Source organism: Rhizobium sullae, from assembly GCF_025200715.1.
GTDB classification, from domain to species: domain Bacteria; phylum Pseudomonadota; class Alphaproteobacteria; order Rhizobiales; family Rhizobiaceae; genus Rhizobium; species Rhizobium sullae.
Genome location: NZ_CP104144.1, coordinates 1,595,366 through 1,651,080 on the forward strand (window position 1 = coordinate 1,595,366; position 55,715 = coordinate 1,651,080).

At 60.6% G+C, this 55,715-nt stretch carries 54 protein-coding genes and 2 pseudogenes (1 of these 56 cut by a window edge); 23 read left to right on the plus strand and 33 right to left on the minus strand.

Annotated features, from left to right (window positions below; all coding sequences use genetic code 11):
• Nucleotides 1–695, minus strand: partial view of an ATP-binding protein gene (locus N2599_RS28305; protein ID WP_156915280.1) — the beginning only. The gene continues 2,080 nt to the left of window position 1, outside the view; the window shows 695 of its 2,775 coding nt (coding positions 1–695); its start codon is at nt 693–695; its stop codon lies beyond the left edge, outside the window.
• A gap of 233 nt (nt 696–928) precedes the next feature.
• On the opposite strand from N2599_RS28305, the gene N2599_RS28310 reads away from it, so the two are divergent.
• The 6 genes from N2599_RS28310 to N2599_RS28335 all read left to right on the plus strand — a co-directional run bounded on the left by N2599_RS28310 (nt 929) and on the right by N2599_RS28335 (nt 6,142).
• Nucleotides 929–1,342, plus strand: coding sequence for a GlcG/HbpS family heme-binding protein (locus N2599_RS28310; protein ID WP_027510372.1), 414 nt, complete (start codon nt 929–931; stop codon nt 1,340–1,342).
• Nucleotides 1,343–1,372: 30 nt separating this feature from the next.
• Nucleotides 1,373–2,185 carry an SDR family oxidoreductase gene (locus N2599_RS28315; RefSeq protein WP_027510373.1) on the plus strand — a complete coding sequence of 271 codons (813 nt, stop codon included), beginning with the start codon at nt 1,373–1,375 and terminating at the stop codon, nt 2,183–2,185.
• Between the two features lie 86 nt (nt 2,186–2,271).
• A complete protein-coding gene (locus tag N2599_RS28320; RefSeq protein ID WP_051336579.1) occupies nt 2,272–2,775 on the plus strand; it encodes a nuclear transport factor 2 family protein in 504 nt (167 codons plus the stop codon).
• Nucleotides 2,776–2,801: 26 nt separating this feature from the next.
• On the plus strand, nt 2,802–3,626 hold the full coding sequence (locus N2599_RS28325) for an oxidoreductase (RefSeq protein ID WP_027510375.1): 825 nt from the start codon (nt 2,802–2,804) through the stop codon (nt 3,624–3,626).
• Nucleotides 3,627–3,707: 81 nt separating this feature from the next.
• The gene (locus tag N2599_RS28330; protein ID WP_027510376.1) at nt 3,708–5,291 is read left to right on the plus strand and encodes a Na+/H+ antiporter; all 1,584 of its coding nucleotides are present in this window, start codon (nt 3,708–3,710) and stop codon (nt 5,289–5,291) included.
• 116 nt (nt 5,292–5,407) lie between these two features.
• The gene (locus N2599_RS28335) at nt 5,408–6,142 is read left to right on the plus strand and encodes a phosphotransferase enzyme family protein (RefSeq protein ID WP_027510377.1); all 735 of its coding nucleotides are present in this window, start codon (nt 5,408–5,410) and stop codon (nt 6,140–6,142) included.
• 267 nt (nt 6,143–6,409) lie between these two features.
• Here the strand turns inward: N2599_RS28335 and N2599_RS28340 are convergent, their stop codons facing one another.
• Nucleotides 6,410–7,267: a beta-keto acid cleavage family enzyme gene (locus tag N2599_RS28340; protein WP_051336580.1), complete on the minus strand. Its 858-nt coding sequence runs from the start codon at nt 7,265–7,267 to the stop codon at nt 6,410–6,412.
• 98 nt (nt 7,268–7,365) lie between these two features.
• Here N2599_RS28340 and N2599_RS28345 point away from each other — a divergent pair, with 98 nt between their 5' ends.
• Nucleotides 7,366–8,688: an aspartate aminotransferase family protein gene (locus N2599_RS28345; protein ID WP_027510379.1), complete on the plus strand. Its 1,323-nt coding sequence runs from the start codon at nt 7,366–7,368 to the stop codon at nt 8,686–8,688.
• Between the two features lie 8 nt (nt 8,689–8,696).
• On the opposite strand, the gene N2599_RS28350 is transcribed toward N2599_RS28345, so the two are convergent.
• A complete protein-coding gene (locus N2599_RS28350) occupies nt 8,697–9,560 on the minus strand; it encodes a MurR/RpiR family transcriptional regulator (protein WP_027510380.1) in 864 nt (287 codons plus the stop codon).
• Between the two features lie 126 nt (nt 9,561–9,686).
• Here N2599_RS28350 and N2599_RS28355 point away from each other — a divergent pair, with 126 nt between their 5' ends.
• The 3 genes from N2599_RS28355 (at nt 9,687) to N2599_RS28365 (ending at nt 15,444) form a co-directional block, all read left to right on the plus strand.
• Complete coding sequence (locus N2599_RS28355) at nt 9,687–10,673, plus strand: TAXI family TRAP transporter solute-binding subunit (RefSeq protein ID WP_027510381.1); 987 nt, start codon at nt 9,687–9,689, stop codon at nt 10,671–10,673.
• Between the two features lie 71 nt (nt 10,674–10,744).
• Entirely contained in the window at nt 10,745–13,336 is a 2,592-nt protein-coding gene (locus tag N2599_RS28360; protein ID WP_084606469.1) for a TRAP transporter permease, read from the plus strand.
• A gap of 254 nt (nt 13,337–13,590) precedes the next feature.
• Complete coding sequence (locus N2599_RS28365; RefSeq protein WP_027510383.1) at nt 13,591–15,444, plus strand: ABC transporter ATP-binding protein; 1,854 nt, start codon at nt 13,591–13,593, stop codon at nt 15,442–15,444.
• A 246-nt stretch (nt 15,445–15,690) separates the two neighbouring features.
• Here the strand turns inward: N2599_RS28365 and N2599_RS28370 are convergent, their stop codons facing one another.
• Nucleotides 15,691–16,275 (minus strand): TetR/AcrR family transcriptional regulator, encoded by a 585-nt coding sequence (locus tag N2599_RS28370; protein WP_027510384.1) that lies wholly within the window; start codon nt 16,273–16,275, stop codon nt 15,691–15,693.
• 102 nt (nt 16,276–16,377) lie between these two features.
• On the opposite strand from N2599_RS28370, the gene N2599_RS28375 reads away from it, so the two are divergent.
• The 3 genes from N2599_RS28375 to N2599_RS28385 all read left to right on the plus strand — a co-directional run bounded on the left by N2599_RS28375 (nt 16,378) and on the right by N2599_RS28385 (nt 19,234).
• Entirely contained in the window at nt 16,378–17,193 is an 816-nt protein-coding gene (locus tag N2599_RS28375) for an oxidoreductase (protein WP_027510385.1), read from the plus strand.
• Nucleotides 17,194–17,278: 85 nt separating this feature from the next.
• Entirely contained in the window at nt 17,279–18,220 is a 942-nt protein-coding gene (locus tag N2599_RS28380; protein WP_084606470.1) for an alpha/beta fold hydrolase, read from the plus strand.
• Nucleotides 18,221–18,232: 12 nt separating this feature from the next.
• The gene (locus N2599_RS28385; protein WP_027510386.1) at nt 18,233–19,234 is read left to right on the plus strand and encodes an NADP-dependent oxidoreductase; all 1,002 of its coding nucleotides are present in this window, start codon (nt 18,233–18,235) and stop codon (nt 19,232–19,234) included.
• 326 nt (nt 19,235–19,560) lie between these two features.
• Here the strand turns inward: N2599_RS28385 and N2599_RS28390 are convergent, their stop codons facing one another.
• From N2599_RS28390 to otnK, 6 genes are all read right to left on the minus strand, one after another.
• Nucleotides 19,561–20,277: a DUF899 family protein gene (locus N2599_RS28390; RefSeq protein ID WP_027510387.1), complete on the minus strand. Its 717-nt coding sequence runs from the start codon at nt 20,275–20,277 to the stop codon at nt 19,561–19,563.
• Nucleotides 20,278–20,532: 255 nt separating this feature from the next.
• Nucleotides 20,533–21,363 (minus strand): 3-methyl-2-oxobutanoate hydroxymethyltransferase, encoded by an 831-nt coding sequence (gene panB / locus N2599_RS28395; protein ID WP_027510388.1) that lies wholly within the window; start codon nt 21,361–21,363, stop codon nt 20,533–20,535.
• Complete coding sequence (panC, locus tag N2599_RS28400; RefSeq protein ID WP_027510389.1) at nt 21,363–22,238, minus strand: pantoate--beta-alanine ligase; 876 nt, start codon at nt 22,236–22,238, stop codon at nt 21,363–21,365. Before panC ends, panB begins: the two co-directional genes overlap by 1 nt.
• 308 nt (nt 22,239–22,546) lie before the next feature.
• Nucleotides 22,547–23,440 (minus strand): NAD(P)-dependent oxidoreductase, encoded by an 894-nt coding sequence (locus tag N2599_RS28405; protein ID WP_027510390.1) that lies wholly within the window; start codon nt 23,438–23,440, stop codon nt 22,547–22,549.
• 49 nt (nt 23,441–23,489) lie between these two features.
• On the minus strand, nt 23,490–24,131 hold the full coding sequence (otnC, locus tag N2599_RS28410; RefSeq protein WP_027510391.1) for a 3-oxo-tetronate 4-phosphate decarboxylase: 642 nt from the start codon (nt 24,129–24,131) through the stop codon (nt 23,490–23,492).
• Nucleotides 24,124–25,407 carry a 3-oxo-tetronate kinase gene (otnK, locus tag N2599_RS28415; RefSeq protein WP_027510392.1) on the minus strand — a complete coding sequence of 428 codons (1,284 nt, stop codon included), beginning with the start codon at nt 25,405–25,407 and terminating at the stop codon, nt 24,124–24,126. Before otnK ends, otnC begins: the two co-directional genes overlap by 8 nt.
• Nucleotides 25,408–25,600: 193 nt before the next feature.
• On the opposite strand from otnK, the gene ltnD reads away from it, so the two are divergent.
• The 3 genes from ltnD to N2599_RS28430 all read left to right on the plus strand — a co-directional run bounded on the left by ltnD (nt 25,601) and on the right by N2599_RS28430 (nt 28,479).
• Entirely contained in the window at nt 25,601–26,521 is a 921-nt protein-coding gene (gene ltnD / locus N2599_RS28420) for an L-threonate dehydrogenase (RefSeq protein WP_027510393.1), read from the plus strand.
• Entirely contained in the window at nt 26,521–27,297 is a 777-nt protein-coding gene (otnI, locus tag N2599_RS28425) for a 2-oxo-tetronate isomerase (protein WP_027510394.1), read from the plus strand. Before ltnD ends, otnI begins: the two co-directional genes overlap by 1 nt.
• A gap of 156 nt (nt 27,298–27,453) precedes the next feature.
• Nucleotides 27,454–28,479 carry a LacI family DNA-binding transcriptional regulator gene (locus tag N2599_RS28430; protein WP_027510395.1) on the plus strand — a complete coding sequence of 342 codons (1,026 nt, stop codon included), beginning with the start codon at nt 27,454–27,456 and terminating at the stop codon, nt 28,477–28,479.
• A 23-nt stretch (nt 28,480–28,502) separates the two neighbouring features.
• Here the strand turns inward: N2599_RS28430 and N2599_RS28435 are convergent, their stop codons facing one another.
• The 9 genes from N2599_RS28435 to N2599_RS28475 all read right to left on the minus strand — a co-directional run bounded on the left by N2599_RS28435 (nt 28,503) and on the right by N2599_RS28475 (nt 36,999).
• Nucleotides 28,503–29,249 (minus strand): SDR family NAD(P)-dependent oxidoreductase, encoded by a 747-nt coding sequence (locus tag N2599_RS28435; protein WP_027510396.1) that lies wholly within the window; start codon nt 29,247–29,249, stop codon nt 28,503–28,505.
• 35 nt (nt 29,250–29,284) lie between these two features.
• Nucleotides 29,285–30,178, minus strand: coding sequence for a carbohydrate ABC transporter permease (locus tag N2599_RS28440; protein WP_027510397.1), 894 nt, complete (start codon nt 30,176–30,178; stop codon nt 29,285–29,287).
• 16 nt (nt 30,179–30,194) lie between these two features.
• Nucleotides 30,195–31,130, minus strand: coding sequence for a carbohydrate ABC transporter permease (locus N2599_RS28445; protein ID WP_027510398.1), 936 nt, complete (start codon nt 31,128–31,130; stop codon nt 30,195–30,197).
• Between the two features lie 66 nt (nt 31,131–31,196).
• Nucleotides 31,197–32,510 (minus strand): ABC transporter substrate-binding protein, encoded by a 1,314-nt coding sequence (locus tag N2599_RS28450; protein ID WP_027510399.1) that lies wholly within the window; start codon nt 32,508–32,510, stop codon nt 31,197–31,199.
• Between the two features lie 131 nt (nt 32,511–32,641).
• Nucleotides 32,642–33,709, minus strand: coding sequence for an ABC transporter ATP-binding protein (locus N2599_RS28455; RefSeq protein ID WP_027510400.1), 1,068 nt, complete (start codon nt 33,707–33,709; stop codon nt 32,642–32,644).
• 106 nt (nt 33,710–33,815) lie between these two features.
• Nucleotides 33,816–34,592 carry an SDR family oxidoreductase gene (locus tag N2599_RS28460; protein WP_027510401.1) on the minus strand — a complete coding sequence of 259 codons (777 nt, stop codon included), beginning with the start codon at nt 34,590–34,592 and terminating at the stop codon, nt 33,816–33,818.
• Nucleotide 34,593: 1 nt separating this feature from the next.
• Nucleotides 34,594–35,577: a D-erythronate dehydrogenase gene (gene denD / locus N2599_RS28465; RefSeq protein WP_027510402.1), complete on the minus strand. Its 984-nt coding sequence runs from the start codon at nt 35,575–35,577 to the stop codon at nt 34,594–34,596.
• Between the two features lie 29 nt (nt 35,578–35,606).
• Nucleotides 35,607–36,350 carry a FadR/GntR family transcriptional regulator gene (locus N2599_RS28470; protein WP_027510403.1) on the minus strand — a complete coding sequence of 248 codons (744 nt, stop codon included), beginning with the start codon at nt 36,348–36,350 and terminating at the stop codon, nt 35,607–35,609.
• A gap of 205 nt (nt 36,351–36,555) precedes the next feature.
• Complete coding sequence (locus N2599_RS28475; protein WP_027510404.1) at nt 36,556–36,999, minus strand: CBS domain-containing protein; 444 nt, start codon at nt 36,997–36,999, stop codon at nt 36,556–36,558.
• 251 nt (nt 37,000–37,250) lie between these two features.
• Between N2599_RS28475 and N2599_RS28480 the strand changes: the two genes are divergently transcribed.
• The gene (locus N2599_RS28480) at nt 37,251–37,691 is read left to right on the plus strand and encodes a DUF2267 domain-containing protein (RefSeq protein ID WP_027510405.1); all 441 of its coding nucleotides are present in this window, start codon (nt 37,251–37,253) and stop codon (nt 37,689–37,691) included.
• Between the two features lie 88 nt (nt 37,692–37,779).
• On the opposite strand, the gene N2599_RS28485 is transcribed toward N2599_RS28480, so the two are convergent.
• The 5 genes from N2599_RS28485 to N2599_RS28505 form a co-directional block, all read right to left on the minus strand.
• A complete protein-coding gene (locus N2599_RS28485) occupies nt 37,780–38,241 on the minus strand; it encodes a YbhB/YbcL family Raf kinase inhibitor-like protein (RefSeq protein WP_027510406.1) in 462 nt (153 codons plus the stop codon).
• Nucleotides 38,242–38,644: 403 nt separating this feature from the next.
• Entirely contained in the window at nt 38,645–39,523 is an 879-nt protein-coding gene (locus N2599_RS28490) for a carbohydrate ABC transporter permease (RefSeq protein ID WP_027510407.1), read from the minus strand.
• A complete protein-coding gene (locus tag N2599_RS28495; protein ID WP_037142097.1) occupies nt 39,513–40,439 on the minus strand; it encodes a carbohydrate ABC transporter permease in 927 nt (308 codons plus the stop codon). Before N2599_RS28495 ends, N2599_RS28490 begins: the two co-directional genes overlap by 11 nt.
• Nucleotides 40,440–40,478: 39 nt before the next feature.
• Nucleotides 40,479–41,699 carry an ABC transporter substrate-binding protein gene (locus tag N2599_RS28500; protein ID WP_027510409.1) on the minus strand — a complete coding sequence of 407 codons (1,221 nt, stop codon included), beginning with the start codon at nt 41,697–41,699 and terminating at the stop codon, nt 40,479–40,481.
• A 49-nt stretch (nt 41,700–41,748) separates the two neighbouring features.
• The gene (locus N2599_RS28505; protein WP_027510410.1) at nt 41,749–43,077 is read right to left on the minus strand and encodes an alpha-L-fucosidase; all 1,329 of its coding nucleotides are present in this window, start codon (nt 43,075–43,077) and stop codon (nt 41,749–41,751) included.
• Between the two features lie 209 nt (nt 43,078–43,286).
• On the opposite strand from N2599_RS28505, the gene N2599_RS28510 reads away from it, so the two are divergent.
• Nucleotides 43,287–44,294: a LacI family DNA-binding transcriptional regulator gene (locus N2599_RS28510; protein WP_027510411.1), complete on the plus strand. Its 1,008-nt coding sequence runs from the start codon at nt 43,287–43,289 to the stop codon at nt 44,292–44,294.
• Nucleotides 44,295–44,443: 149 nt separating this feature from the next.
• Here N2599_RS28510 and N2599_RS28515 read toward each other — a convergent pair whose 3' ends face one another.
• Nucleotides 44,444–45,097 (minus strand): TenA family protein, encoded by a 654-nt coding sequence (locus tag N2599_RS28515; RefSeq protein WP_037142076.1) that lies wholly within the window; start codon nt 45,095–45,097, stop codon nt 44,444–44,446.
• Nucleotides 45,097–45,936: a BtpA/SgcQ family protein gene (locus N2599_RS28520; RefSeq protein WP_027510413.1), complete on the minus strand. Its 840-nt coding sequence runs from the start codon at nt 45,934–45,936 to the stop codon at nt 45,097–45,099. Before N2599_RS28520 ends, N2599_RS28515 begins: the two co-directional genes overlap by 1 nt.
• Before the next feature lie 25 nt (nt 45,937–45,961).
• On the opposite strand from N2599_RS28520, the gene N2599_RS28525 reads away from it, so the two are divergent.
• Nucleotides 45,962–46,858: a PfkB family carbohydrate kinase gene (locus tag N2599_RS28525; protein WP_027510414.1), complete on the plus strand. Its 897-nt coding sequence runs from the start codon at nt 45,962–45,964 to the stop codon at nt 46,856–46,858.
• Nucleotides 46,859–46,862: 4 nt separating this feature from the next.
• Here the strand turns inward: N2599_RS28525 and N2599_RS28530 are convergent, their stop codons facing one another.
• From N2599_RS28530 to N2599_RS28560, 7 genes are all read right to left on the minus strand, one after another.
• Nucleotides 46,863–47,633 (minus strand): glutamine amidotransferase, encoded by a 771-nt coding sequence (locus N2599_RS28530; RefSeq protein WP_027510415.1) that lies wholly within the window; start codon nt 47,631–47,633, stop codon nt 46,863–46,865.
• Nucleotides 47,634–47,675: 42 nt separating this feature from the next.
• On the minus strand, nt 47,676–48,743 hold the full coding sequence (locus N2599_RS28535; protein ID WP_027510416.1) for a phosphotriesterase family protein: 1,068 nt from the start codon (nt 48,741–48,743) through the stop codon (nt 47,676–47,678).
• A gap of 3 nt (nt 48,744–48,746) precedes the next feature.
• The gene (locus tag N2599_RS28540) at nt 48,747–49,751 is read right to left on the minus strand and encodes an ABC transporter permease (RefSeq protein ID WP_027510417.1); all 1,005 of its coding nucleotides are present in this window, start codon (nt 49,749–49,751) and stop codon (nt 48,747–48,749) included.
• On the minus strand, nt 49,748–50,560 hold the full coding sequence (locus N2599_RS28545; RefSeq protein ID WP_027510418.1) for an ATP-binding cassette domain-containing protein: 813 nt from the start codon (nt 50,558–50,560) through the stop codon (nt 49,748–49,750). Before N2599_RS28545 ends, N2599_RS28540 begins: the two co-directional genes overlap by 4 nt.
• Nucleotides 50,557–51,513: a substrate-binding domain-containing protein gene (locus tag N2599_RS28550; RefSeq protein WP_027510419.1), complete on the minus strand. Its 957-nt coding sequence runs from the start codon at nt 51,511–51,513 to the stop codon at nt 50,557–50,559. The genes N2599_RS28545 and N2599_RS28550 overlap by 4 nt, the downstream gene beginning before the upstream one ends.
• A gap of 35 nt (nt 51,514–51,548) precedes the next feature.
• Nucleotides 51,549–52,574, minus strand: coding sequence for a LacI family DNA-binding transcriptional regulator (locus tag N2599_RS28555; protein ID WP_027510420.1), 1,026 nt, complete (start codon nt 52,572–52,574; stop codon nt 51,549–51,551).
• A gap of 116 nt (nt 52,575–52,690) precedes the next feature.
• On the minus strand, nt 52,691–53,596 hold the full coding sequence (locus N2599_RS28560) for a S1C family serine protease (RefSeq protein WP_027510421.1): 906 nt from the start codon (nt 53,594–53,596) through the stop codon (nt 52,691–52,693).
• Nucleotides 53,597–53,950: 354 nt separating this feature from the next.
• Between N2599_RS28560 and N2599_RS28565 the strand changes: the two genes are divergently transcribed.
• The 4 genes and pseudogenes from N2599_RS28565 (at nt 53,951) to N2599_RS28580 (ending at nt 55,702) form a co-directional block, all read left to right on the plus strand.
• The gene (locus N2599_RS28565; protein ID WP_157814324.1) at nt 53,951–54,613 is read left to right on the plus strand and encodes a metallophosphoesterase; all 663 of its coding nucleotides are present in this window, start codon (nt 53,951–53,953) and stop codon (nt 54,611–54,613) included.
• A 79-nt stretch (nt 54,614–54,692) separates the two neighbouring features.
• Nucleotides 54,693–54,875: a DUF4037 domain-containing protein gene (locus N2599_RS28570; protein ID WP_027510422.1), complete on the plus strand. Its 183-nt coding sequence runs from the start codon at nt 54,693–54,695 to the stop codon at nt 54,873–54,875.
• A 287-nt stretch (nt 54,876–55,162) separates the two neighbouring features.
• Nucleotides 55,163–55,384, plus strand: a pseudogene (locus tag N2599_RS28575) (antitoxin MazE-like protein).
• Nucleotides 55,381–55,702, plus strand: a pseudogene (locus N2599_RS28580) (type II toxin-antitoxin system PemK/MazF family toxin). Before N2599_RS28575 ends, N2599_RS28580 begins: the two co-directional pseudogenes overlap by 4 nt.
• Nucleotides 55,703–55,715 lie beyond the last annotated feature (13 nt).

Genomic DNA, 55,715 nt, shown 5'->3' on the forward strand with positions numbered 1-55,715 from the left:
CCGATGACATGTTCGCAGTTGTCGAGGACGAGCAAAATCGTCCGGCGGCTCAGCGCACGCTCGATGTAGGTGGACACGTCGTTTGGGCTCCCATCGAGTTCGAGCGCCTCAAAAAGCCGGGTCTCGATATGAAGGGATGACACTGATGTCGAGAGGTCTACGAACACGCATTCCGTGCCTGCGTTGTCGGCGTGTTCGGCGATAGCTGCCAGCGCCAGGGCCGTCTTGCCGATGCCTCCCGGCCCAACAATCGTTACGATCCGATGCTGGGCGACAGCATCGCCGAGGCGCGCCAGCGCTTCGCCTCGACCGAAGAGCGTGGTGAGTTGTCTCGGAATCGCATGCGATAAGGGCGGCGGTGTCGACATCGCTGCGCCAATGGGCGAGACCGGGCCCGCAAAAACATATCCTTCACGCGGCACCGTCGTGATGTCGAATGTGCCGTCTGCTCCTCCGGAGAGCGCTTTGCGGAGGGCCACGATGTGCACGCGGAGGTTCACATCCGCGACATGCAGGCCGGACCAACCTGCCGCCAACAGCTCCTGCTGGGTGACGACCTGGCCGGAGCGTTCGACCAACGCGACAAGGACGCGGCAGGCCCGCGCCCCCACGTTCAGCCGGACGCCGTCACGTCGCAATTCGAGCCGCATGGGGTCGAGTTCAAAAGGACCGAATGTGAACTGTTGCACTGACACGACTGGCTCCGCGCGACATCGAGCCCGTAAATACCGGAATCCCGAAAGAGCGACAAGGTGGCGGCGTACCCAAGCGGCTTTCCAGGCCATCTGCATCAGACCATTCTCGGTGCGTTCAAGGTGCGCTTGGGGTCCGCCCTAACAACTCTTAACAGCTACCAACTTGAAGCAATCGCACCTCCGTTCGACAGTCCATCCATCAAAAATGAGGCGGACGAAAGGGAGGTTTGCCAATGCCTATTTCGGCTCACAACGCGCAAGCGATCATCGATCATGCTGAAGCCAAGGCACGGGAGATGGGCTTGGCGGCGATCATCGCGATCCTCGATGACGGCGGACACCTGAAGGCGTTTCACCGGATGGATGGCGCGGTCCTTGGGTCCATCGACATCGCAATCCGGAAGGCCAAGACCGCGGTGCTCTTTCAATGCAACAGCGAGGACGTTTGGGACTACCTGAAGCCTGGAGCCCCAGCGCCGCATCTCGAGCTGACCAACGATGGTTTGGCACCTTATGGAGGCGGGATCGCTCTCAAATGTCCCAATGGAGGAATGGCGGGTTCGCTCGGCGTTTCCGGCGGAACCATTGAACAGGACACCAAGATCGCCAGGGCGGGACTTGCCGCCTTCGAGGCGATGCTCCGCTAGACATCAACCCAATCACAGAGAGGCAATGACATGAGCAAGACGATCCTCATCACCGGCGGCGGCTCGGGCTTCGGCAAGGCTGCTGCAATTGGAATGGCCAAGAACGGCCACAATATCATTGCGACCTGCCAGGTTTCGCCGATGGTCACGGCCATGCGCGAGGAAGTGGCGGCGCTTGATCTCGGCAAACGCATCCGCGTCGAGCGCCTCGACCTCACGGATCCCTATGACATCAAGCAGGCGCAGGGTTGGGATTTCGACGTTCTCTGGAACAATGCGGGCCAGGGTGAACCGGGCCCGGTCTGGGAAATCCCGGTCGATATCGTCCGACGCAACTTCGAAACCAATGTCTTCCTTCCGTTGACGCTCACGCAGGGTGTCATCCAGCGGTGGATTCGCGAAGGCAAGCATCATGGCAAGAAGGTCGTCTTCACGTCCTCGATGGGCGGTCTGTTCACGCCGGCGAACTGGGGCACCTATGTCTCGACGAAGCATGCGCTGGAATCGATCGCGGAGGCGCTGCAGCAGGAACTCGCTGCCTACGGCATCAAGATCCAAACCATCAATCCCGGCGCCTACTACACCGGATACAATGAAACGATGGCTGACAACCCGTTCCGCTGGATGGACGACGGTAAGAACTTCACGAAGCGTGCCGATCTCCGGAAGGGCTTCGACGACTTCTTCGCCACGCCGGAAGGCAAGATGGACCCGACCGAGATGATTGATCGCATGATCGAGATTGTTCCGTCCGACACGGGCAAGTTCCGCAATGTCTGCCCGAAGGTGATCGAGGACATGCTCAAGGATCACCAGCTCAAGGCCTGGGAAGCCCAAATCTAAAATACCTGCGGCGTTGCCCCCGCCGCTCTTCTCCCGCCGCCGGGATTTGTCCATCGGCATGATGACTCATTCCAAGGAGTTCAGAGATGAGTAGACGCAAGACATCAGTGGCAACGCTTCGAGGGACCGCTGTCGCGGTCGCCGTTTCTGCCGCCACCGCTTTTGCTGGCACGGCCATCGCCGACGAGACTGCCAACAAGGCGACCATCCAGACGGCGTTCGATGCATGGGCCTCGGGCACCGGAAGTCCATATGATCTGCTGGCTGACAACGTCGAGTGGACGATCACAGGAAACTCAGCGGCGTCTAAAACCTACCGCAGCCGGGATGCCTTCATCAACGAGGTGATCAAGCCGTTCAACTCCCGAATGAGCGTCGGCCTCAAGCCGACGATCCGGGACATATACGCGGATCGCGATACGGTCATCGTCTTCTTCGATGCGGCAGGAACAGCGAAGGACGGTCAACGGTACAAGAACACCTATGCGTGGTTCCTCGACCTTGATGGCGGCAGGATCGTCAAGGCGTCAGCGTTCTTCGATAGCATCGCGTTCAACAAGCTCTGGGAGCTGCCAGTCGCGGCCGAGTAAACCCGTCAGGACAGAGGGAGATCGAAATGAAAACCTGGTTCATAACCGGAGCATCGCGCGGGTTCGGCGCCCGCATCGCGCAGCTAGCCCTAGAGCGGGGAGACAACGTCGTTGCCACCGCCCGCCGTGCGGCATCAGTCACCGACAAGCTCGGGGAGCGGCACAACCTTATCGCTGCGACCCTGGACGTCACCAACGAAGATCAGGCTCACGAGGCAGCCAGACAGGCCGTCGAACGCTTCGGGTCTATTGACGTGCTGTTGAACAACGCGGGCTTCGGTCTCATCGGGGCGGTTGAGGAAGCCACGGCGGAGGATGTCGAACGCCTCTACCGGACAAACGTCTTCGGCCTACTGACGGTGACACGAGCAGTCCTTCCGCAAATGCGGGCACAGCGCTCCGGCCGCATCCTCAACATCTCCTCCATCGGCGGATATCGCGCTGGTGCAGGCTTCGGAGTCTATTGCTCCACCAAGTTCGCGGTTGAGGGATTGTCAGAGGCGCTTCAAGCGGAGCTCGGACCCCTTGGAATCCATGTGACCGTGATCGAGCCGGGCTATTTCCGGACGGATTTCCTCGATCCCAGCTCATTGTCGGCGAGCAGCAACCGGATCCGCGACTATGATGGAACGGCAGGCGCTGTGCGCGAGCACGCGGCATCACTCAATCACAACCAGCCTGGAGACCCGGAGAAGTTCGCTCGGCAGGTCGTTGCCTTTGCCGACGTCGATCAGCCACCCGTGCGCATGCCGTTCGGAAGCGACACGGTTGCTGCGATCAAGGCCAAGCATGCCTCAGATGCAGATATCATCAGCCGCTGGCGCGAGGTCTCTGTCTCAACCGACTTCTGAGGCTCTGGCCTGGCTTCACCAGTGTTGCGTTTTGACCGAAGCCGACATTTGATGTGCGCCGCGTTAGTCGCGGAGAAATAAATGGACGGCACCCACCTCTTCGAACTGGTGATCGCGATGTTTCTTGCGATCATTGCGCTTCACTATCTCGCCCATCGGCTGGGACTGCCGCCGTCAGTGGCGCTGCTTACTGGCGGCGCCGCTCTGGCCTTCGTGCCTGGGCTACCAGCGATCGAGGTCGATCCCGAGCTCGTGCTGGTCATTTTCCTTCCACCTCTTCTGTTTGATGGTGCGTGGTCCATCGCAGTGGATCGGCTGAAACGCCACATGTTTGGTATTGCCTCGCTAGCTGTCGGTGCGGTGTTCTTCACGACCGTGGTCGTGGCCGTTGTTACCCATGTTCTAATGCCGTCGTTGCCGTGGGCCGGCTGCGCAGCGCTTGGTGCCATCGTTTCGCCCCCGGACGCCGTGTCGGCTCGTGCCATTCTCGAGCGAGTCAACTTGCCCCGCCGACTTCAGATCCTTCTGGAAGGAGAGAGCCTCCTGAATGACGCGAGCGGGTTGGTGCTCTTCCGGTTCGCGGTCGCCGCTGCAACAACTGGCGCCTTCAGCGCAACCAACGCTGCCGGGACGTTCATCCTTCTTGCCGCCGGAGGAGCCATCGTCGGCTGCGTGGTCGGATATGCTTGGGTAAAGCTTGTACGGAAATTACACGACGATTACCTTATGATCGCCGCGACAACGCTAATGTGCTGGATTGCATATCTTCTCGGAGAGCAACTCCATGTATCAGGTGTCATCGCCACCGTCACAGCGGGCCTTATCGCTTCCTGGTATCAGCACACGGTCATGTCGGCGGCAACACGCATGCGCGGCACCTCCTTCTGGACAGTACTTGTCTTTCTGATGGAAGCGATGGTCTTCATTCTTATCGGTCTGTCGCTCCGTGACATCGTGGAACGCGGTGGAGGCTTTGGCGCTTTACTTGAGACTATGGCTCTTCCGGCGCTTGCTATCCTTGTCACCATTGTCGTCGCTCGCTTCGTTTGGATCTTCGCCTCCGATGTAGCAATCGAATTAGCGCACCGAACGGGGCTTGCACGGTCAGTTCCCATGGGAACTGGCGCCGCTACGGTTCTGAGTTGGGCGGGTGTCCGAGGCGTGGTCACACTTGCCCTGGCATTGAGCCTGCCGGATGCCTTTCCGGGACGAGACTTCATTCTCGTCATCGCGTTTGCGGTGATCATGGGGACCGTGCTCCTGCAAGGTACGACACTCGGAGCGGTGATTTCCTGGGCTGGGTTGCGGGGAACGGAAGCCGAGGGGGCGCCGATGACGATGAGCCAGGCGGAGGCAGCGATGGCTCAGGTTCAATTCGCGAAGGTAAAAAGTCTCGCCTTTGACACCGACGGAAACTTGATCCATCCGCAACTGCTGAGAAGGTACGAGCATCGCGCGACAGCCATCATCGACTACGCGCAACGAACTGAGGACTATGTCCCGATGCTCCATGCTCATTTCGACGTTGTTCTTGAGGCAGTCGCCGTCGGTCGAACAGAACTTATACGGCTGCGTAGGGCTGGGCAGATCGACGATGAGACCCTTCGTGAACTCGAACGGGACCTCGATTTGGAAGAACTCAGCGCGATTTCTGCCAAGGCCTGATCGGAAGTCGAGGAACCCGACATGGCCGCTTTGGGGGCCGACAGCGGACATCGTGGCGTCGCAAACTTTTTCTATTTCTCCGTCGATTTTGATCATGACCGCCAGGGATATCGTCAATGGGATGGGAAGCACTCGGGCAATGGGGTGAAGACGCGGTTCGCATCGAACCACTCACCGGCGGCGTTGCCAACGACGTGTGGAGCGTTCGCATCTACGGGCAGATCGCGGTCGGCCGTCTCGGCTCCAGGGCCGACGCTGATCTCGCATGGGAAACCGGGCTGCTCCAACATCTCGACCGTGAAGGGATGACCGTTCCAGTGCCGATTCCGACGATGGACGGCCGGCTGTTCGTGGACGGTCTCGTGGTCATGAGATACATGGAAGGCGGACCGCCCGAGACGGAGACCGACTGGCGTCGCGTGGCCGACACGCTCCGCGAGCTGCATCGGCTGACGCAGGGCTGGCCGCAGCGCCCTGGCTGGCGATCGTCGAGCGACCTCCTGCATGCCGAAACCGGAACGAGGATCAACCTCACCGCGATGCCGCCCGAGGGCGTTATTCGATGTCGAGCAGCATGGGCGCGGCTAGTCGGACGCCAGACATGCGTTGTCCACGGCAACCCCAACAACCCCGGCAACGTCCGCATGACCGCAGATCGGATCGCGTTGATCGACTGGGATGAGTCACACGTCGACGTCCCCGACCTTGACCTGGTGCTACCCGGCAACGCTGCCGCTCTCGACGACGGCGCTCATGACATCGCCGCGCAAGCGTCAGCCGCATGGGAAGCCGCCGTCTGCTGGCAGGACGAGTACGCAGTCAAGCGGCTTGCCGAAGTTCGCCCGGTCTGAGTAGTTCAGCCGGATCGACGTTTCCCCAAGCCGACGGCCGTCGCGGGCCTTCGGCTGAAAAGCGCTGGAAGCAGAATGTCTGCTTGGGGTGGATGGAAGAACCATAGCGAACGTTGAACCCCGAAAGTCGGATGTCCTCAGTTGACGCCGAAGCGGTTATTCCTGACGCCGCCCTTGCCGCGGCCGGCTACCGCTTCAGACAGCGCAAGCGATGTAACCGCGAAATGGTATGGGGACGAAACCTGCGTCAAGGTGCGCGGGTGAGGGTTAACGCCCGATCGACCAATCGGCGCGCAGTTCGTCGGCGCTCGCGGTTTCAAGGCCGCAAGCCTCGAGTGCGGCCGCAGCCGCAACGACCAGAGCAGCATTGTCGGCAGCTGTCACGCCGCTCGGCAGAACAAGATTGTTCTCGAAGCCAACGCGAGCATGACCGCCCAGCAGCGCACCTGCGGCAACGCATGCGGTCTCTTCCCGACCGAAGGCGCAGACCATCCAGTGCGCGAAGCGCGGACGGCCGTGAACAAGGAAGGCAAGCAGGTCGGCCGGCCGCGAAATCTGTCCCGGCGTATAGCGTCCGAGCACATAGAGTACCGGGACATCGTCGAATGGCACGAGCCCACGCTGTTGCATGACAGCCAGAGCGGACGCCTCCTCGGGCGTGTAGAGGATGATCTGAGGGGCGATCCGCTCGCGTTTCAGCCACGACAGGAAGTCCGCGAACGCGGTCTCAAGGGAGGCATCTGGGACCAGTTCGCGCAGCGCCAACGACACCGCCTCGGGACGGGTGGCGCGCACCACCCCCATCTGCTCAGCCGGTCTGTACCTGCCGACGGCCTCGCTGGTGATCTGGACGACGAGACGCTCGCCCACTGCATCGCGTATCGCTTTCGTCACCTCAAGGTAGGCGTCGGCGTCGAGCAAATGACCGCCCTCTCGATCACGAACATGCGCATGGATCATCGCGGCGCCCGCCTCGAGGCAGGCGGCTGCGGTGCTGGCCAGTTCCTTCGGGCCGATCGGCAGGGCGGGGTGGTCACTCTTGCCGCGCCGCCCGCCGTTCGGCGCAACGGCGATTGCCGTTGGCGCGATGAATCCTGGGCCGGTCGGGCTCGAATCAGCGGTCATGGATAGATACAGTCCAATTGTTTCAGTATTGCGTGATGTGTAACATATGTTGCATGATAAGTTCGCTCCAAATCGCGCCATCGTCAATCGAGGAAAGCATGACACGCATCCTGCACCGCCAGATCCACGCGACTCTGCCCGTCGCGAGTGGCGGCAAGGGCATCGAACTCTTCGACCGCGATGGCCGCGCCTATATCGACGCGTCGGGCGGCGCGGCGGTTTCCTGCCTCGGCCACGGCCATCGCGACGTGATAGCCGCCCTCCACGCACAGGCCGACAAGCTCGCCTATGCCCACACCAGCTTTTTCACCAACGAGCCGGCTGAGACACTGGCCGACATGCTCATCACCGGCGCGCCCCAAGGCATAAGCCACGCCTATTTCGTTTCCGGCGGCTCTGAAGCGGTGGAAGCGGCGCTCAAGATGGCGCGCCAGTTTTTCGTCGAGACGGGCCGGCCAGAGCGGCGCAACGTCATCGCCCGCCGCCAGAGCTATCACGGCAACACGCTCGGAGCGCTCGCTGCCGGCGGCAACGAATGGCGCCGGGCGCAATTCCGCCCGTTGCTGATCGACACGCATCACATCGACCCATGCTATGCCTACCGCTACCGCGAAGCCGGCGAGAGTGAGGAGGCCTACGGCCTGCGCGCCGCCAAGGCGCTCGAGGACAAGATTCTCGAACTGGGGTCGGATACCGTCATGGCCTTCGTCGCGGAACCCGTCGTCGGCGCCACGGCGGGTGCGGTGCCGGCCGTTCCCGGCTATTTCAGGCGCATCCGTGAGGTCTGCGACAGCTACGGCGTGCTCCTGATCCTCGACGAGGTGATGTGCGGCATGGGTCGCACGGGAACGCTGCATGCCTGCGAGCAGGACGGCGTCGTGCCCGACCTGATGACAATCGCCAAAGGCCTCGGCGGAGGCTACCAGCCCATCGGGGCAGTGCTACTGTCACGTCGCATCTTCGACGCTTTCGCGGAAGGCTCCGGTTTCTTCCAACACGGCCATACCTACATGTGTCACCCTATGGCCTGCGCCGCAGCACTTGCCGTCCAAGAGGTCATCGAGCGTGATCGCCTGCTCGACAACGTCAAGGCGATGGGTGCCCATCTCGCCCGGCGCCTCAGTGAGCGCTTTTCCAACCACACCCATGTCGGCGACATCCGCGGCCGTGGCCTTTTCATGGGGCTTGAGCTGGTCGAGGACCGTTCGTCGAAAGAGCCGTTCGACCCGAGCCGCAAATTGCATGCGCGCATCAAGCGCGAGGCGATGGCGCGTGGCCTGCTGGTCTATCCGGCGGGAGGTACGATCGACGGCGCGCGAGGCGATCATGTGCTGCTTGCGCCGCCCTTCATTATCGACCGGGCGGCAATCGACACGATCGTCGAACGGCTTGGCGACGCCGTCGATGCGGCCGTCGCCTGAGCACAAGATCAATCCGGCATATATGCGCCCAACGCGGTCAGTACCGCCTCGGTCTGCCTGACCTTGGCCGCGCCCTTCGCCCCGCTGCGCGTCAGCATGGTTGCGGCAAGCGCCTCGACGGTCGCGACCGCCGCCGCCACCGACGGAAAGAACGACGGGCTGTCGACCGAAAACCGCAGGATCACGTCGGCGTCCCGCGTTAGGGGCGCCGCCATGCTGTCGACAATCGCCAGTACAGGCACGCCGCGGCGGCGCGCCACGTCGGTCACAAGACCGAGTTCCCGCGAATAGGGCTGAAAGCCGATCGCCACCACCGCCTCACCCCTGTCGAGCGAGGCCAGTTCGGCTTCGAGGGCTCCGCCGTCGCTGCCGAGCAGTGTGACGTCGTTCCGGAACATGCGGCAAAGATAGACCAGGCAATGTGCCGGCGCGCGGCAGCTCCGGAACCCGACGACGCGAACACCCTTGGCTTTTTCAAGCAGGACGCATGCAGCCTCTACGTCGTGCGTTGAATTCGTCGTGGTGGCTGCCGTGATATTGGCCGCCGTCGCGTTGACGGATTCGGCGAAGATCGTCTCCCGAGCCGATCTCAGCACCAGCGCGTCGGCTTTCGCCGCATAGGGCGAACTGCCCGATCGCAGCCTGTTCTCGAACGGCTCGCGCAGTTGCGCCCAATCGCCGAAGCCGAGACGGCGGGCGAGTCTTACGAAAGTGGTCGGCGTCACCTCAGAGCGGCTCGCCAGCACGCGCATGGAAACGAGCGCAACTTCGTCGGGATGATCGAGCAGGAAACGGGCTGCCTTGCGGAGCTCCGTGCTGAGCGACGGAAGCACTTCCAGAATTTTGTCTTGTGTGGTCGCGAAGCTCGTCATTTCTCTATGTAACAAATATGCCCTTGCTTGAGAAAGTGAACCAGTTGTAACATAAGCCGAATGCGGTCGAACATGCAAACCTTATAGGCAGTATCGGCACGCCGGGAACAAGAAAGGGAGCACCAGATGAAAAATATAGTCATGATCGGCCGTGCCACGCAGGCGGCGATGCTTGCGGGCGCGTTTCTGCTAGCCGGCAGTGCGTTTGCGCAGGAGCAACAATTCGTGACCATCGGCACCGGCGGCGTCACCGGTGTCTACTATGCCGCCGGCGGCGCCATCTGCCGCCTGCTCAACAAGGATCGCAAGACACACGGCATCCGTTGCTCGGTCGAATCGACCGGCGGATCGGCATTCAACGTGAACACGATCAAGGAAGGCGAGCTCGACTTCGGCATGGCGCAATCCGACGTCCAGTACAACGCCTTCAAGGGCGAGGAATCATTCAAGGAAGGCGGCGCCCATGCCGACCTGCGCGCAGTGTTCTCGATCCATCCGGAGCCGTTCACCGTACTGGCGCATCCGAACGCCGGCGTGACGAAATTCGAGGATTTCAAGGGCAAGCGTTTCAACGTCGGCAATCCCGGTTCCGGTACGCGTTCCTCGATGGAGCGCCTGCTCGGCGCCATGGGCTGGACGTTGGCCGACTTCTCGCTGGCATCGGAGCTGAAGGCCGACGAACATGGCCCGGCGCTCTGCGACGGCAAGATCGACGGCTTCTTCTACGGTGTCGGTCATCCCTCCGCGAACATCCAGGACCCGACCACCACCTGCGCCGCCAAGCTGGTGCCGTTGACCGGCGAAGTGGTCGACAAGCTGGTCGCGGAAAATCCCTACTATGCCAAGGCAGTCATCCCGGGCGGTCTCTACGCGAACAATGCCGAGGACACTGAGACCTTCGGCGTGCTTGCCACGCTGGTCGCTTCGGCCAAGGTTCCCGAAGAGAGCGTCTATCAGTTGACCAGGGCGGTGTTCGAGAATTTCGACGAGTTCAAGTCGCTGCATCCGGCCTTCGCCAATCTCGATCCGCAAAAGATGGTCGGGGAGGGAAATTCCGCGCCGCTGCATCCGGGCGCCGAAAAATACTTCAAGGAGAAGGGCTGGCTGAAGTAGGCTTCGCGACCTGACGACAGAGCGGCGAGTTCGGGGGAACTCGCCGGCGGCATCCGCAACGGGAGGGCGTCATGAGCGAAGCGAAGAAGCAGCCGGCTGACGTTAATCTTGAAGATCTAGAACAGCTCGTTGCGGAGGCCGATACGGGTGGCCGGCATCCGGGCGGGACCGTCGGTCGAATCCTGCTCTGGGTTGCGGTTGCCTGGTCGCTATTCCAGCTCTGGTACGCTTCGCCTTTGCCATTCGTGTTCGGCTTCGGCATCCTCAATGACACCGAAGCGCGCGCCATCCATCTCGGCTTCGCGCTGTTTCTGACCTTCCTCGCCTATCCGGCTCTGAAATCCTCGCCCCGCGATCGCCTGCCGCTGCTCGACCGGGTTCTGGCAGTCGTCGGCGCCTTTGCCGGTTCCTATCTGTTTCTCTTCTATGTCGAGCTTTCCGGCCGGCCCGGCCAGCCGACCACGCTCGATCTCGTCACCGGCACCGTCGGCATCCTGTTGCTCCTCGAGGCGACGCGCCGCGCGCTCGGCCTGCCGATGGTGGTCGTGGCCTGCGTCTTCATCTTCTACACGTTTGCCGGCCAGTCCATGCCGGATGTGATCCAGCATCGCGGCGCATCGCTCACCAAGTTTCTCAATCATCAATGGCTAACCACCGAAGGTGTCTTCGGCATCGCGCTTGGCGTGTCGACGAGCTTCGTCTTTCTCTTCGTCCTGTTCGGCACGCTTCTGGAAAAGGCCGGCGCTGGCAACTGGATGATGCAGATATCCATTGCGCTGCTCGGCCATTTGCGCGGTGGCCCGGCGAAGGTCGCCGTGGTTTCATCGGCTCTCAACGGCGTCGTATCCGGCTCGTCCGTCTCCAATGTCGTGTCAGGTGGCATCTTCACGATCCCGTTGATGAAACGCACCGGCCTTTCCGGGGTCAAGGCGGGCGCCATCGAGGCTTCGGCCTCGATCAACGGCCAGATCATGCCGCCCGTCATGGGCGCGGCCGCCTTCCTGATGGTCGAATACGTCGGGATTCCCTATTCGGAGATCGTCAAGCACGCGCTGTTGCCTGCGGTCTTCTCCTATCTCGCGCTACTCTACATGGTCCATCTGGAAGCGATAAAGATGGACTTGAAGACCATCCCGCAGCGTCCAACGCCGGCAAGGGAACGGATTCTGCGGATGGGACTGGGACTGTCCGGCAGCATTCTCGCCGTGTGTATCGTCTATTATGGCATCGTTGCTATCAAGGCCGTCTTCGGTGTGGCCGCGCCGCCGGTGCTCGCAATCGCTGGCGTCGCTCTCTACATCGCCTCCGTCTGGTATTCCTCCCGCTATTCGGATCTCGCGCTCGACGATCCGAATGCGCCAATCCTGGAACTGCCGCGCGCCTGGGACGTGACGCGGACCGGGCTGGATTTTCTTATCCCGATCGCTGTGCTTCTGTGGTGCCTGATGGTCGAGCAGATGTCGCCCGGCCTCTCGGCGTTCTGGGCGACCGTGTCGATCCTCGCCATCGTCGCCACGCGCAAGCCGCTGATGGCAATATTCCGCAACGAAGACCTCGCCGCCTCGGTGCGTGCCGCCTGGGACGACCTGATCGACGGGCTGGCACTCGGCGCTCGCAACATGATCGGCATCGGTATCGCCACGGCCACCGCCGGCATCGTCGTCGGCACGATCACGCTGACCGGTCTCGGTCTGATGATGACGGAACTCGTTGAGTTCGTCTCCGGCGGCAACGTCATCCTGATGCTGATCCTCATCGCCGCGATCAGCCTTGTGCTCGGCATGGGCATCCCGACCACCGCAAACTACATTTTGGTCGCGACGCTGATGGCGCCAGTCGTGGTCGATCTCGGCGCGCAGGCCGGATTGCCCATCCCGCTGATCGCGGTCCACCTCTTCGTCTTCTACTTCGGCATTATGGCCGACATCACCCCGCCCGTGGGGCTGGCGGCCTTCGCGGCGGCGGCGATTTCCAAGGAGGATCCGATCGCCACCGGCTTCCAGGGCGCGCTCTATTCATTGCGCACGGCGATCCTGCCGTTCGTTTTCATCTTCAATCCAGCAATCCTGCTGATCGGAGTCGAAACCTGGCCCCAGACGATCTTGGTGGCGACGGCCTCGTTGATTGCCATCCTGCTGTTCGCTGCCGCGACGATGAACTGGTTCGTGACGAAAAGCCGCCTCTGGGAAAGCGCGGCCCTGCTTCTAATATGCTTTACGCTGTTTCGGCCGGACTGGTGGCTCAATCAGGTATCGCCGCCTTACGAGGAATTGCCGGCGAGCGAGTTCCTGACGGCAGTCGCGCAGACGCCGGCCGATGGGCGCATTAATTTCGTCGTTGAGGGTGTAGATCTGATGGGCGACGACGTCCGCAAGACCGTAAACGTCCCGCTCGGCGAGCCAGGCGAACCCCTGGAGCGGCTGCGCGGCATCGGTCTCACCATCACGCAAGCGGGCGACGCGCTGATCATCAGCAATGTCGATTTCGGTTCCTATGCCAAACGCATCGGGCTGGATGTCGGATATGACGTCACCGCCGTGCTCAGAAGGGCCGACCAGCCCTCGAGCCTTATTCCGATCGGCCTGGCGCTTGCTGCGACCGCTGGCATTGCCGGCCTGCAGTTTGCGCGGGTGCGCAGACAGGCTGCCATGCCGGGGCGCTGAACCCGGCTCAGTCGGCGGTCGGACGACCTTGACGCTCCGCGAGCGGTCGGCGATGTCCGCTTTTGATGAATGAGCGGAACGTAGGAACGACTGCCATAAGGCGCGATCCGGCCGATGCCGCGGTCGCCTGTCACGACCCGCCTATTTCCGAACATTTTCTAAGATTTTCTAATTGAGATTGCAGCCGGAAGATGATCCTATACGATCCGCGTAGCTGACTTTCTCGCTCCTCCCGACATTTGATCGAGTGGCCCATGTCGATTTCAGATGCGATCTACCGTCCCTTCGAGACGCTGATCCGGCCGCTCGATATTCCCTACCGGCCACTGCCTTCCAAGGGGCCTGTGACCGTCCTTCTGCACTTCATCTCGATGTTCCGCGGCGTTCTGATCGTCTTGGCGCTTGCCTCCATGGCGATGGAGGCAATCAACCTGACGATCGTCTGGGGGCTTTCGGTCATCATCGACGGCGTGACGCAAAAGGGCGCGTCTGACTTCCTGCACAGCGAACGGCCGCTTCTTACTTTCCTCGGGCTTTTGATCTTTCCGGGCATGCCGGTCGCCTCGTTTCTTACGAACGCCCTCACCTCGCATACGCTCGGTGTCGGCATGCCGGCCGCCATCCAATGGCAGGGTCACAAGGCAGTGGAAAGGCAGGATCTTGCCTTCTTTCACGATCTCTTTGCCGGACAGGTCGCCTCGCGCCTGTCGCAGGTGGCGTCCGCCGTCCAGCAGCAGATCATCGCCGCCTTCCAGTCCATTCCGCGCTTTCTGCTGCAGATGGTCGGCTCCGTAATCCTGCTTACGAGCCTGTCCTGGCAGCTCGCCCTGCCGGTCGTCGTCTGGATCGCGCTCAATGTGGCGCTCGCCGTCAAGATGGCGCCAGTCTTCGCCGAACGCTCGCGCCGCACCGCCAAGCAGCGCAGCCTCGTCGCCGGCGCCATTACCGATCTCTACACCAACATGCAGATGATCAAGCAGTTTGCGGCCGAAGACAGTGAAGCGGGCGCCATCCGCCACATCATTCAGAAGGCCATGCACACGCAGCACAGGGAACAACGCATCTACCGCACGTCGGAACTGACTGTCGTAGCGCTCAATATGGCGCTCTGGCTGGCGATGCTTTCGATCGGTTTTTCGGGCCTCGTCAACGGCTTTTTGACGGTCGGCGAGTTCGTCGGGGCGGTCTACATCCTCCAACGGCTGTCCGGGCACACCTTCACCTTCTTGCAGATGGGCCAGCAGATCTTCCAGGCGATCGGCACCATCAAGGACGCCATGCCGGTGATGACGACGCCGCCTACCATCACCGACCGGCCGGCCGCCACCGAACTGGCGGTCCGCCGCGGGGAGATCCGTTTCGAAAATGTCCGCTTTGCCTACAGGTCCGGCACGCCGGTGATCGATGAGCTGTCGTTGACGGTCCGGCCCGGCGAGAAGGTCGGCCTGGTCGGCCTCTCCGGGGCCGGCAAGACCACGCTGGTGAGCCTGCTGCTGCGCTTCTACGACATACGGGACGGCGCGGTCTTGATCGATGGACAGGACATCCGCGCGGTGACGCAGGCAAGCCTTCGCCGCAAAATAGGGGTCATTGCTCAGGACGTCGCGCTGCTGCACCGTTCGGTCGGCGACAATATCCGTTACGGCCGGCCCGAGGCGACACCGGATGAGATCGAACAGGCGGCGAAGATGGCAAGAGCCGATGCGTTCATTGCCGACCTTGCGGACGGCGAAGGGCGCAAGGGCTATGACGCCTTTGTCGGCGACCGCGGCATCAAGCTCTCCGGCTGCCAACGGCAGCGCGTGGCGATCGCCCGCGTTCTGCTGAAGGACGCCCCGATCCTCGTGCTGGATGAGGCGACTTCCGCCCTCGATAGCGAATCTGAGGCCGCCATTCAGGAAAAGCTCAACCTGGTGATGGAGGGAAAGACGGTCGTTGCCATCGCACACCGCCTTTCAACCATCGCCAGGATGGACCGGATCGTCGTGCTCGATCAGGGGCGCATCGTGGAAGAAGGCAGGCCCGACGAACTGGTCGAACGGGATGGCCTTTTTGCCCGTCTGTGGAAACGCCAGACCGGTGGCTTTATTCCTGAAGAAATCAATTAATCTAATGGGTTATCCCGTTCGCGCAGGTAGACACTTCTAATGGTATCTCGAGGCGGGCGGATTTCATTCCCAAAAAAGTCGGCGGAGCGGTCCTCGGGCGCAAAATCAACAAGCTATCTCGCGTCAGGTGGTAGCAGGGCCTGATTGGCCCACAGTTGTTTTCGGATTTGCGTGGCAACGCGACCTTAGTAAGGCGAGCATCTGGCTCAAAAACAGACTTATCCTGGAAGGCAGTCCGCCCCTGCGTCAGGACACCACTTCGTCCTGACGCAGCTGGATCAGCGCCCTCGCCGCAGCTTTCCCCGCCGCGAGCATGCGATCTGATAATTCCGTCCCTTCCACTGCGCGGGCCAGTTGCAGCGAGCCGATGAGCGTCGCAAAGACGCCCAGTGCCACGCCGTCCGGATCCTTGGCCTGGGGAAGTGCGGCAGACAACTGGCGCACCAAAGACAGTAATTGGTCGGTATAGACCTCGCGCGTTTCGGGTGGCTGGCGCGCGAGCTCCGGCAGCAGCGCGGCAGAAGCGCAGCCCTTTCCCGGATTGTCCCGGTGCTCAGCTGACAGATACGCCTCTATGGCCATCTCCGGGCCAAGAGCGGCCAGTGCTTCCGCAAGTTGCTGCGACTGGAGCTCCATAGCTGCCACCACGCTTTCACGCACAAGCTCCGCCTTGGAGTGAAAGTGCGGATAGAAGGCCCCGTTCGTAAGTCCGGCGTCGCCCATGATGGTTGCCAGTCCGGACGCAGCTATGCCGTCACTCCGAAATCGGTCGGCGGCGACCTCCATGATCCGGCCGCGTGACGCGTCCTTTCGGCCCTTTTCGTAGCGCATGGCTGCATTCCTTTCTGCTATTGCATTATGCTCATAATCCTATATTACAAGTGTAATGCAATTAACGCGAAAAAGCTAGCCCTCACGATTTTGGAGCACGAAATGAAGACGAATTCGGGAAAAACGGCGCTCGTGACCGGAGCCTCCTCGGGTATCGGCCGTGCCAGCGCCGAGGCACTGGCGCGGGCTGGGTTTACTGTTTTCGGGACAAGTCGGCGCGCGGTCAGCAACGGCCCAGACGGGGTGACCATGCTGGTTTGCGACGTAACCGACGGCGAGTCGGTCGCATCACTGGTTTCGACGGTACACTCGCAGACCGGCCGTATCGACCTCCTGGTCAACAATGCCGGCGTCGGCATGCGTGGAGGCGCCGAGGAATCCTCGGTCGCGCAGGTGCAGGCCCTGTTCGACGTCAATCTGTTCGGCGTCATCCGCATGACCAATGCGGTGTTGCCGGCGATGCGGCAGCACGGTGGAGGGCGCATCATCAACATAGGCTCGATCCTGGGATTGGTCCCCGCGCCATACTCGGCTCACTACTCGGCCGCCAAGCACGCGCTCGAGGGCTATTCGGAATCCGTCGATCATGAGGTTCGTGCCTTCAACGTTCGTGTCTCGGTCATCGAGCCGGCATTCGTCCGTACCGTCTTCGACCAGAACGGCATCGAGCCGGATTCCGTGTTGAAAGAATACAATCGGGCTCGAGCCGGGGTCGACGCGCTCCTTCGCGATGTGATGCCGAAAGCCGACCGACCGGAGATAGTGGCGGATGTGGTCGTGAAGGCCGCGACCGATGCCCCTCCGCGACCGCGCTATACCGCCGGCAAGGCTGCGCGGCAGGTCAGCCTCTTGCGCCGCTTTGCCCCCGTGGGGATATTCGACAAGAGCCTGCGCAAGCAGTTCCGCTTACCGGTCTGAACAACAGCGAGGCAGAAGATTTCACGCACATGCGACTAGCACCACAAACACAATTGCCAGGCCCTACAGGACGGAGGTGCCACGCATGACGCATACATTCAATCAGTCGCCCCGTTCACGGACCTTGTTCCATGACACGCCAACTCGCTCTGTCGATGTCGGCGGCACGGCATTTGTCTACCGGGAGGTCGGGCCTAAGAGGGGCGTGCCGGTGATCCTGCTCAACCATCTCGCTGCTCAGCTGGACAATTTTGATCCCCGCATCGTCGACGGCCTCGCTGCGACCCGGCGGGTGATTGCCTTCGACAATCGCGGCATCGGTGCTTCGGGTGGCAAAACTCCGTCGACCATTTCCGAGATGGCGCGGGATGCGGTCGCCTTTATCCGGGCGTTGGGGTTCGAGGAAGTCGACCTCGTCGGCTTTTCACTCGGCGGCTTCGTGGCGCAGGAGATTGTGCTGACTGAGCCTAAGCTTGTGCACAAACTCATCCTGGCTGGCACGGGGCCGGCCGGTGGGGAAGGCATCGACAAGGTGACGCCGCTGACGATCATGGACATGATCAAGGGCGCGCTGACTTTTCGGGATCCGAAGTACTATCTCTTCTTCACAAGGACGCCGAATGGGCGCCGCGCCGCCAAGGCATTTTTGGAACGGCTGAAAGAGCGCCGCACCGACCGGGATGGGGCGATATCGCTGAGCGCGTTCGGCGCGCAACTCAAAGCGATCAAGGCCTACGGACTGCAGGCACCGCAAAATCTGAACGCCATCCGCGTTCCTACTTTGGTTGCGAATGGCGACCAAGACAAGATGGTGCCGAGCAGCAATACCTACGATCTCGCCCGGCGTATCCCGGGGGCGCATCTGGTTATCTACCCGGATGCGGGGCATGGCGGGGTATTTCAGAACTTCGCCGATTTCGTCCCGAGAGCTCTGTCCTTCCTTGAGGCTGAGGCACTCCCGCAGGGCGGCTATGCAGCTGAAAATATTCGGCTTGTTTCGTCCCAAAACACCAACAGATCCTCTTAGAAAGTTACTGCCATGAAGGCGTTCGTTGTCGATAAGTATAATAAAAAGGGCATTCTGCGGCTGGCCGAGATGCCGGAGCCCGAGCTTCAGGACCACGATGTCTTGGTCGAGGTCCATGCCGCAGGGGTGAATCTGCTGGATTCAAAGATCAGAACAGGCGAATTTAAGCTCATCCTTCCCTATCGCCGACCCTTCATCCTGGGCCACGATGTGGCTGGGATGGTGGTCCGGGTGGGATCAAACGTCCGCAAATTCAAGCCCGGTGACGAAGTCTACGCGCGGCCGCGCGATGGCCGGATAGGAACGTTCGCCCAATCGATCGCCATCAATGAAGCTGACGTCGCCTTGAAGCCCCAGAACCTCAGCATGGAAGAGGCGGCCTCGATCCCGCTGGTCGGTCTAACTGCTTGGCAGACGCTCGTCGAAAGGGCAAAGCTGAAGAAGGGACAGAAAGTCTTCATTCAGGCCGGCTCCGGCGGCGTGGGAACACTCGCCATTCAACTGGCAAAGCAGCTCGGCGCGACCGTTGCGACGACAGCGAGCGCAGCGAGTGCCGATCTGGTCAAGGGTCTTGGCGCCGATGTCGTCGTCGACTACAGGAAAGACGACTTCGAGAACGTCCTGTCGGGCTACGATGTCGTCTTGAACAGCCAGGATACCAGAACGCTTGAAAAATCCCTGAATGTGCTGAAGCCGGGTGGGAAGCTCATCTCCATCTCCGGTCCCCCGGATCCCGAATTTGCCAAGGAGCAGGGACTGAACCTGGTGCTGCGGTTGATACTGCACCTATTAAGCCGCGCTATTCGGATCAAGGCCAAGCACCGTGGCGTGAGATATTCGTTCCTTTTCATGTGGGCGCAGGGTGATCAGCTGAGCAAAATCACGTCCCTTATAGAATCGGGAGCGATCCGCCCGGTTGTCGATCGGGTCTTTCCATTTGAAGCGACCAACGAGGCTCTGGCTTACGTCGAAACAGGACGTGCCAAGGGCAAGGTCGTCATCAAGGTCAGATAGCAATTTCCTTGCTTTTGTTGGAACGCAAGACGGCCTCACTCGATGTCCATCGCGCATCTGGTCGTTCCGTCGAGCTCCAGTTATCTTGGAACCGGGGACATGGCGGTCTCCGGGAGCCAAGCTGGGCGGACGGACGTATCGGCGAGTGCTTCGTTCTTCACCCGGAAAGCCGTTTAATCTACCGGGACGACCTACAGAGGGTGATCTAGGAGCGTCTCGTATGTCACCACTGACCCGGCTTGATCATTTTGCTCAGGAACGGAGCGGGGACGGTGCCAAAAACCGACCTCGAAGAGCTCGTGTTATCCGACACCGCCCGCGATTTTTTATGTTTGAGATGAGTAGGAAAGCTTGGGATACCAATCTGCCGGACGTCCCTCCGGCGTGGCATCGAGTACCGTCCAGATCGGCATGAGGTCGGGCGCACCGCGCGGATCCTGTCCCGGATCGGCCGTCACTTGTCCCATTTCTTCGCTCCAGAAGTGGCGTATCGTGCCGTCGCGCCGGGTGAAGACATTGAACGCGGCATCATCGCTGCCACCTTCGCCGAGCGCGCGATAGTCCCGGCTGTAGTCGCCATCAATGTCCGAATAAAGCGGCAGATAGCGCCAGCCGCGCTCCTTCTTGAACGACAGCAGTCTTTCGATGGGCGAGCGAGCAACGACCGCCAGCGCTACCCGTTGCTGCATGTCGGGCACTTCACCGTCCCAGGCAGACAGCAAGCACGTGCACATAGGACAAGGACGCTCCCGTTCGGGACCGAACATGTAGCTGTAGACAACCAATGTATCCTTGTCGGCGAACAGGTCATTCAATGTCACGGGACCGCCATTTCCCTGAAACCTATATTCCTTTCTCACCCCGCCTCCAGGCGGAAGAGCGCGCCTTTGCTCGGCGACGCGCTCGATGTGGCGGCGCAACTCGATCTCTTCGGCAAGCAGAGCATCGCGCGCACGCCGATAGTCTTCACTTTCATTTGGAAATCGCGCACCGTTTCTGCGGGCGAGTTCGATTGCAGGTGTAAGTTGCTGATGATCGGTCATAATATCCTCCGTCGATCTGATCGTGAGAGAGGAGCCATCTGCCGTCTCTCCCAGGCTATTGAACGCAAGGCACCGGCTGTCATTCGAATGCCGATCTGGAACTTGAGCGTTCGCCTGTGCAAGGACGATTGACGAGCGCCGAAATCGACAGCGCTGCGGATAATGTTTCCCTGTTCTTGCGAAAAAGATCGGCCTGCCCGGCTTCGAAGACTTTTTCTAAACGCCGACAGGAAGATGGTATGCAGAACCTGCGGATCAACCCGGTGGAGTTCGGATCTCGAAGGTGTGTTCCTTACCCGGGAAGCGGTGGTTTCGGACATCGTCGGCATAAGCGCTTGCCGCGTCGTCAATCGCTTGTGCGAGACCGGCATAGCGCTTGACAAATTTGGGCGTGAAATCCGTGAACATGCCGAGCATGTCGTCGGCAACCAGGATCTGCCCGTCGCAGGCCGGCGAGGCGCCGATGCCGATCGTGGGTACGTGGACCGCAGCGGTCACCTCGCGCGCCAGAGGTTCGACCATGCCCTCGATGACGACTGCAAAAGCACCGGACCCGCCAACCGCTCTGGCATCCCGCCTGATCTTGGCGGTCTCGCTTTCGCAGTGGCCGAGCGAACGGTAGCTGCCGGCCGTATGCACCTGTTGCGGCATCAGCCCGATATGTCCGCAGACCGGCACGCCGCGGGTGGTCAGGAAGGCGATGGTCTCGACCATCTCCTCGCCACCCTCCAGCTTGACGCCATCGCAGCCGGTTTCCTGCATGATCCGCACGGCGCTTCGAAAAGCCTGTTCCTTCGATTCCTGATAGCTGCCGAAGGGCAGATCGACGATGACGCAGGCCCGTGTGACGCCGCGCATGACCGCCTGGCCGTGGGCGATCATCATGTCAAGTGTAACGGAAATCGTGCTCGGCAGACCATAAAGCACCATCCCGACGGAATCACCGACCAAAAGCAGATCGCAATGAGCATCAAGGGCGCGCGCCATCGGTGTGGTATAAGCGGTCAGGCAGACGATCGGCGCTGAGCCCTTCATGGACTGGATGCGAGACGGTGTCAGCCGCTTTTGACTGGAAGCCTTGCTCATCACGCAGCCCTCGAATGGGTTTGGCCCTGGCGGCCGATGATCCTGTTGTCGAGAAGCCTGGTCGTGCCGAGCCGTACGAAGAGGGCGACAAGCGCTGACTGATCGCGCAAAGTTTCGAGCGGCTTTAGGGTCATCGGATCGCGAACGGCGACGACTTCAGCCACGGCGAGCGGCTCGCGAGCAATGAACGCGGTCAATGCGGCCTCGAGCGCTTGCGGCTCATCGATTCCCTCATTGTAAAGTCGTTCAGCCTCATCGAGCGCCTTTGGAACGATCACTGCAGCAGCACGCTCGTCAGCCGTCAGGTAGCTATTACGCGACGAGAACGCCAGCCCGTCTGCCTCGCGCACGGTCTCGACGGCGACAATGCGAACCGGCTGAGCAAGATCCTCGACCATCCGTTTGATGATCATGACTTGCTGGTAGTCCTTTTTTCCGAGATAGGCCGCATGCGGCTGAATGATATTGAAAAGCTTGGTCACGACGGTCGCGACACCTGTAAAATGTCCGGGCCGCACGGCACCCTCCAACTCGCTACCAAGCGACGGTACGTCCACGATAGTCTGCATTGGGCGCGGATACATCTCGTCAGCGCTTGGGGCGAAAAGAATATCAACGCCGGCGTCAGAGAGCATGGCACTGTCCCTTTCGAGGTCTCTCGGATATCGCGTGAGGTCTTCGTTTTGGCCGAACTGCAGCGGATTGACGAAGATGGAGACGACGACGGCATCGTTCTCGCTGCGGGCATGCGCGACCAGTTCCATATGCCCGGCATGAAGGAATCCCATCGTCGGGACGAAGCCGAGCGTCCGGCCTTCATTCTTGATCGCCGCGATGTGCTCCCGCAGTTCGGCAATCCTTGTTACGAAACGCATCCTTCAACCTCCCCAGAAAGCGGTGGCGGATAGAAGTTGATTTCGCGCGAAGCGTCAACTTACCTACTAAGATAATATCGATTAGAAGCTCATCAAACCGATTTCAGGCAATGACGAGCAGAGCGGCCTTCCAGAATGGGGTTCCCAAGCTGAGACTTCAGCATCGATGTGCGCTAGACCGATTTCCTGGGACGTCCACCCTTGGCACCGTTCGCGCGGCTTGCTGCTATTTTTGCGGGAGAACGAGAGACAACAACCCAACAACTTAGGTATTTCAAGATCAGGCTGCCCTATCCTGGCGGCAATTGCTACGCCACACCGTTTTGCCGGGCGACGAAGTCCGCGAGATGCGGCACGTAATCCTCAGGACCGTTGCCGCCACCTGCGACTGCCGCGGCATAGGAATTCTTCACCGCACTTGCGAGTGGCGCAGCAATCGTCGCGTCATTCGCCATGGATTCCAGATATTTCAGATCCTTGTAGGCATTCGAAAGGGTGAAGCGATGGGCATTCCGGTTGCCTTCCAGGGCGCAACCCATGAAGGTTTGGTAAAATCCGCTGTCCATGCGCCCACCACGAATGACGCTGTCGAAGCGTTCGACCGAAATCCCAACCTTCCGGGAAAGTGCCAGCGCTTCGGCGAAGAGCGCGCCCATGCCCAAGGCAATGAAATTGTTGAGGAGTTTCATGCGATGGCCGTCGGCGACCCCACCGATATGGACGATCTTCGCTGCCCAGGTCGATATCACCGGCTGAATCCGCGCGAACGTCGCGTCATCCGCGCCGACCATGCAATCCAGCGTGCCCTCCCATGCTTCCTTCGGCGTCCGGCTGAGCGGCGCGTCGGCAAAGTGAACATTCTGCGCAGCGAGCGTTTCGGCCAGACGAACCGTCACCGTCGGGTCGCCTGTCGAACAGTCGACGATGACGGTTTGCGGGGCAAGAGCCGGCCGCATTTCCTCGATGACGGCGGACACTTCCTTCGAACTTGTGAGGCATAAAAAGATCATGGTCGATTTTTTTGCGAGATCGTTGAGAGAGCTTGCCTCCCTGGCGCCGCGGCTCAGCAGATCCTCGACCGGCTTGCGATTGCGATGAGCGATCACCGTCAAGGGCAAGCCTTTTTCGACGATGTTCTTCGCAATGCCATGCCCCATCAGTCCAACACCGACAAAGCCGACTTTCTCTGGTATTTCAGCCATTGCTCTCTCCCATTCATTCGTTCTGAAGTTCAGCCGCCACACACATGGCTTAAGGAAGGTTGAAACGCTTGCGCAGGTCGTCCACCTGTTCTGCGGTCAGCATCCTTTTGGCGTGATGCTGCAGCATGAGAAAAAGCTTTGCGGTTTCTTCAAGCTCTTCGGCGGCGAACTGGGCATTTGCAAGCGTCGTGCCAGCGACGACCGGCCCGTGATTGGCAAGCAACATGGCGTGATGGCGCCCGGCGAGCGACCGGACTGCGTCTGCGAGCGCCATATCGCCGGGTGCGAAATAGGGAACAAGCGGCAAGCGCCCGACGCGCATGACGTAATAGGCAGTCAGAGGCGGCAGGACGTCCTCAGGGTCGGTGTCGCTCAGGATGCTGACGGCGGTTGCGTGGCTCGAATGGAGGTGGACGACGGCACCGGCATCGCTGCGTTCGCCATACATCGAAAAATGCAGGAACGCCTCCTTGGTCGGCGCGTCGCCAGACAGGAGCTTGCCCGACGCATCGAAGAGGGAAAGGCGGGCCGGATCGAGCGAACCCATCGAGGCATTGGTTGGCGTCATCAGCCACCCGCCCTCGGAAAGACGCACCGAAATATTGCCGGTCGAGCCGGAAGTCAGCCCGCGTTCGAAAAGCGACTGCCCCGTGCGGCAGATCTCCTCGCGCAGGCGATTGATCTCATGCATCTGGAGCCTCCGTTTCAAGCAGCGCCCGTGCCTTCTGGAAAAAATCCGGGGCGCCAAAATTGCCGGACTTCAATGCAAGCACAATATCTGGACCGCCGATGCTGCGGGTCCACGGCACGCCCGGATCAATTTCAGGACCGATCGAAAGCGCCTTGATCTCGAGCGCATTGATCACCGCGCCCGATGTTTCCCCGCCGGCAACGAGGAAACGGGTAAAACCCTTCTGCAAGAGCCGCCGCGCGACATCGGCCAGCGTCTGCTCGACAAGCGCTCCGGATTCGTGCCTCCCCATGCTTGCCTGGATGCTCAGAAGCTCGTCCGGACTGGCGCTGGAATAGATCAACGGTGCACGGTCACTGGCCTGCGCAATCGCCCAGTCGGCAATCTGCGCCGCGCTCTGGCTTCCATCTGCAATCGCCGAAATATCAAGCCGCAGAGCCGCAGCGCCGGCGTTACGGGCGACTTCTATCTGCCCACGGGTCGCAAGCGAGCAGGATCCGGCAAGGATAACCGCTCGCCCGGCCGGCGCCGTGATGCGGGTCATGGCCTTTCGGACCGCCAATTTTCCTCGTTTCCTGAAATTGTCCGGCAATCCCATGGCAATCCCGGATCCGCCCGTGACAAGCTTCATGCCGTCGCATGCAGCACCGATCGCCCGCAGATCGGTGTCCGACAACGTGTCGACGACAAGGATGCGCTTACCGGCCGCCTCATGCCGCGCAAAGGCCGCCCGGATGGCGGTCTCCCCTCTGGCGATCACCGGCCAATCGACGAGACCGACCGGACGCCTTGTCTGCCGCTGCAGCACGCGGACGAGGTCGGGATCTTCCATCGGCGTCAACGGATGATCCTTCAGCGGGCTTTCCGACAGAAGCCGGTCACCGACAAAAAGGTGACCCTTGTAGACGGTGCGGCCCGTCGCGGGAAAGGATGGGCAGGCAATCGTCAGTCCGCCACCGGTCAGGTCCTGAAGCGCGTCGGCGACTGGCCCGATATTGCCGTCATCGGTGGAATCGAATGTCGAACAGTATTTGAAGAGCAGTTGCTCTGCGCCGGCAGCGAGCAAATTGCGTGCCGCTGCGACCGAATCCCTGACGGCATCCTCGGACGGCGCCGTTCTTGACTTGAGCGCGACGACCACCGCATCGGCATCCGCAAAAAGAGCACCCTCTTCCGGCAAGCCGATCAACTGGATGGTTCGCATGCCCTCACGCGACAGCATGAGGCACAGATCGGTGGCTCCAGTGATATCGTCGGCTACTGCGCCAATAAGCATCATCCCTCCTCGCTCTGCCGTTGTTCACGCTTTTCCCACGAACTGCATTTGGAAGTCCGGCCAAAAATAAGAACTTGCAATCCGTTTCACCGATAAGCTAACCATAGAGTGGCAGCGCTGTCATTACTTTTTCGCGGGTCACACTTCAAGCCGAATTTGGCGCGTGGAAGGAACAGAACAATGGATCTCGAACATGAGCGAACGGACAAATTCTAAGGTCTGCGTCATCGGTCTTGGATCGATGGGTTTTGGCGTGGCGTCGTCGCTGCTGAAAAAAGGCTTTGAGACCAGCGGCTACGACATCAGCGCGGAGACTATGACCCGCTTCTTACAGGACGGCGGACGGGCGGCGGCAAGTCCGGCCGAGGCGGCTGACGGCGCCGACATCGTCATCACGGTGGTCGTCAACGGCGCTCAGACCGAAGCCGTGTTATTCGGCGAGAACGGAGCCGCCACTAAAATGCCGAAGGGCGGCACGATCCTGTCCTTTGCAACCATGCCGCCACAGACGGCCGAGGATCTGGCGCAGCGCGCCCGCGACCTCGGTCTGAACTATATTGACGGGCCTATCAGCGGCGGCGCAAAACGCGCCGCTTCCGGGGAACTCACGGTGATGGCCTCCGGACGGCCCGAGGCTTTCAACCATGCGCGCCCGGTGCTTAACGCAATCGCCATGAAGGTCTACGAACTCGGAGACCGTCCCGGCATCGGATCGTCTTTCAAGATCGTCAACCAGCTCTTGGCCGGAGTTCATATCGCGGCGGCCTGCGAGGCGATAACCTTTGCCAAGGCGCTCGGCCTCGATATCGACAAGGTCTATGAGGTCATTACGGCGTCTGCGGGCAATTCCTGGATGTTCGAAAACCGGGTTCCGCACATCCTGCAGGGCGATTATTCCCCCCAGAGCGCCGTTGACATCTTCACAAAGGACCTCGGTATCGTGTCGGACCTTGGACGCGGACTGAAATTTCCGCTGCCTATCACCTCGACCGCACTTCAGATGTTCATTATGACGGCCGCAGCCGGCATGGGCCGGGACGACGATGCCTCCGTCGCAAGGCTGATCGCCAAGGTGACAGGCATCGAGCTTCCCGGCGGACCGGAGGTCACCTGATGCCGCAATTTGCCGCAAATCTTACAATGATGTTCAACGAGGTTGCATTTCTGGAGCGGTTTGCGGCAGCCGCCATGGTGGGATTCACCGCTGTGGAATTCCTCTTTCCCTATGACCATACGCCGGAAGTCATCGGCGAGCGCCTTCGGGAAAACGGGCTCACACCGGCACTCTTCAATATGCCGCCCGGAAACTGGCAGGCCGGTGAACGCGGCCTGGCTGCACTCGACGGCCGCCAGAACGAGTTTCGGGCGTCGGTTGATGTTGCCCTGCGGTATGCCCGAAGCACCGGTGTCCGCCGACTGCATGTCATGAGCGGCCTGGCGTCGCGGAAGGATGCGGCCGCGGTCGCGATTTACCGCAACTCTCTGACATACGCCTGCGATCAGGCGGGCGCGGACGGCATCGACATCGTCATCGAGCCAATCAATCCGCGGGACATGCCGGGGTACTTTCTCAACGACTTCGACTTTGCCGCTGATACTATCAGTGCATTGGATAGGCCAAACCTGAAGCTTCAATTCGACATCTACCATCGTCAGATCATTCACGGCGACGTGCTCACCGCACTTCGGCGGCTGATGCCGATTATCGGCCATGTGCAAATCGCTTCTGTGCCGCTGCGCAATGAGCCGGCGACAGGTGAGCTTGACGATTTTCGTCTGCTGAGAGAGCTGGATATCCTTGGCTACAAAGGCTTTGTCGGCTGCGAATATCGCCCGGTAGGCAACACAGTGGCCGGACTTGGCTGGATGGACGCGTTTCGCAGCCAGTGAATGCAAGCGCTGCGGCAAAAGCGTAAACTGCGCCAGCGAGACGCCGTAACGTTGCATTTCGGCGCCTGCGGCTCGCAAGGCCGGGGCGCCTTGATATAAGGGCCGCGCAGTATCAGCAGATGGCGCCTGCTTGCGGGCAGAGGGCACGAGGAATCCATGCAGCAAAAGCAGCGCCTGCCGGCTAGGAAAAGCAAGGTAACCGTCAAGGATATCGCGCTCCGCGCCGGGGTGGGCGAGTCGACCGTCTCGCGGATCATGCGCAACAAGGGTCCCGTGGCCGAAGAAACGCGCCAGCGGGTGATGGAGGCTGTACGGGCGACAGGCTACGTGCCCAACCGGATTGCCGGCTCACTCGCCTCGCTCGACTCACACCTGGTCGGCGTCGTCGTGCCGTCGCTTTCCAACATCGTCTTTCCGGAAGTTCTGCAAGGCGTTCACGCCGCTCTGCATGGCAGCGACTACCAGCCGGTCATCAGCATCACGGGCTACGATATCGATCTGGAGGAAACGATCGTTCGCGGACTGCTGTCATGGAAACCCGCAGCCATCCTGATCGCCGGTTTCGACCATACCCCGGCAACCCATCGCATGCTCTCTGAAAGCGGCATCCGCATCGTCGAGATGATGGACATCGATTCGCCGCCGATCGATATTGCCGTCGGCATGTCGCATCGGCGGGCCGGCTACGCCACCGGCCAATACCTTGTCGAGCGCGGATACCGCCGGTTCGGATATGCCGGACATGACTGGAAAGCGGACAGGCGCGCGCGGCTGCGCTATGACGGAATTTGCGACGCCCTGCGCAACGCGGAATTGGGAATTGCGGCCCACGCGATAGCTGAAGGGCCAAGCTCCGTCGGTGCCGGACGGGAGATGACCGCACGTCTTTGCGCTCAGCCGGCGAAACTGGATGCAATCATCTATTCGAACGACGATATGGCGGTCGGCGGCGTCTTCCATTGCCTCGGTGCCGGAATTCGCATGCCGGACGATCTTGCCGTTTTTGGCTTCAACGGCTTGGATATCGGCCGCGAATTGCCGCAGCCTCTTTCGACCGTTCGCTCCAACCGCTTCCTGATCGGCCGCACATCGGTGGAAAAGGCCTTCGAAACGCCTGAACGGCCGCAAACGAGATCGATCGTCGATACCGGCTTCGAGATTTTCCCGGGCGCCACGGCTTAAGGCGGTGAAGCCCGCCATGTTCTTCAATAGGTGGCGCGACCGCCCGATAGGTCGAACGTCGCTGCCGTGGTAAAGCTGTTTTCCTTGGAGACCAGCCAGGCAACCATGGACGCTGCCTCTTCGACCTTCAAAAAGCGGCCACGCGGGATGCGCGAGCGCATGTATTCGATGAACTCCGGCGTCAGCTGTTCGAGAATCCGCGTCTGAGCGGTTGCGGGCGTAATGCAGTTGACGGCGATGTCATAGCCGGCAAGCTCCTTGCCCAGCGATTTGGTAAGCCCGATGACGCCTGCCTTCGAGGCGGAATAGGCTGCAGCATTCGGATTGCCTTCCTTGCCTGCGATCGAGGCGATGTTGACGATGCGGCCGTAATTGCGTGCCTTCATGTCCGGAACGACGGCGCGGTTGACGTAAAAGGTGCCGGTGAGATTGATATCGATGATCTTCCGCCACATGCCGATGTCATAACTGTCAACCGGCGCGGCGTCTCCTGCAATGCCAGCCGAATTGACGACGATCGAAACGGGCGGGCGATCAGCGGCGGTGGCCGCATAGGCAGTCTCAACCTGTTCCCAGTGCGAGATATCGGCGACGGCGCTGCGAGTTCCAGCTCCGAGCGCAGCCTTGGCCTTCTCCAGCAATGGCGCGTCCATATCCCAAAGCGTCACCACCGCGCCGGAGGCGACGAGGCGGCTGGCGATCGCAAAACCGATGCCTTGTGCACCACCTGTTACGATCGCGTGCTGCCCTTCCAGATCGATCCTGTTCATCCGCCCCTCCCCCTCACCAACGTCAACTGCACTCATCATTCCTTCACCGCGCCGGTCATCGACGAGACATAGTAGTCGACGAAGAACGAGTAGAGGATCACGACGGGCAGCGAGCCGAACAATGCACCTGCCATCAACGATCCCCATTCGAACACGTCGCCGCGCACCAGTTCCGTCAGAACGCCGACGGGGATGGTCTTGTTTTCCGACGACTGGATGAATGTGAGCGCGTAGATGAATTCGTTCCATGAGAGCGTAAAGGCGAAAATGCCGGCCGATATCAATCCGGGCACCGCAAGCGGGAGAATGATCTTCACCAGGATCTGCCAGCGGTTCGCACCGTCGACCAGAGCACTTTCCTCAAGCTCGAAAGGGATCGAGCGGAAATAGCCCATCAGCAGCCAGGTGCAGAAGGGGATGAGGAAGGTTGGATAGGTGAAGATCAGTGCCAGCCTGGAATCATATATTCCGAGCTTGAACACGATGAAGGCGAGCGGAATGAAGAGGATCGAGGGCGGCACGAGATAGGCGAGAAAGATCAGGAGCCCAACCGGGCGCGAGCCGGTAAAGCGCACACGCTCGATTGCATAAGCGCCGAAGACGGATGCTGCGAGCGATAGAACCGTCGAGCCGACCGCAACCAGCATCGTGTTCCAGAGCCAGCCAGGATAGGATGTTTCGAGGAACAGATATTTGATGTGATCGAGCGTCGGCTCCACGACCCAGAAGGGACTGTAATTGTTGTAGTCGGTCAGCTGCGAGTTCGGTTTGACGGCGGTGATCGCCATCCAATAGAACGGAAAGAGCAGCACGAAGACGAAGACCGCCATCGGCAGATAGAGCATGACGATCCGCCGTGGCAGGCGATTGAGATAGCTCATGCCCTGGACATTGTCGGTCAGAACCTGATCGGTGGTGTTGGCGTTCATGATTGTCTCCCGATCCTTAATCCTGGCCGCCCTGCTGCCATTTGCGGCGCTGCAGACCGAAGAAGCTGAACATGATGGCGGCAAGCAGGAAGGGAATCATCGCGACCGCAATGGCAGCACCCTCGCCCAGCTGGCCGCCCGGAATGCCGCGCTGGAAGGACAGCGTCGCCATCAGATGCGTTGCGTTGACCGGCCCGCCTTTGGTTAGCACGTAGATGAGCTGGAAATCGGTGAAGGTAAAGAGCACGGAAAAGGTCATCACAACCGCGATGATCGGCGTCAGCATCGGCAGCGTCACGTAGCGGAACCGCTGCCAGCTGGTTGCACCGTCGAGCGAGGCCGCTTCCTGGAGCGAGGCAGGAATGGTCTGCAGGCCGGCGAGCAGCGAGATGGCAACGAACGGGATGCCGCGCCAGACATTGGCGATGATGACTGAGATGCGCGCATTGGTGGGATCGCCGAGAAAATTGATCGGTCCGTCGATCAGGCCCATCTTAATCAGCGACCAGGAGAGGATCGAAAATTGCGCGTCGTAGATCCACCAGAAGGCCAGCCCCGAGAGAACCGTCGGAACGACCCATGGAAGCAAGACGATGGCGCGGAAGAATGACTTGAATGGCAGGTGCTGGTTGAGAAGCAGCGCCAGCCAGAGGCCGAGCACGAATTTCAGGATAGAAGCGACAACCGTATAAAGCAGGGTGTTGAAGACCGAGAGCCAGAAGACGGAGTCGCTGGCAAGGAACTGATAGTTCTCAAGGCCGATGAAGATACCGTCGCGACCGATTCGGGTATCGGTGAACCCGAGCCAGACACCGAGCCCCAGCGGATAGGTGAGGAAACATACGAGAAAGATGGCCGCCGGCAGCATGAAGAGGAAGCCGTGCACATTGTTGTTCTGCATGAGCGATGCGATCGGGCCGCGCGTCGTATCCCCGGATGTCACGGTCGACATGGTGGTATCTCCTGATGGACAATCGCAGCATGCCGTTGCCGGCATGCTGCAGACCTTTAAGCGGGCTTAAACACGGTAGTAGCGGTTTGCCCGGCGCTCCGCTTCCTTCATCGCGTCTTCGGGCGTCATCTGGCCCGTTACGGCAACGGCGAACATGTCGACGAGGACATAGTCGGCCATGGTGCCTGCCGAGGCATAGCCCAGCGGACCGGCATAGCCGTTCGGGCGCAGTGTCTCCGATGCACGGGCATAAGGCGCGTGTATCGGATCGGACGTCCAGACGGGATTGCTGGCGAAAGCCTTCAGAGGCTGGCAGCAATAGGCACTGGAACCCGTAATCCAGGCGTTCATCTGGTCAGCTTCCATCATGAACTTGATGTAGGCCTTGGCAGCTTCTGGATACTGGGTATGGTTGAAGAGAAGCAGCGAGCTCGTCTGGTGCAGCTCGACGCTCTTGCCGACTGGGCCAATCGGGAAGTTCGTGGTTCTCATATCCGCAGCGATTTCGGCAAGCTTTGGATCTTTCTTCGCCGCATAATAGACCGATACGCCGTTTGCGATCAGCGAAACCTGCCCGGCGAGGAATGCGCGGTTGTTGTTGATGTCCTGCCAGCTTTCCGTGCCCGGAATGAAGGTTGCATAGAGTTCCTTGGCATAGTTGATGGCAGCCAGCGTTTCAGGGCTGTTGATCGTCACCTTGCCGCTTTCGTCCACCATCTTGCCGCCATGGCTCCACAGCAGCCAATGGGCGTAATTGTTGCCGTCGCCGACAGCCTTGCCGTGCGGGAAGCCGGCGGGCGTACCCTTGGCCTTCATCGCCTTGCAAAGTTCGAGGAGGCCCGCGGTGTCCTTCGGGAATTCGCTGAAGCCTGCCGCCTTCACATGGCTGTCGCGGTACACGACGGCATTGCCGATCGCCGTCAGCGGCATAGCGATGAACTTGTCGCCGCGCGTTGCATAGCCGCGGACACCGTCATACCAGCCGCCGTACTTGTTACCGAGATAGTTGGCAAGCTCGGTCAGGTCGACGAGCTTGTCGGGATACTGGTGGGCGTCGTCGAACCAGCACATCACCATGTCCGGACCGGAACCGACATTGGCGGCAACGGCAGCCTTCGGGCGGATATCTTCCCAGCTTTCCTTGTCGACGCGAACGTCAACGCCGGTCGCCTCGGTGAACTTCTTGGTGTTGGCCAGCCAGGCCTCCTCGTCTCCTTTGACGAACGGCGTCCAGCGAAGAAGCCTGAGGGTTGCGCCCTCTTCCGGCTTGTAGCTCGGCTCCGCCTGGGCGAAGGACGGGCGTATGCCGAGCGGCGACAGGCCCGCGATACCGGCGGCAGCCGCCGACGCAGCAAGGAAATCACGTCTTTTGATTGTCATAATACCTCCTCCTATAAAAGCGGGAGCGAATTCTCCGGCGTTCACTTTCCCGCTTCGTGAACGGCGGTCATCGCATCGGCGGATGGGCAGGATAAGACTCCTCTTCTTCCCATGCCTCCGCTGAAGCGTTATCAGGCACTCAATCTCTGGCCGCTTTCGGCATCAAAGAGATGCACATGTGGCGCGTCGATCGAGACGCGCAAGATATCGCCGGGCCGCGCATTGACGCGTTCGCGGAAGATGCAGGTGACATCGCTGCCCGCGAGCTTGGCGATCAGCTGTGTCTCGTAGCCCATCGGCTCAATCACGACGATCTCCACCGGCAGGCCATTGGCGTCGAGCGTGATATATTCCGGGCGTAAGCCATAGATCAGATCGCGTCCCTTTGCGCCGGCGGGTGGATTTGCAACCGGCAGGACGGTTCCGTCCGATGCGATGAACTGATTGCCGTTGTCCGGATTGAGACGGCCCTTGATCATGTTCATCGCCGGTGAGCCGATGAAGCCCGCGACGAAAAGGTTGGCTGGTCTGTCGTAGAGATCGAGCGGTGCGCCCACCTGTTCCACGACGCCATCATGCATGACGACGATCTTGTCGGCCATCGTCATGGCCTCGATCTGATCGTGGGTGACATAGACCGTCGTGGTGCTGAGGCGCTGATGAAGCTCCTTGATCTCGGCGCGCATGGCGACGCGGAGCTTGGCGTCGAGATTGGAGAGCGGTTCGTCGAAAAGGAAGACCTGCGGATCGCGCACGATCGCCCGACCCATGGCAACGCGCTGCCGCTGGCCGCCGGAAAGCTGGCGCGGATAGCGGTCGAGAAGTTTGGTGAGGCCGAGGATGCCAGCGGCCTTGTTGACACGCTGATCCATGTCCGCCTTCGGCGCCCGTTTGAGCATCAGCGAGAAGGCCATGTTCTGCGCCACCGTCATGTGCGGATAAAGCGCGTAGTTCTGAAAGACCATGGCGATGTCGCGTTCGCCCGGCGCCAGCCCATTGACGACGCGGCTGCCGATGCGGATTTCACCGGCGGAAATATTTTCAAGCCCGGCAAGCATTCGCAAAAGTGTGGATTTTCCGCATCCGGACGGTCCGACCAGGATCACGAACTCCCCGTCCGCGACCTCGATGTCCACACCCTTGATGACCGGGAACGCCCCGAATGATTTCCTGACATCGACGAACTCGACACTTGCCATAAAAGTTCCTCCCAGAACTTGTCTTCGCTTTTGGCCTCCATCTGCCGGTCATCCCTCCTCCAGGATATTCACCGCCAGGACTTAAGGCCAATTGAACTCGATATGCCTATCCCCTGCCCACGAGCGGCATCTTTGTCGCCATCACCGTCATGGTCAGCACGTTTGCCTCCAACGGCAGGCTTGCCATGTAGACGACGGCGCGGGCGATATGCTCAGACGGGATCGTCGGCTCGCTGGCGGTCTCGCCATTTGCCTGCAGCACTCCCGAGCTCATCTTCGACGTCATGTCCGTCGCAGCATTCCCGATATCGATTTGGCCGCAGGCGATATCATATGGCCGCCCATCGAGCGCCGTCGATTTCGTCAGGCCGGTGATCGCATGCTTGGTCGCCGTATAAGGGGCGGAATTCGGCCTCGGCGTCGTGGCGGAAATCGACCCATTGTTGATGATGCGGCCGCCGCGTGGCTCCTGCGACTTCATCAGCCTGAAAGCCTGCTGCGTGCAAAGAAAGGCGCCGGTCAGATTGGCCGCAACCACCCCGCTCCACTGATCGAAAGTAACCTCTTCCAACGGGATCGCCGGAATGTTGCTGCCCGCATTGTTGACGAGAAGGTCGATCCTGCCGAACTCGGCTTTGATGTTGCCGAAAAGATCCGCGACCCGTTCGGCAGCACCGATATCGCAGATCATCGCGCGGAGCGTGCCGCCGGTTTCGGCAGCGATCTCAGTGGCGGCCCTTTCCAGAACATCGCTCCGGCGGCCGGTGATAACGACGACATAGCCTTCGGCGCTCAGTGCCTTGGCGATGCTGCGACCGATGCCGGTGCCTCCGCCGGTAACGAGCGCGATCTTACCTTTCTGCAGGGTTGCGGATTGCGTCATCTCAGATCTTCCCCCCGAGTTCATCCTCAATGTGGATCTTGATGATCTCGTCGAAATTGGTTTCGGCCCTGAAGCCGAGTGCGGTCGCGCGCTGCGCATCGAAATCTGTCGCCCAGCCGGAAACAATCGCACGAATGACGGGGTCGGCTTCGCGGCGGATGAGCTTGACTGCCTTGTCGCCGGCAACGCGGCGCAGCGCCTCGATCTCTTCGCCGACAAGCGCGGAAAGGCCGGGCATGGTCAGATTGCGGCGTGGGCCGATGTTGCTGGTGTCGATACGCGCGGCATGGACGAAGAAGCCGATCGCCGAACGGGGACTCGCAAACCAGTGGCGGACGTTCTCTTCAACCGGGAGGACGGCCTCCTGACCGGCAAGCGGTTCGCGCAGGATGTTGGAGAAAAAGCCGGAGGCGGCCTTGTTGGGCTTGCCGGGGCGAATGCAGATGGTCGGCAGGCGGATGCCGATGCCGTCGAAGATCCCACGCCGTGAATAGTCGGCCAAGAGGAGCTCGCAGATCGCCTTCTGCGTCCCGTAGCTCGTCAGCGGCGTCGTGAAGAAATCATCTGCGATCTTTTCCGGGAAAGGTTGCCCGAAGACAGCGATGGATGACGCGAAAATCAAGCGCGGCGTATAAGGCGCTTTCTGGCCCTCGTGCCGGATCGCCTCGAATAGCGAACGCGTGCCGTCGAGGTTAATACGATAGCCCTTTTCGAAATCGGCCTCGGCCTCGCCGGACACGATCGCCGCAAGATGGAAGATCAGATCCGGCCGCATCGCGGCAAGCCTGGCTGCGGCGCCGGCTTCCGAGAGATCAAGCGCCAGCGCGTTGGAAACGGAGGCAAGTGCGGCAGGCAGCGGCGGAGCAATGACGTCGACGAGCGTCAGCCTGTCGATGCCGCGGCCCAGCGCTTCGGCGTCGGAGCCGAGCTTTTCCACCAGTTTGCGGCCGATCATGCCGGCTGCGCCGATAACCATCACATGCATCTCAGGCAAATCTCCTCATGCCATCCAGCTCAAGCCGGCCTGCCGGCGGTCAACAGGACCCTTGTCGTTTCGTAAATACGCGTCAGATGATGCTGGAACGCCGCCACGACGGCCTCCCGGTCATGCCGCGCGAGAGCCTCGACGATCGCAACATGATCGTTGTAGCTGGCCTCGATGGCACCCGGCTGGGACATGGCGTTGCGCCGGTAGTTCATCATGTAAGTGTACAGATCGGTGACGAAGTCGGCGAGCAGCGGGTTGCCGCAGGCGCGATAGATCGCAACGTGGAATTCGCGGTCGCAGATGAGAAAGCGCATCGCATCGTCCCCGCCCAGACGCTGCGCTTCCAAAAGGCTCTGCAGCTTGTTCAGCGTTTCGCCGTCTATCCTTTCGGCGGCGTCGCCGACGATCTTGAGCTCGATATGCAGCCGCGCGGCATGAACCGATTCCAGATCGTAACTGTCGATGGCGTTAGGGGATGCGATCGTGACGGTGATGTGGCTGAGGTCAACCTTGCCGACACGGCTGCGGCTGCCATGCGACACCTCGATAATGCCTTGCGCAGCAAGCATCTGGACTGCGCCGCGCACGGTTTCCCGGCTGACATGAAGAACATTGGCAAGCTCACGCTCGCCCGGCAGTTCGTCGCCCGGCCGCAGCATGTTTGTGGCAATCAGGACCATCAGCTTTTCAGCAATGACGTCTCGTGCGGTCTGGCGGGCGAGGCTTCGCCCGACATTCGGCACGTGCGTCAAGATCGGGCTCTCGTCCATGATCCGCATCACTCACTGATATACTGGTTGGTCCAGCAGATCAGTTGAGTAAAGGTTACGGGCGACAGCCGTCAAGGGACTTTCGTCGCCGCACCGCAGCATAGATTGTCCGCGACGATGCGCATTGGCGCCGATGGGCACCCTCTGAGGTTGCACGTGGCGCCGCGGCGCCACGTGGTGGGCTCTTCACCTCGCGGGGCAGCCACTAGTGAAGGCCGCCCGACTGCGAATGCTGACCTCCGTGCCGCGATATGCCCGCAAGAGTTGCGCCTGCCGACCCTTTTTCGACGATTGTTGCCAGATCGCCAAGGGACAGTATGCCGACCAGCTGCTTGTTCCGGTTGACCACTGGAATCCGCCTGATCTGCTGATCGGCAAGATTCTTGCAGACCTCTTCCGTGTCTTGATCATCAAAGCAGTACCTGACCTCGGACGTCATGATATCGCCGACTTTCGCCTCGGGGCCCTGGCCCTGAGCAATGGCGCGCACCGCGATGTCGCGATCCGTCAGCATGCCAACGAGCCGGTCATTGTCCTGGACCGGCACGACGCCAGCGTCGAGTTCGGCCATGATCTTCGCTGCTTCCTGTATCGTGTGGTCCGGCCTGACGAGCCGGACGTCACGCGTCATCACTTCGCTCACTTTCATGGTCTTTTTCCTCCGCCTTGCATGGATTTTCCACAGGGGCCGAACGTATTGGACCCCCTAATGTTCCAAGCCGCTTCGGCCAAGGTCGCGGCAGTTGTTTTTGCGGCTCGGGCCAGCCAAAAATGCGCCGATAATCCCGTCTGCTGAAGTTTTCTTTGCAGGGCAGCGAAACAATTACGGCCGATTGCGGTTGTGCTTCTAGAGATGGATTTTCGGGGTTCGACCGGCCCCTTGCAAAGGAGGGTGTGAAGATGAGCACATCCGGTCTCGATGTCTTCGACAAGACACTGCAAATCACCAATACCTGGCTGAACGAAATCATGGCCGATCATGGTCCCGACAGGCACGTCGCATGGCATATACTAGGCGCCGTCCTGAAAGCTTTGCGCGACAGGCTTTCGCCGGACCTTGCCGCCCATCTCGGTGCGGAACTGCCACTCATTGTGCGCGGCATTTACTATGACCAATACCGCCCTTCGAAGACGCCGGACAAAACGCGTTCACGTGATGAATTCCTCGAGCATATCGCGGAAGGGCTGAAATCCATTCGCCCGGTCGATCCCGCCGCTGCAGCAAAATCCGTATTCCAGGTTCTTGCCCGCCATATCGATCTCGGCCAATCGGCCAAGGTGCGCGATGCGCTGCCGAAGGAGATCCAGGCTCTGTGGCCCGAGAGCGTCGGCGTGAAATAGCGGTGGTAGACGTGCGATCCGTCTCGGCGCGGCAGGCGCAATGCGCGACCCGATCGCAGCATTTCGGATCACATGAAATCGAACCAGCCTAGGACTGATACGTTCCGGTAATGGTCGCTTCCGCGAGCACGTGTTTCCTTGCTTCGTTCCACATCGACGCGATACCGGCGTCGCCGGGAATCGAAAGGCTCGGGACATCCAGAGCGGCAAGGCGAAAGATATAGTGATGCGGGCGGTCACCCCGCGGCGGCTGCGGACCGTCATAGCGCGCATTGCCGAAATCATTCTTGTAAAAGCGTGCCGTGTTTTCCGGTGCGGTATCGGCGCTTTCGGCCAGAGCATCCCAATCGGAGGGGATATTGGCAATGCCGCAATGGCGGAAGGTACCGCGCGGCGCATCCGGGTCTTCGACGACCAAGACGAAGCTCCTCGTTCCCTCCGGAGCGCCGCTCCACTTAAGAGGCGGAAACAGATTTTCGCCGGAGCGCGCATATTTCTGCGGAATGGGTTTGTCCTGGGTGAATGCCGGGCTCATCAGGGTCAGTGCCATAGCTTCCTCCTCTTTTATCCTGCTGGCTCGCGCGGCCTCGCTTTTGCGTTGAAGCTAGATCAACCTGACGGCAGCGATATTGTTCCCGAGTTAATGGCGTTTCGAAACACTCAGACGATAGAGCACGTGCTCGGTGGCATAACGCGTCATCGGCGGCGCCCTAGAGCGTCGGATGTGGGGCAACCGTGCAGCAGCTGAACGTCTTGAATGGAGAGCCGACCTCGTGGAGCTCGACAACTCTATGTCCATTCCTTTCCAGGCGGAGAATAGAAGCGCGAACGCGCTTTGGCACGGGAAAACAGTATCCTATAGCGCCCCAATCCATCTGTTTCAGCGAGATTGCGCTTCATAACCTTGCTCGCCTAGCCAACAAGCGCGGAGCTACGGAATTGGGTTGCTGGAATTAACGCCCGCCGAAGCCGGAGCCGATGGTGACGCCCCGGTAGATTACCCTCTGCAGCACGACGGCCAGGACGATGCCCGGCAGCATGGAGATCGCCGCGCCTGCCATAATGTAATTCCACGAGGTGCCCTGTTGTGTCTGGAACAAGGTGAGCCCGAGAGGCAGCGTGGCTTTCTCCATGCCGTTGGTGACGATCAGCGGCCACAGGAAGCTGTTCCACTGCCCCATGAAGGTGAAAAGCGCCAGCAGGCCGATGGCCGGCATGGCGAGCGGAACGATGATCGTAACCAGGATACGCAGGCGCGAAGCCCCATCGATCATCGCCGCCTCATCGAGATCCTTGGGAATGCCGAGAAAGAACTGCCGCAACAGAAACGTGCCGAAGGAGCCGAACGCGACAGGCATGATCATGCCGTGATAGGTGTTGACCCAGCCGAGCTTGCTGACCACCAGAAAGAGCGGGATGACCAGCATCACCTGCGGGATCATCAGCGTGCCGAGATAAGCCAGCAGCAGCCCCTCCCGGCCGGGAAATTTCAACCGCGCGAATGAGTAGGCGGAAAGGCAGGACACCGCAATCACGATCGCCGTGACGCCGCTGGCGACTACGAAGGAATTGAACAGGAAGGTTCCAAACGGCAGTGAGACCAATGCTTCGACAAAGGTTCCCCATTGATATTCCTGCGGCAGAATGCGAACCGGCACGGCCAGCACTTCCGTGTTGGAGCGAACCGCGTTCGACACCATCCAGAAAAACGGGAAGAGGAAAAGCATGGCGATCAGCGAAAGCGCGGCATAACTGACGAAGGTGCCAATGCGCCGCAGGGCTCTGTTCCGCGATACGGAATTCGGGCGTAACAGGTCCGGCCTAGTCGCCATAGTGCACCCATTTGCGCTGCATACGAAACTGCAAGATGGTCAACGCCATGATCATGATGAACATCACCCAGGCCAGCGCCGAAGCGTAGCCCATCTGGAAGTTGGCGAATCCCTTCTGGTAGATTGCGAAGCCGAGCGTGGCCGTCGCCGAGCCCGGACCGCCGCGAGTCATCGCGTAGATTTCATCAAACACCTGCAGCGAAGTGATCGCCGTCATCACGGTGGCGAAGAAGATCGTCGGCGAGATCAGTGGCAGGCGGATGCGCCAGAAACGCTGCCATGCGTTGGCGCCGTCGATTGTCGCAGCCTCGATGTAGTGCCTCGGCACAAGGTCGAGCGCGGCGTTGAACATCACGACATTGTAGCCGACATTCGCCCACAGAGTGACGAGTACGATGGCCTGCATTGCCCAGGTCGTGCTGAGTAGGAAATTGGGCAGGCCGAGGCCAAGCGAACGGATGAGGCTGTCTGCCAGTCCATCCGGCGTAAAGATGAGCAGCCACACCACCGACGCTGCGATCGTCGGAGTGAACGTCGGCAGGAAAAAGATCACCCGGAAGATCGCCTTGCCATGCCTCAGGCTCGATATCCATACAGCGAGCGTCAGCGAGACGATGATGTTCAGCGTGAGATACTCGACGGCGAAGAGTAGTGTGTTGCGCAATACGGTATAAAAAGCCGGATCAACGGTGAAGAGGCGGACATAATTCTGAAAGCCGGCGAAGGACGGCGTCGAGATCAACTGCCAATTGGTGAAACTGAGCGCCAACGACGCTGCGATCGGCAAGGCCATGAAGGCCATGAATCCGAGGAAACTTGGCAGCAGGAACAGCATGGCCGTCTGCGTGTCTGGCTTCAAAAAGCGCCGCCGCTGAACGGGCTGCACGGGAACTTCGGCGACGGCGCTTTGCGACATGTTTTCCTCCATGCGCGGCAATTCCTGCCGGGGCGAGAGCTATTGTTGCGCGAGGCTCTGGATGGTCTCCATCGTCTGCTTGGCGTCGACACTGCCGGCGAAGGCGGGAGGAAAATACTGGTTGAAGAGGTTTTCTACCGCCGCCCAATTGTCGGTGATCGCGTAGGGTATGGAGTGCGCCAAGGAGTAGTCGAGGGCCTCGCCGCCATTGGTGATGTCTTTGGCCGCCACTTGGTACCAGGACGATTGCGCGGCAGTGCGCGCCGGCAACGCACGCCCCTTCTCGGCAAGGTACGACAGCGCTTCAGGGCTCGTAAGCACCTGAATCGCCTTCCAGGCCGCATCCTTGTTCTGGCTGGTGGTGGAAATGCCGAAACCAGAGCCCGCCGTAACGGCCGCCAGCTCGCCCTCGTCGCGCGGCAGGGTGGTGAGACCGACCTTGAACTTGACCTCGTCTTTCATGCCAATGATGGACCAGGGACCGTCGACATACATGGCGATATTGCCTGAATTGAACCGGCCCTGGATGACCGTGCCGGCATCGTTGCCTGACGGCACAAGCGGCGCAATCTTATCCTTGGCGGCAAAGCCGATCAGCCTGTCGGCTGCGGCAATCGCGCGCGGATTGACGAGGTCGAGCTGTCCGGCGTCGTTGACGTATTTGTCGCCCCAAGCGGACGCCATGACCGAATAGTTGACCGGGGCGACACCGAAGCCGTAATTGCCGTCCTTGGTGAGCTTCTTTGCGGCATCGGTAAACTCGGCAAGCGTCCAGCCCGGTTTCGGCAAAGGAATGCCGGCGGCCTCGAAAGCCTCCTGGTTGTAATAGATCACCCATGGACCGACATCGTAAGGGAGGCCGTAAAGCTCCTTGTCAACCGACATGCCGCCGATGATCGAGGGGGTGAAGGCGCCAAGGTCGAATTTGTCCGCCTCTATCCTCGCATTGAGCGGTTCGAGCAGCGAATAGAAGTTCGACATGCGCAATGATTGCATGGAGACAATGTCGGCCAGCTGGCCCGACGCTGCCAACACCGGCAGCCTGGTCCAGTAGTCGACCCAGCCGGCGGTCTGCAGCGTCACTTTGATGTCTGGGTGCTTGGCACTTACCATGTCGGCCAAGTGCTGCCAGGTCTTGGTGTCGGTTTCGGAGGCGGTCCACATCTGCCAGGTCAGATTGACCTGATCGGCGGTTGCAGCCGTAGCAAAGAGGCTGCCGCCGATTGCGGCAAGCAATAGCGCTTTCTTCAGAACCTTCATGGGTTTTCTCCTCCCTCCATGAATGCAATGGACAAGCAATGCTCGAACGCTACGGCTTCAGGACGATCTCGATCACCGGAACAGTAACGTCCGGCCGCCGTACCGGCAGTTCGAGCGTGATCACACCTTCCGGCACGGTCACGCCGATATTGGAATCCACCTCCTTGATGTGGCTGAGCCAGCGCACCTCACTGGCGTCGTGCAGGAACTGCGCATAGGCGATCCTGTCCGCGATACCCTCGATGTGGATGTGGCGGAAAGGCCAGTTGCAGATGTGCAGGTAGAGGCGGTTGCCGCGCTGGGTATAGCGGCAGCCCGACGGCACGGGATAGTCGGACGGCCCTGCCCCGTAGATGGAGCGCCCGTTCACTGAAATCCAATTCTGGTAGACCTCAAGCCCAGCGATCGCGCGTGCATCAAGCATACCGCGGCCGGTCGGGCCGACATTCATCAGCAGGTTGCCTCCCATGGCGACGGAATCGATGAGCAGCTTGATGATTTGTTCTGGGCTCTTCCAGCTATCCTCGTCACGATGATAGCCCCAGGAACCGCTGAAGGTATGGCAAGCCTCCCAGCGCACGGGCCGGCCAGCGATGGCGGGCGCGACGCGCGGCGTGTACTGCTCCGGTGTCACAATGTCGGGCAGGTTGTCGCCGTCGAGCGGCAAATCGAGGCGGTTATTGACGATGATGCCTGGCTGCAACTCGCGCACCAGCCCAACCAGCCGCTCGCTCTCCCAGTCGACGCGTCCCTTGCCGGGCAGGCCGCGATATTCCCGTCGCGGATAGCTGAAATCGAACCACATGATGTCGATGCGGCCGAAGCCGGTCAGAAGCTCACGTACCTGTTCGTGCATGTAGGCGGTGTAGTTGGCCATGTTGCGGCCGGCATTCAGCGCTTTCGCGTCGGGGTGGTTGCGCAGCGGATGATGGACGTCGATCGGGAAGTCGGGGTGGTGCCAGTCGATCAGCGAATAGTAGAAGCCGATCTTCAGTCCCTCGGCGCGGAACGCCTCGACCAGCGGGGTCAGCAGGTCCTTGCCGCAAGGCGTGTTCGTCGCCTTGTAGTCCGTCACCTTGCTGTCCCACAGGCAGAAGCCCTCGTGATGCTTGGTCGTCACCACGACATATTTCATGCCGGCGAGACGGGCCCGGCGAGCCCATTCCTTGGGTTCATAGAGATCGGGATCGAAATTGTCGAAGTAGCGCTGGTACTGCTCGTCGGTCAGTTCCTCGCGGTTTTTCAACCACTCGTGCCGGGCGCCTAGAGCGTAGAGACCCCAATGGATGAACAGGCCCAGACGGTCGTGGCTGAACCACGCATGCTTGTCCACCTCCCCGAATGCCGGGCTCCCCGACTGACGCACCGCAATCGCCACAGGCCTCTCCTCCCTTGTTTCCAGTTCAGCATCCTTATCGAACCGGTTCGGCATTTGATAATCGTCCTTGCCCTCTTAGCTGTCAAGCAGGAATCAAGGATTGCGAAATTCTAAGAAATTTCCTTGCAGCTTCGGGATAATCAAGATCCATGTGTTGCATAGGCGAACAGAATCTGACACAAGAGCGTCATAGAACCGGTTCGATCATAATGGCAACCATCCGAGATGTCGCGCGCCTTGCGGGAGTTTCGATCTCGACCGTCTCGCTCGCGCTGAACAGCCCGAAGCGGGTCGGGATCGAGACGCTCGACCGCATCCAGCAGGCCGTAAAAGCAACCGGTTATCGTATCGACCCGGTGGCCCAGACCCTGGCACGGGGACGCAGCTCGCTGATCGGCTTTGTCTCGGCCAATCTGGGCAACATGTTCTTTGGCGACATCCGCCGCGAGATAGAACACCAGGCGCTGGACAACGGCTATTTCGTCCTGATCGCCGACTCCTCCGGTAAGGCGGACCTCGAGCGGGCGTTGCTGGAGCGGCTGGAAGCGCAGAGGATGGCCGGCATCGTGCTGGCTGCAAACGGGCGCGGGAACGACTACGCCGCATTCCTGCGCGACTTCAAGATACCCATCGTGATGTTCGACCAGAAGGTGGAAGGCGCCGAGCGCGATTTCGTCGGCTCCGACAACCCGCTCACCACCGCCATCCTGACGGAACACCTGCTGCAGCTCGGCCACAGACGCATCGCCTTCATCTCCGGCCCGGCCGGTCTGCACACCGCCGACGAGCGCCTGAAAGGCTATATGGACACGATGGCCGGTGCCGGCGTGGACGTCGACCCTTCGCTGGTGGTCGAAGGGGGCTACACCCGGACGGGCGGCTACAGGCAAGCGATGCGCCTGCTCGCCCGCCGCGATCGGCCGACCGCCATCATCGGCGCCAACAACATGATGGGTCTTGCAGCGCTTCAGGTGATGCAGGAGATGGGCTTCCGCTGCCCGGACGACGTGTCGCTGGCGATGGTCGACGACGTGCCCTGGAGCAGCGTGATCACGCCCCGCATCACCATGGTGGTGCAGGACGCCCAAAAGCTCGGCGAACTGGCGGCACAGCGCCTGCTGGCAAGAATCCAGAGCTCCGAGGGAGCCGCCGCGCCGCCGCAGGAACTCATCCTGACGCCGAGATTCGTGCGCGGTGACTCAACCAGGCGTCTTTGACGTGTTTCCAGAAAAACTGAGATGCTGTCGGGTGCTCGTACCAGGCTGATCGGCGGGTGTCGATCGATCCGTGGGATGGACAATGCGCATGCCGCGCGCCGGCAGGCGCCCGCCATCAATGCAGACTTTCTGTGTCATGGGCATTCCAACTAAAGGTAAGCCGCGTTGTGAAAGTCGATCTCCAGCTGCTGGACCCGGCCGAAGATGGCGCTGAGCCGAGTGCGTTCGGCAGGATCGAGGCTGTCGCCCGCGAGATCCAGTTCGGTCTTCAACCAGCGCGCCTGGGCGGCGAAATCCTCGTGTGCGTGGAGGTCCACCCATTCCTTGAGCAACGGATCGCTGATCCGGCACTCGGCGGCCTGCCTGGACCAGGTCCAGTACATCCATTCGGCTGCGAACATTGCGGCGATCGTATCGAGGAATTTTCCGGACCTTGCAGATTCCAGCATGCCGTCGCGGAAGGCTGCCACCTCCGGACGATTGGTGTCGAAGGCGGAGGGATCGATCCTGCGCAAATTGAACGTCTTCTCGAAATAGGCGATCTGCTGATTGGCAAGCGCATCCAGCACGCCGATCAGCCACCGTTTCTGCGCGATGGTCGCGGCCTCGGCCATCGCGTGGGCGAAGATCGAAATGGCCGTGTCTACGAAGTCGCCTTCGTAAACAAGGTACCGGTCGAAGACTTCCTTCGACAGCCGGTCCGCCTTGATGTCCTCGACAAAGCGGTGACTGACCATCGCCTCGAAGACGGCGCGGTTTTCCCGGATGACCTGGTCCGAAAGGCTCTCCAACGTGCGGCTCATCACTTCAATGCCGGTGCGGCCGCGGCGACGAAAGCCTTGACCCGTTCGATGTCCACCGGGCTCCACCACACGCCGCCATGCTTCAGCGACGACGCGACGATGACGCCGTTGGTACGCTTTAGGATCTCGACGATATTCTCCTTGCTGACACCCGACCCGACCAGCAACGGCAACTGGGTGGCGGCGCCGATCTCCTCAATCTCCTCGATGCTCGCCGTGCTGCCGGTGCGCTGGCCGGTGGCGATGACGGCATCGGCATCGAAAAAAGCGAGGTCGCGGGTCAACTCCTGGATCGTGCGGTCGGCCGTTATGGCATGGGCGCCGTGCTTGACGTGGCTGTCGGCGAAAACGCGGATATGTTCGGCTCGCAGCATGGAGCGGTAACGCATCGCTTCAGCCGCGCGTCCTTCCATGAAACCCTCATTCGCCACATAGGCATTGGCCCACTGGTTGACACGGATGAACTTCGCGCCGCCGGCCATGGCTATTGCGAACGATGGGATCGGCGCATTCGCGAGGACGTTGATCCCGAGGGGGACGCCGACGGCGCGGGCGATGCGATCGGTGATGACCGACATGAAGGCCGCGGTCTCGGGGCCGATATCCTCCGGCTTCGAGAAAGGGATGTCGCCATGGTTTTCGATGATCAGGCCATGCATGCCGCCTTCAATCAGGGCCTCCGCATCACGCATGCAGGCGTCGTAGATGGCGTTCATCTCCTCACCACGATAGCGCGGCGCTCCGGGGAAGGCGGGGCAATGGATCATGCCGATCAGCGCCTTGTCAGTCCCGAATATTTCCCGTATGGCGCTTGAGGTCTTGTCGGATATTTCCTGCATCTGTTTCCCTTTTCGAAAGCCAGTTATGCGTGCTTATGTCATCGGCAACGTCACAGTGGACGAAACTATTTCCGTATCGGCCATGCCAGAGGCAGGCGCCTCGATCCTTGGCCGCGAGGAGACCCGTGATCTGGGCGGCAAGGGTGCGAACCAGGCCGTGGTGATGGGCCGCGCAGGCCTTGCCGTTACGCTGGTTGCGGCCGTCGGCGAAGATTTTCGCGCCGAGACCATCCGCAGCCAGTTGGCCGAAGAGCCAGTCGAGGCCAGACTGATCCAGCTGGCCGGCAAGGCAAGCGATTTCTCCATCATCTTCACGACCCCCGACGGTGAGAACGCCATTGTCACGACCACGGATTCGGCCGGTTCGCTGACGCTTGCGGAGGCGGTCACTCCGCTTGCCGAAAGCATCCCCGGCGATCTCCTCGTTCTGCAAGGCAATCTCACCGACGAGGTTACCCGCGGCATCCTTGAAGAAGCCAGGCATCGCCAGCTGCTCACAGCCTTCAACCCATCCCCCCTTCGCCCCTTCTTCACCGGCCTCTGGCCGCTCATCGATATTGCCTTTCTGAATAAAGGCGAGGCCGAGAGCCTGACCGGAGCCGCAGGCCAAGCTGCCGCCTCGGCCCTGATCTCCGCGGGGGTCAAACACGTGGTCCTGACCCTCGGCGGCGAAGGCGCGATGCTGGCAAGCGAAAGCGGCGCGCTGACGATCCCGGCGACACCCGCTAGCGTCATCGATACGACAGGTGCTGGCGACACGTTCATGGGCGTCACGCTCGCGTCTGCTGCCTTGCGGGGCGTGCCGCTCGACGCACGCGCCGTAAGGCACGCGACCGCCGCCGCTGCCCTCACCGTCAGCCGACGGGGAACCCGATCTGCGTTTCCCACCAAGGCCGAGCTTCATTCCATTCTCGCCGGCTGATCCTTCAGCGCGCCTCCGTCATCCAGGCAAGAAGATTGATCCACAAGCGTCCATAGCCCTTCCATTCGCAGAAAGCCGGCGACAGCCAGTGAGGGCCGATGTCGGAGGTCCAGGCGGCCGTGCGGCCCTTGCCGTGCGAACCGATTACCAGCAACGGATGGCTCCCTTGATCCTCTGGCAGACGGGCAAGCACCTCAACATCGGGGCGGTCGCGCAGTTCCACCTCGTTGACGCCAAGGAGCAGCGGCCATTCGCCGTCAAGGCCGGCCATGACGGGATGCTCCGGCTTCAGCACAACGGCGGTCGAGCCCTCTGGCATTTCGACGCGGTCGTCATAGGCAAGGCAGGTGACCGGCAGGGCATCTTCAACCGGCGTGCGGCGCCAGCGCGCCTTGCCGTCGATGCCCTGGAACGAGAAGTAGCCGCCGACCATCAGCAGGCCGCCGCCTTTTTCGACCCAGGCCTTGATGAGCTTCAGCCGGTTCGGCACCGTCTTCGAATGCAACCAGACCGCTGGCGGCAGCAGCAGCGAGTTTGCCCCGATATCGGAAAGGATGATCGCATCATAGGCGTCGAGCCCGGCCATTTCGAAGGGGAATTTTTCGACGGCCTCATGCGCCGGCATATAAGTCAGTTCGAACTCGCTGCCTTCGAGCGCCTTTACCAGCGGCTCGGCGCCCAGATGGAAGGTGACGCTGCCGAACTGGTCGAAACCCTTGTAATGGGTTGCCGAGCTGACCCAGCTTTCACCGACGAGGAGCACTTTCTTTGTCATTGTCTTACCGTATCTTACCGTTTCTTTGAGGAGTTCCGGCCGTCAGGCAGAGGCTTGGAAGACCGAACGCGGGTTGTCGCGCATCATCCGGCCGATGACCGCGTCATCGAGGCCATGCCGTTTCAGGCGCGGCAGGAAATGTTTGAGAATATAGGCATAGCCGTTGCCGCCGTATTTCGTCAGCATCATCTTCAGGAAGACGTCATGGGAGAGCAGGACGCGGTCGCCATGCCCCATCCCCACGAGCCTGGCGATGGCGCGCGCGGCCTCCTCGTCGCTCGGGCACTGCACCTGCTGGTCCCCATAGAAGAAATCCATGCCGATCATGTCATACTCCAGGAATGCGCCGCGCGACGCGATCTCGCTCTGATAGCCGAGATCGTCATGCGACGGGTTCATGTGGCAAAGTACGGTGTGGCGAAGATCGCCGCCCTCTTCCGCCACGATGTCGAGCACCTTGTGGCCGAGTCGGAACCAGCCGGGCAGATGCACCATCAGTGGAAGGCCTGTGCGGCGATGAGCCTGGGCCGCACCGCGCAGCGACTTTTCTTCCTCCGCTGTGAAATCGGAAGAAACGCCAATCTCGCCGATTAGGCCGATCCTCACATCCGTGCCGTCAGCACCCTCGATCGCCTCGCGGACGATCTCGTCGGCGATTTGCGTCACACCCATGCCCGCCACCTTGGCCGGATGCGACGAGGCGAGATAGTAGCCCGCACCCATCACGATATTGAGCCCCGTCGACTTGGCTATGCGTCGGAGCGCCAGCGGGTCGCGGCCGATGCCCTGGCATGTCGGCTCGACGACCGTCCTGCCGCCTTCTCTCGCGAAATCCTTGAGCTCGACGATCGCCAGCGCCTCGTCGTCCAGCGTTATATTGTGCTTGTTGACGAACGGATCCTGGCGGAGCTCACCGAGGATTTCCATGCACACGAAGCCGTCGGCGAGATATTGCCGCTCCGGCGTCTTCGGCGCATGCCACCAGCAGCGGCAGTCGTTGAGGATATGCTCGTGCATCAGCGTGACGCCGAGCTCATCGGCCGGAACCGGTCCGGCAACGGTCATCACGTTGCCGGATCGAAGATGGCCTTCAGAGAGTTCGGCTGCCATCGATCAGCCCTTTCCCTTGCCGCCGAAACGGAATCTGGTGGTGAAGATGCGGGTATTGAGCCAGATCGCCAGGAGGATGATCGCGCCGGTGACGATCTGCGTGAAGAACGGTGAGACATGCATCAGGATGAGTCCATTGCCGATCACCGCGATGGTCAGCGTGCCGAGTACCGTGCCGAGGATCGTACCGCGACCGCCCATCAGCGACGTGCCACCGAGCACCACGGCCGCGACCACCTGCAATTCGAAGCCGACGGCCGCGTTCGATGATCCGGAGCCAAGACGTGCAGCGATCAATAATCCGGCCAATGCCGACGCCACGCCGGAGACGAGATAGACGGAGGCGACGATCCATTGCGCCGGCATGCCGACGCGGCGGGCCGCTTCCATGTTGGAGCCGACCGCCACGACCTGCCGTCCATATTTTGTCGAGGAAATTACGACATAACCGATGGCAGCGACGAGAATGGCGATCAACGCCGGCACCGGCAGCCCCACGAGCTGGCCGCGTCCCAGCCAGAAAAAGCCCGGGACGTCCTTGATCGGGATCGAATATCCCTGGGTCAGATAAAGCGCCAGGCCGCGCAGGATGGAGAGCCCCGCCAACGTGACGATGAAGGCCGGAATGCCCTGGTAGGCGACGAACCATCCCTGGACGAGACCCATCAGCGCACCAAAGGCCAGCATACCGAAGACGACGACAGGCCAGGGATAACCCATGGCGAGGATGATCGCCGCCACGGCATTGACGAGCGCCACCTGCGAGCCCACCGACAGATCGATTCCGCCGGTGACGATGACCAGGGTCATGGCGACTGCCACGACGAGAATCGGCGCCGCCTGGCGTATGACGTTCAGTATGTTCCCGGCCGTCATGAATGTGTCGGTGGTGATCGAGAAGAACACCATGCAGGCGAGGAAGAAAGAGGCGATCGAAAGGACCTGCGCATGTTCGCTGACGAAATCGGCAAGCGGCGAGCCCTTGGCGCGTTCAGTGTAGACTGTCACTGTCTTTCCCCTCCGACAATGAGCTTTACCAGATCCTCGAGATTGGTTTTGCCGATATCGCGCTCGGCGACCTTGGTGCCCTCATACATGACAGCGATACGGTCACAGACACGGAAAAGGTCCTGCAGACGATGGGTAATGAGCACGACCGAAACGCCCTTCGCCTTGACGCGATTGATGAGCGAAAGCACGGCTTCCACCTCCGCAACGGCAAGTGCTGAAGTCGGCTCGTCCATGATCAGGACCTTGGGGTTGAAGGAAGCGGCGCGGGCAATTGCAATTGCCTGGCGCTGGCCGCCGGAGAGCTTTTCGACCTTGGCCGTCAACCTCGGGATACGGATTTCCAAGGCGTCGAGCATCTTGCGCGCTTCGGCAAGCATTGTCGCACGATCGAGGAAAGGACCCTTGGTGATTTCTCGGCCGAGAAAGAGATTACCGACCACATCGATATGATCGCAGAGGCTCAAGTCCTGGAAGACCATCTCGATATTGCGCGAGCGAGCCTCGGCGGGGCCGGAAAACCGTACCTCCTCCCCGTCGATCGAGATCGTTCCGCCGTCGGGAATATAGGTCCCGGAGACGATCTTGGTGAGTGTTGACTTACCCGCTGCATTGTCGCCGACAAGCCCGAGGCATTCGCCGGGATAGAGGTCGAGGTCGACACCGCGCAACGCCTGGTGCGAGCCGAAGGTCTTGCGGATATCGCGAAGCGACACGCGCGGCAGTCTTCCCGCCTCCCCGGACTGCCGGGAGAGCATGGCTCCCCCGGCCCCGGAGACAGCGCTTGAGTGCTGTCCATGCGCGATCATTTAAAAACGGCCCTATAAGGTTCGACATTCTCCTTGGTGACGATGGTGACCGGAATGGCGATGTTTTTCTCGACCGAACCGCCGTCCGAAATCTTCTTCAAGGCATCGACGGCAGCAGCACCCATGGCTGCCGGATCCTGCTGGATCACGGCTGCGACGTAACCTGCGTCGATGCCGGCGATCGCCTGGGCGGTTAGATCCCAGCCGAACACCTTGATGGTGTCCTGTTTGCCCTGGCTTTCAACAGCTGCGATGGCGCCCATCAGCGCCGGTTCGCCGGTCGCATAGACCGCCGTCATGTCCGGATTGCCGGTAATCAGGTTTTCAGCGGCGGCCAGCGCATTGTCTTGGATGTTCTGGCCGTCGACTACGCCTGCCTTTTCAATACCGGAGACACCTTCTAATGTCTTTTCGAAGCCTTCCTGGCGGACGTTCTGGATGAACGAATTCAGCGCGCCGACGACGCCGATCTTCACCTTGCCGTCCATGTTTGCCTTGACATAGTCGAGGAAGAACTTGCCCATGTCGGCGCCGGCCTTGGCATTGTCGACACCAATCTGTGCTTTTTGCGGGCCGTCGGGGAGGATGGCGTCGATCGCCACGACGGGGATGCCGGCGTCTGCCGCCTGCTTGACGGCCGGCATGATGCCGTTGACGTCGATGGCAACGACAGCAAGGCCGGCGACCTTTTGCTGGATGTAGGTTTCGATCGCGCTGTTTTGGGCAGCCGGATCGTTGTTGGCGTTGAAGATCACGAGTTTTGCGCCTGCGGCATCAGCCGCCTTCTGGGCGCCCTCGTTCATCTGGTTGAAGAACAATGCCTGCTGGTTGATCTGCACCAGCGCGAAGGTTTTTTCCTGCGCCTTTGCGCCAAGCCCTGCGAGCGAGGCGGCTGCCAGTGCCGTGAAGCCGAGTGCGACTGTAAATGTTCTGCGTTTGATCGTCCGGTTCATGTTCTCATCCTCTGGTTCTTTTTTGTCCATTGCATTTATGGCTTCGCAGGCGGCGCAACGGAATTCCGCACAACGATTTCGACCGGCAGGAGTTCCTCCTGAGAGGACGGAGTCCGCTCCTGCCAGTTCGTCTCAAGAAGCAGCGAGAGTGCGCGCTGGCCGATCTTCCGAACGGGCTGGCGGATGGCCGTCAGCGGCGGCGCAAAAAGATGCAGCGGCCCGACGTCATCGAAACCGATGACCGATACGTCTTGCGGGATCGAAACGCCCTCACCGCGCAAGACTTCGATGAGGCCGATGGCGATCTCGTCCGAACTCGCGAAGATTGCGCTGGCAGGCATTCCTTCGCCGATAAAGCGCTTGGCAGCTTCCCGCCCGAAGGCAACGGTGTATTCGCCCTTGTAATTGAGGAAGGTGGCATCAGCGCCCCACCGTTCGCGCACGCCCCTTTCGAGCCCATGGAACCGGCGCTGAGCACTAATCATCCGTTCGGGCCCCCCTACGAACAGGATGCGGCAATGCCCCGTTTCGGCAAGATGCTGCCCCGCGAGATAGCCGCCCCTTTCATTGTCGCAGAAGAGCTTCGGCGCCAGTGCATCTGGTACGTCTTCGTCGACGACGACGACCTTGCCGGTGCGATTGATGAGCGCACCAAGCTGTCCGTCATCCGGATGGTTGGTGACGAAGATCAATCCATCGACATGATTGCGCTCGATAAGCTGAAGATAGACGATCTCGCGGCCCGGTCGGTTCAAAGTCGCATAGAGCGAAACGGCAAGCCCGCGGCGATCCGCCTCCTCCTCAACCGCTGCCACCAGCGTCGCGAAGAACGGATTGGCGATGTCAGGCACCACGAGGCCGATCGTATCGGAGCGGCCGCGGCTCAGGCGCCGCGCATGGGGATTGGGCTGATAGTTGAGGTCGCGGATCGCATCCTCGATCCGCTTCCTCGTCTCGTGGGGAAGTGCCAGCGAGCCGTTCAGCAGCCGAGAAACCGTCGTCACGGAAACGCCAGCAGCACCCGCGACGTCCTTCAGGCTCGTAACTCGTTCATTCGCCATGACAGCCTGTAAACCGCTTTAGTAAACCGATTTACTATTTAGCCCACCGATGCGTTCATGAGTCAAGCGGACTTTGCGCGCGTTGTTGCGGGCGCCGAACCACCGGCGCCGTCGCCTCACTGTAGTTGCGGCTTTCTAAGAAAGCTGCTGCGGTCGGCCGACTTGATACGCAACCAGGCCTCGCGGCCGTCGCGCAATATTCTCATGGGGATCTCCACGCCAGCGGGACCGCTCTTCCAGAGCTTGCGGTAAAAATCGGCAAGGCCGTCAACCTCCCCATCCCGAATCTCCGAGATGATGTCGCCCTGACGCAAGCCCGCTTGGGCCGCCGGCCCTCCCTCGGCCACACTCATCACGACGACGTCGCCGTTGCTTTCGGCAGAGAAGGCCCCGAGCCAAGGGCGCGGTGGCTTGTTGACTTGGCCGCGGGTGAGGAGGTCATCAAGAATTGGCGGCAGCAGGTCGATCGGCACGATCATGTTGATGTCGGCACTCTCTCCCCTTTGGCTCATTTGCAGGCGAAGCGAGCCAACGCCCAGAAGCTTGCCGTCGGAGCCGATGAGTGCTGCACCTCCCCAGGAGGGGTGGGCCGGCGCGATGAAAATCGCCTCGTCCAGCAAGTATTCCCAGTAGCCGGCGAATTCCTGCTTCGCGACAATTTGGGCCTGCACGAACTGACCGATCCCATCAGCGAGCATGACCGGAGCACCGAGCTGCGCTTCAGCCGCATCGCCAAAATCCAATGCGGGAACGTCAAGCGACCCAAGCGCCTGTACCAGACCGAAGCCGCTTTCCTGATCGTAGGCAAGGGCATGAGCCGGAACGACATACCCGTCATTGCGTGTCAGCCAAACTTCCTCGGCCTCGGTGATCAGATAGCCGATCGTGAGCACCAACCCATTTTCCCGGATCACCACGCCACTCCCCTCCCTTTGGGTGCCCAGCGTCGTCGCCGTGAAGGCATCTTCGGGAATTGAGGCGCGAACGGCCACGACAGACCGCAAAATCCTATCGATATTCATGCTTTCGTTCCTGTTGGGGCAAGATTTACGCACAGGAGGCTTCAACCGCTGGCACGCGGGCGCCTGACTTCTTTCTAAGATACGGCGCGCCACAGAGCAGCACAAGCCTTGGGGCCAATCTGCTTTCGGCCAACTGTCCTTCAATGTGACGCATGACAGAGTGTACGTGAAGGATTGACGTTTCGTACACCACAACAAGAACTCACAGAGCTCCATCCCTTGTCAGCACAGCGGCACCGTCTCAGATGAGAAGGGAATGTGCTGCGTCCGAGTCTGCCAATGAAAATCATCGAGTTAGCCAGTTCTGCGTCCCGCCCTGTTTATGCCGTTGGCGATGTTCATGGAATGGCCGGCTTGCTCGAAGTTCTGTTAGCGACAATTGACGAAGACGCGGACAAAAGCGGTGCGAAGCCGCGGATCGTTTTCCTTGGCGATATCGTCGACAGAGGACCGGAAAGCCGCCGGGCAATGGAACTCGTGCACGGGACCCTTCAGCAGCGTGAGGGATCGCAACTCATTCTCGGAAATCACGACTACCTGTTCCGCGAGGCGTTGAATAATCATCTCGGCGATCTCGCTCTTGATCATTGGGTGTCAGGCCTCGGCGGAAAGGCGACCCTTCGGTCGTATACCCACCGCATGCCGGGCTGGGCAGGAGAGCTGCCAGATATGCTGCTTCCTCGATACGCGCATCATCTGGCATTGCTAAATCAGGCCGCGGACATGGTCATCGTGAACGGCTATTGCCTCGTCCATGCCGGGATCGATCCGAAGAGACCGCTTACCGAACAGAACGAGGACGATCTTCGCGAAATACGCGAAGACTTCCTCGATGCCCCCGAGCCACTCGAAAAAGTCGTGGTGCATGGGCACACGATCACAGACTCCGAACTTCCGGAAATCCATTCGAACCGGATAGCAATCGACACAGGCGCCTACCGCACCGGACGCCTGTCAGCCGTCGTGATTGCCGGCAACAGCGAGCCGCGCTTTCTGTATGTCTCCCACTCCGACTAGAATCAATCCACATCCAGGATTCCACTTAGTGATGAGTTCTGGCCCACTGAGTTCCGGATTTATGGTTCGAAGCGATCGGATGGGTGTAAAGCGGTATGCAAGCCGCAGACGCACGGTCGAACCGGGCGATACGCTTTGGTCGGTGCTGATCGCCGCGAGAATTGTCCGATCGCTGATGGAATTGAGCTTCCTCCAGGAGCGGCGATATTGGCCGGATGGCGAATGGTTCGGAACGGCCCTTGGACTGTCGGTCCCACCCTAGGTCCGCGACTAGACGCAATCTTAGCAGCTCAGGACGACGCAACACGCGTCGAGGCGCTTTACGATGCCCTTGTCGATACCGGATCAATATTCCCCCAGATGTGCCGTTTGGATCTTCCCCACATTGCGCCGACAAAATCAGTTGCCCTAGTTTCTTAAGGGCAAATTCTGCCGCAAAAGTCAGGTGTAAAAAAGACACCTTTCGCGGCCGACTTTTGCGACACTCAGCTTGACGGCCCGCCGTTCTGCCTTTTTGTTACATGTAACAGATTGTGCGGAGATTCCACAGTGCGAACGCCTGTCACCCAAAGAGTCCAGAAGCGCCGGGACGCTGCGGGCTGCTGGATTGCGCCCGGTGCGGATATGGGTTCAGGATACGCGTCGCCGCTCTTCGACGACGAGTGCCGCCGCCAGTCACGGGCCATCGCTGCGGCTGATGCCGCCGACCGCGATCTGGACGCCTTCATGGATGCCGCCCTTGCTGATCTGGATGACGAGGCCGACACGTGAGGCGTGGCGATTTCGTTGCCGTCGCCATGCCGGGGCCGTCGGAAAGCCGCACTCGCCCTCATCATCCAAGCCGATCAGTTCGAGGACACCGGCACGGCGACGGTGCTGCTGGTGTCGGGGACTTTAGTGGACGCCCTTTTGATCCGGCCTACAGTGCGACCCACGTCCGAGAACGGACTACGCAAGCCGTCGCAAGTGATGATCGACAAGGCCATGTCGGTGAAACGCGACAAGGTCGGCCGGCCCTTCGGGCGGCTCGATGACGAAACCATGCTTTGCGTCATCCGTTCGCTGGCCGTTTTCCTCGGCCTGGCCTGAGATCGTCTTTCAC

What these genes read in the sequence shown, in the direction of transcription:
- N2599_RS28405 (WP_027510390.1), bottom strand. Translation starts at nt 23,440, where the DNA reads ATGGCTGAAATACCAGAGAAAGTCGGCTTTGTCGGTGTTGGACTGATG.
- N2599_RS28325 (WP_027510375.1), top strand. Translation starts at nt 2,802, where the DNA reads ATGAAAACCTGGTTCATAACCGGAGCATCGCGCGGGTTCGGCGCCCGC.
- N2599_RS28495 (WP_037142097.1), bottom strand. Translation starts at nt 40,439, where the DNA reads ATGTCGCAAAGCGCCGTCGCCGAAGTTCCCGTGCAGCCCGTTCAGCGG.
- N2599_RS28350 (WP_027510380.1), bottom strand. Translation starts at nt 9,560, where the DNA reads ATGACGAGCTTCGCGACCACACAAGACAAAATTCTGGAAGTGCTTCCG.
- N2599_RS28485 (WP_027510406.1), bottom strand. Translation starts at nt 38,241, where the DNA reads ATGGCACTGACCCTGATGAGCCCGGCATTCACCCAGGACAAACCCATT.
- otnK (WP_027510392.1), bottom strand. Translation starts at nt 25,407, where the DNA reads ATGCTTATTGGCGCAGTAGCCGACGATATCACTGGAGCCACCGATCTG.
- panC (WP_027510389.1), bottom strand. Translation starts at nt 22,238, where the DNA reads ATGCGTTTCGTAACAAGGATTGCCGAACTGCGGGAGCACATCGCGGCG.
- N2599_RS28335 (WP_027510377.1), top strand. Translation starts at nt 5,408, where the DNA reads ATGGGATGGGAAGCACTCGGGCAATGGGGTGAAGACGCGGTTCGCATC.
- N2599_RS28515 (WP_037142076.1), bottom strand. Translation starts at nt 45,097, where the DNA reads ATGAGCCGCACGTTGGAGAGCCTTTCGGACCAGGTCATCCGGGAAAAC.
- N2599_RS28375 (WP_027510385.1), top strand. Translation starts at nt 16,378, where the DNA reads ATGAAGACGAATTCGGGAAAAACGGCGCTCGTGACCGGAGCCTCCTCG.
- N2599_RS28525 (WP_027510414.1), top strand. Translation starts at nt 45,962, where the DNA reads ATGCGTGCTTATGTCATCGGCAACGTCACAGTGGACGAAACTATTTCC.
- N2599_RS28530 (WP_027510415.1), bottom strand. Translation starts at nt 47,633, where the DNA reads ATGACAAAGAAAGTGCTCCTCGTCGGTGAAAGCTGGGTCAGCTCGGCA.
- N2599_RS28365 (WP_027510383.1), top strand. Translation starts at nt 13,591, where the DNA reads ATGTCGATTTCAGATGCGATCTACCGTCCCTTCGAGACGCTGATCCGG.
- N2599_RS28480 (WP_027510405.1), top strand. Translation starts at nt 37,251, where the DNA reads ATGAGCACATCCGGTCTCGATGTCTTCGACAAGACACTGCAAATCACC.
- otnC (WP_027510391.1), bottom strand. Translation starts at nt 24,131, where the DNA reads ATGCATGAGATCAATCGCCTGCGCGAGGAGATCTGCCGCACGGGGCAG.
- N2599_RS28510 (WP_027510411.1), top strand. Translation starts at nt 43,287, where the DNA reads ATGGCAACCATCCGAGATGTCGCGCGCCTTGCGGGAGTTTCGATCTCG.
- N2599_RS28520 (WP_027510413.1), bottom strand. Translation starts at nt 45,936, where the DNA reads ATGCAGGAAATATCCGACAAGACCTCAAGCGCCATACGGGAAATATTC.
- N2599_RS28550 (WP_027510419.1), bottom strand. Translation starts at nt 51,513, where the DNA reads ATGAACCGGACGATCAAACGCAGAACATTTACAGTCGCACTCGGCTTC.
- N2599_RS28330 (WP_027510376.1), top strand. Translation starts at nt 3,708, where the DNA reads ATGGACGGCACCCACCTCTTCGAACTGGTGATCGCGATGTTTCTTGCG.
- N2599_RS28315 (WP_027510373.1), top strand. Translation starts at nt 1,373, where the DNA reads ATGAGCAAGACGATCCTCATCACCGGCGGCGGCTCGGGCTTCGGCAAG.
- panB (WP_027510388.1), bottom strand. Translation starts at nt 21,363, where the DNA reads ATGAGCAAGGCTTCCAGTCAAAAGCGGCTGACACCGTCTCGCATCCAG.
- N2599_RS28470 (WP_027510403.1), bottom strand. Translation starts at nt 36,350, where the DNA reads ATGGACGAGAGCCCGATCTTGACGCACGTGCCGAATGTCGGGCGAAGC.
- ltnD (WP_027510393.1), top strand. Translation starts at nt 25,601, where the DNA reads ATGAGCGAACGGACAAATTCTAAGGTCTGCGTCATCGGTCTTGGATCG.
- N2599_RS28355 (WP_027510381.1), top strand. Translation starts at nt 9,687, where the DNA reads ATGAAAAATATAGTCATGATCGGCCGTGCCACGCAGGCGGCGATGCTT.
- N2599_RS28310 (WP_027510372.1), top strand. Translation starts at nt 929, where the DNA reads ATGCCTATTTCGGCTCACAACGCGCAAGCGATCATCGATCATGCTGAA.
- N2599_RS28490 (WP_027510407.1), bottom strand. Translation starts at nt 39,523, where the DNA reads ATGGCGACTAGGCCGGACCTGTTACGCCCGAATTCCGTATCGCGGAAC.
- N2599_RS28570 (WP_027510422.1), top strand. Translation starts at nt 54,693, where the DNA reads ATGGGTGTAAAGCGGTATGCAAGCCGCAGACGCACGGTCGAACCGGGC.
- N2599_RS28475 (WP_027510404.1), bottom strand. Translation starts at nt 36,999, where the DNA reads ATGAAAGTGAGCGAAGTGATGACGCGTGACGTCCGGCTCGTCAGGCCG.
- N2599_RS28455 (WP_027510400.1), bottom strand. Translation starts at nt 33,709, where the DNA reads ATGGCAAGTGTCGAGTTCGTCGATGTCAGGAAATCATTCGGGGCGTTC.
- denD (WP_027510402.1), bottom strand. Translation starts at nt 35,577, where the DNA reads ATGCATGTGATGGTTATCGGCGCAGCCGGCATGATCGGCCGCAAACTG.
- N2599_RS28445 (WP_027510398.1), bottom strand. Translation starts at nt 31,130, where the DNA reads ATGTCGACCGTGACATCCGGGGATACGACGCGCGGCCCGATCGCATCG.
- N2599_RS28380 (WP_084606470.1), top strand. Translation starts at nt 17,279, where the DNA reads ATGACGCATACATTCAATCAGTCGCCCCGTTCACGGACCTTGTTCCAT.
- N2599_RS28545 (WP_027510418.1), bottom strand. Translation starts at nt 50,560, where the DNA reads ATGATCGCGCATGGACAGCACTCAAGCGCTGTCTCCGGGGCCGGGGGA.
- N2599_RS28340 (WP_051336580.1), bottom strand. Translation starts at nt 7,267, where the DNA reads ATGACCGCTGATTCGAGCCCGACCGGCCCAGGATTCATCGCGCCAACG.
- N2599_RS28370 (WP_027510384.1), bottom strand. Translation starts at nt 16,275, where the DNA reads ATGCGCTACGAAAAGGGCCGAAAGGACGCGTCACGCGGCCGGATCATG.
- N2599_RS28435 (WP_027510396.1), bottom strand. Translation starts at nt 29,249, where the DNA reads ATGAACAGGATCGATCTGGAAGGGCAGCACGCGATCGTAACAGGTGGT.
- otnI (WP_027510394.1), top strand. Translation starts at nt 26,521, where the DNA reads ATGCCGCAATTTGCCGCAAATCTTACAATGATGTTCAACGAGGTTGCA.
- N2599_RS28430 (WP_027510395.1), top strand. Translation starts at nt 27,454, where the DNA reads ATGCAGCAAAAGCAGCGCCTGCCGGCTAGGAAAAGCAAGGTAACCGTC.
- N2599_RS28390 (WP_027510387.1), bottom strand. Translation starts at nt 20,277, where the DNA reads ATGACCGATCATCAGCAACTTACACCTGCAATCGAACTCGCCCGCAGA.
- N2599_RS28385 (WP_027510386.1), top strand. Translation starts at nt 18,233, where the DNA reads ATGAAGGCGTTCGTTGTCGATAAGTATAATAAAAAGGGCATTCTGCGG.
- N2599_RS28555 (WP_027510420.1), bottom strand. Translation starts at nt 52,574, where the DNA reads ATGGCGAATGAACGAGTTACGAGCCTGAAGGACGTCGCGGGTGCTGCT.
- N2599_RS28345 (WP_027510379.1), top strand. Translation starts at nt 7,366, where the DNA reads ATGACACGCATCCTGCACCGCCAGATCCACGCGACTCTGCCCGTCGCG.
- N2599_RS28320 (WP_051336579.1), top strand. Translation starts at nt 2,272, where the DNA reads ATGAGTAGACGCAAGACATCAGTGGCAACGCTTCGAGGGACCGCTGTC.
- N2599_RS28560 (WP_027510421.1), bottom strand. Translation starts at nt 53,596, where the DNA reads ATGAATATCGATAGGATTTTGCGGTCTGTCGTGGCCGTTCGCGCCTCA.
- N2599_RS28440 (WP_027510397.1), bottom strand. Translation starts at nt 30,178, where the DNA reads ATGAACGCCAACACCACCGATCAGGTTCTGACCGACAATGTCCAGGGC.
- N2599_RS28460 (WP_027510401.1), bottom strand. Translation starts at nt 34,592, where the DNA reads ATGACGCAATCCGCAACCCTGCAGAAAGGTAAGATCGCGCTCGTTACC.
- N2599_RS28450 (WP_027510399.1), bottom strand. Translation starts at nt 32,510, where the DNA reads ATGACAATCAAAAGACGTGATTTCCTTGCTGCGTCGGCGGCTGCCGCC.
- N2599_RS28500 (WP_027510409.1), bottom strand. Translation starts at nt 41,699, where the DNA reads ATGAAGGTTCTGAAGAAAGCGCTATTGCTTGCCGCAATCGGCGGCAGC.
- N2599_RS28360 (WP_084606469.1), top strand. Translation starts at nt 10,745, where the DNA reads ATGAGCGAAGCGAAGAAGCAGCCGGCTGACGTTAATCTTGAAGATCTA.
- N2599_RS28535 (WP_027510416.1), bottom strand. Translation starts at nt 48,743, where the DNA reads ATGGCAGCCGAACTCTCTGAAGGCCATCTTCGATCCGGCAACGTGATG.